Origin of the sequence: Rothia sp. HMSC066H02 (assembly GCF_001814995.1) — a bacterium.
GTDB lineage: Bacteria > Actinomycetota > Actinomycetes > Actinomycetales > Micrococcaceae > Rothia > Rothia mucilaginosa.
In genome coordinates this window covers 57,672-115,342 of record NZ_KV818683.1, presented here as the reverse complement: position 1 = coordinate 115,342, position 57,671 = coordinate 57,672, and the positions used below count along the sequence as shown (strand labels likewise).

49 protein-coding genes and 2 tRNA genes (1 of these 51 only partly in view) are annotated in these 57,671 nt (G+C 57.7%); 13 read left to right on the top strand and 38 right to left on the bottom strand.

Going from position 1 to position 57,671, the window contains the following annotated elements:
- The 6 genes from HMPREF2999_RS04695 to HMPREF2999_RS04670 all read right to left on the bottom strand — a co-directional run.
- Positions 1 to 169 carry the 5' end (the start) of an N-acetylneuraminate synthase family protein gene (locus HMPREF2999_RS04695; protein ID WP_070600621.1) on the bottom strand. Its footprint begins 2,075 nt before the window's first position, so the window shows 169 of its 2,244 coding nt (coding positions 1–169); the start codon lies at positions 167 to 169; the stop codon falls past the left edge of the window.
- Between the two features lie 90 nt (positions 170 to 259).
- Positions 260 to 988, bottom strand: a complete 729-nt coding sequence (locus HMPREF2999_RS04690) for an acylneuraminate cytidylyltransferase family protein (protein ID WP_070676140.1) — start codon at positions 986 to 988, stop codon at positions 260 to 262.
- The gene (locus HMPREF2999_RS04685) at positions 988 to 2,082 is read right to left on the bottom strand and encodes an RNA-binding protein (protein ID WP_070676139.1); all 1,095 of its coding nucleotides are present in this window, start codon (positions 2,080 to 2,082) and stop codon (positions 988 to 990) included. Before HMPREF2999_RS04685 ends, HMPREF2999_RS04690 begins: the two co-directional genes overlap by 1 nt.
- Positions 2,075 to 2,641, bottom strand: coding sequence for an acyltransferase (locus HMPREF2999_RS04680; RefSeq protein ID WP_070676138.1), 567 nt, complete (start codon positions 2,639 to 2,641; stop codon positions 2,075 to 2,077). Before HMPREF2999_RS04680 ends, HMPREF2999_RS04685 begins: the two co-directional genes overlap by 8 nt.
- A complete protein-coding gene (locus HMPREF2999_RS04675; protein ID WP_070676137.1) occupies positions 2,632 to 3,630 on the bottom strand; it encodes a CgeB family protein in 999 nt (332 codons plus the stop codon). Before HMPREF2999_RS04675 ends, HMPREF2999_RS04680 begins: the two co-directional genes overlap by 10 nt.
- Before the next feature lie 257 nt (positions 3,631 to 3,887).
- Positions 3,888 to 4,808, bottom strand: a complete 921-nt coding sequence (locus HMPREF2999_RS04670) for a glycosyltransferase family 2 protein (protein ID WP_070676136.1) — start codon at positions 4,806 to 4,808, stop codon at positions 3,888 to 3,890.
- Positions 4,809 to 5,002: 194 nt separating this feature from the next.
- On the opposite strand from HMPREF2999_RS04670, the gene HMPREF2999_RS04665 reads away from it, so the two are divergent.
- On the top strand, positions 5,003 to 5,965 hold the full coding sequence (locus tag HMPREF2999_RS04665) for an alpha-1,2-fucosyltransferase (protein WP_070676135.1): 963 nt from the start codon (positions 5,003 to 5,005) through the stop codon (positions 5,963 to 5,965).
- Positions 5,966 to 6,587: 622 nt separating this feature from the next.
- On the opposite strand, the gene HMPREF2999_RS04655 is transcribed toward HMPREF2999_RS04665, so the two are convergent.
- Entirely contained in the window at positions 6,588 to 8,396 is a 1,809-nt protein-coding gene (locus HMPREF2999_RS04655; RefSeq protein ID WP_246823076.1) for an ABC transporter ATP-binding protein, read from the bottom strand.
- Between the two features lie 723 nt (positions 8,397 to 9,119).
- On the opposite strand from HMPREF2999_RS04655, the gene HMPREF2999_RS04650 reads away from it, so the two are divergent.
- On the top strand, positions 9,120 to 10,247 hold the full coding sequence (locus HMPREF2999_RS04650; RefSeq protein ID WP_070676132.1) for an arsenate reductase/protein-tyrosine-phosphatase family protein: 1,128 nt from the start codon (positions 9,120 to 9,122) through the stop codon (positions 10,245 to 10,247).
- 137 nt (positions 10,248 to 10,384) lie between these two features.
- Here HMPREF2999_RS04650 and HMPREF2999_RS04645 read toward each other — a convergent pair whose 3' ends face one another.
- From HMPREF2999_RS04645 to HMPREF2999_RS04635, 3 genes are all read right to left on the bottom strand, one after another.
- Positions 10,385 to 11,365: a ribose-phosphate diphosphokinase gene (locus HMPREF2999_RS04645; protein ID WP_070676131.1), complete on the bottom strand. Its 981-nt coding sequence runs from the start codon at positions 11,363 to 11,365 to the stop codon at positions 10,385 to 10,387.
- Positions 11,366 to 11,385: 20 nt separating this feature from the next.
- Positions 11,386 to 12,840, bottom strand: a complete 1,455-nt coding sequence (glmU, locus tag HMPREF2999_RS04640; protein WP_070676130.1) for a bifunctional UDP-N-acetylglucosamine diphosphorylase/glucosamine-1-phosphate N-acetyltransferase GlmU — start codon at positions 12,838 to 12,840, stop codon at positions 11,386 to 11,388.
- A gap of 87 nt (positions 12,841 to 12,927) precedes the next feature.
- A tRNA-Gln gene (locus tag HMPREF2999_RS04635) sits at positions 12,928 to 12,998 on the bottom strand.
- A 232-nt stretch (positions 12,999 to 13,230) separates the two neighbouring features.
- On the opposite strand from HMPREF2999_RS04635, the gene HMPREF2999_RS04630 reads away from it, so the two are divergent.
- The 3 genes from HMPREF2999_RS04630 (at position 13,231) to HMPREF2999_RS04620 (ending at position 16,651) form a co-directional block, all read left to right on the top strand.
- Complete coding sequence (locus HMPREF2999_RS04630) at positions 13,231 to 15,075, top strand: ABC-F family ATP-binding cassette domain-containing protein (protein ID WP_070676129.1); 1,845 nt, start codon at positions 13,231 to 13,233, stop codon at positions 15,073 to 15,075.
- A 150-nt stretch (positions 15,076 to 15,225) separates the two neighbouring features.
- Positions 15,226 to 15,708, top strand: coding sequence for an acyltransferase (locus tag HMPREF2999_RS04625; RefSeq protein WP_070676128.1), 483 nt, complete (start codon positions 15,226 to 15,228; stop codon positions 15,706 to 15,708).
- Position 15,709: 1 nt separating this feature from the next.
- On the top strand, positions 15,710 to 16,651 hold the full coding sequence (locus HMPREF2999_RS04620; protein ID WP_070676127.1) for a glycosyltransferase family 2 protein: 942 nt from the start codon (positions 15,710 to 15,712) through the stop codon (positions 16,649 to 16,651).
- Between the two features lie 79 nt (positions 16,652 to 16,730).
- On the opposite strand, the gene HMPREF2999_RS04615 is transcribed toward HMPREF2999_RS04620, so the two are convergent.
- From HMPREF2999_RS04615 to rsmI, 7 genes are all read right to left on the bottom strand, one after another.
- Positions 16,731 to 17,924 (bottom strand): glycosyltransferase, encoded by a 1,194-nt coding sequence (locus tag HMPREF2999_RS04615; protein WP_070676126.1) that lies wholly within the window; start codon positions 17,922 to 17,924, stop codon positions 16,731 to 16,733.
- 76 nt (positions 17,925 to 18,000) lie between these two features.
- Complete coding sequence (locus HMPREF2999_RS04610; RefSeq protein WP_070676125.1) at positions 18,001 to 19,002, bottom strand: GHMP family kinase ATP-binding protein; 1,002 nt, start codon at positions 19,000 to 19,002, stop codon at positions 18,001 to 18,003.
- Positions 19,003 to 19,070: 68 nt separating this feature from the next.
- Entirely contained in the window at positions 19,071 to 19,943 is an 873-nt protein-coding gene (rsmA, locus tag HMPREF2999_RS04605) for a 16S rRNA (adenine(1518)-N(6)/adenine(1519)-N(6))-dimethyltransferase RsmA (RefSeq protein ID WP_070676124.1), read from the bottom strand.
- 38 nt (positions 19,944 to 19,981) lie between these two features.
- Positions 19,982 to 20,803, bottom strand: coding sequence for a glycosyltransferase family 25 protein (locus HMPREF2999_RS04600; RefSeq protein ID WP_070676123.1), 822 nt, complete (start codon positions 20,801 to 20,803; stop codon positions 19,982 to 19,984).
- Positions 20,804 to 21,131: 328 nt separating this feature from the next.
- A complete protein-coding gene (locus HMPREF2999_RS04595; protein ID WP_070676122.1) occupies positions 21,132 to 21,959 on the bottom strand; it encodes a glycosyltransferase family 25 protein in 828 nt (275 codons plus the stop codon).
- 228 nt (positions 21,960 to 22,187) lie between these two features.
- Positions 22,188 to 23,261, bottom strand: coding sequence for a TatD family hydrolase (locus HMPREF2999_RS04590; RefSeq protein WP_070676121.1), 1,074 nt, complete (start codon positions 23,259 to 23,261; stop codon positions 22,188 to 22,190).
- A 49-nt stretch (positions 23,262 to 23,310) separates the two neighbouring features.
- On the bottom strand, positions 23,311 to 24,249 hold the full coding sequence (gene rsmI / locus HMPREF2999_RS04585; RefSeq protein WP_070676120.1) for a 16S rRNA (cytidine(1402)-2'-O)-methyltransferase: 939 nt from the start codon (positions 24,247 to 24,249) through the stop codon (positions 23,311 to 23,313).
- A 209-nt stretch (positions 24,250 to 24,458) separates the two neighbouring features.
- On the opposite strand from rsmI, the gene HMPREF2999_RS04580 reads away from it, so the two are divergent.
- Complete coding sequence (locus HMPREF2999_RS04580; protein ID WP_070676119.1) at positions 24,459 to 26,105, top strand: dolichyl-phosphate-mannose--protein mannosyltransferase; 1,647 nt, start codon at positions 24,459 to 24,461, stop codon at positions 26,103 to 26,105.
- Between the two features lie 181 nt (positions 26,106 to 26,286).
- On the opposite strand, the gene HMPREF2999_RS04575 is transcribed toward HMPREF2999_RS04580, so the two are convergent.
- From HMPREF2999_RS04575 to HMPREF2999_RS04565, 3 genes are all read right to left on the bottom strand, one after another.
- Positions 26,287 to 27,621, bottom strand: a complete 1,335-nt coding sequence (locus HMPREF2999_RS04575) for a TIGR01906 family membrane protein (RefSeq protein ID WP_070676118.1) — start codon at positions 27,619 to 27,621, stop codon at positions 26,287 to 26,289.
- A 147-nt stretch (positions 27,622 to 27,768) separates the two neighbouring features.
- Complete coding sequence (locus tag HMPREF2999_RS04570) at positions 27,769 to 27,990, bottom strand: DUF3499 family protein (RefSeq protein WP_070676117.1); 222 nt, start codon at positions 27,988 to 27,990, stop codon at positions 27,769 to 27,771.
- A gap of 20 nt (positions 27,991 to 28,010) precedes the next feature.
- Positions 28,011 to 28,427 (bottom strand): WhiB family transcriptional regulator, encoded by a 417-nt coding sequence (locus HMPREF2999_RS04565; protein WP_049327922.1) that lies wholly within the window; start codon positions 28,425 to 28,427, stop codon positions 28,011 to 28,013.
- Positions 28,428 to 29,079: 652 nt separating this feature from the next.
- Here HMPREF2999_RS04565 and HMPREF2999_RS04560 point away from each other — a divergent pair.
- The gene (locus tag HMPREF2999_RS04560; RefSeq protein ID WP_070676116.1) at positions 29,080 to 29,880 is read left to right on the top strand and encodes a TIGR03089 family protein; all 801 of its coding nucleotides are present in this window, start codon (positions 29,080 to 29,082) and stop codon (positions 29,878 to 29,880) included.
- A 170-nt stretch (positions 29,881 to 30,050) separates the two neighbouring features.
- Here the strand turns inward: HMPREF2999_RS04560 and HMPREF2999_RS04555 are convergent, their stop codons facing one another.
- Entirely contained in the window at positions 30,051 to 30,668 is a 618-nt protein-coding gene (locus HMPREF2999_RS04555; RefSeq protein WP_005506878.1) for a GtrA family protein, read from the bottom strand.
- A 342-nt stretch (positions 30,669 to 31,010) separates the two neighbouring features.
- Here HMPREF2999_RS04555 and HMPREF2999_RS04550 point away from each other — a divergent pair, with 342 nt between their 5' ends.
- The 3 genes from HMPREF2999_RS04550 (at position 31,011) to HMPREF2999_RS04540 (ending at position 33,960) form a co-directional block, all read left to right on the top strand.
- Positions 31,011 to 32,201: a 5-(carboxyamino)imidazole ribonucleotide synthase gene (locus HMPREF2999_RS04550; RefSeq protein WP_070676115.1), complete on the top strand. Its 1,191-nt coding sequence runs from the start codon at positions 31,011 to 31,013 to the stop codon at positions 32,199 to 32,201.
- 99 nt (positions 32,202 to 32,300) lie between these two features.
- Positions 32,301 to 32,939 carry a 5-(carboxyamino)imidazole ribonucleotide mutase gene (gene purE, locus HMPREF2999_RS04545; protein WP_070676114.1) on the top strand — a complete coding sequence of 213 codons (639 nt, stop codon included), beginning with the start codon at positions 32,301 to 32,303 and terminating at the stop codon, positions 32,937 to 32,939.
- 19 nt (positions 32,940 to 32,958) lie between these two features.
- Positions 32,959 to 33,960 carry a lipid II:glycine glycyltransferase FemX gene (locus HMPREF2999_RS04540; RefSeq protein ID WP_070676113.1) on the top strand — a complete coding sequence of 334 codons (1,002 nt, stop codon included), beginning with the start codon at positions 32,959 to 32,961 and terminating at the stop codon, positions 33,958 to 33,960.
- A 180-nt stretch (positions 33,961 to 34,140) separates the two neighbouring features.
- Here the strand turns inward: HMPREF2999_RS04540 and glpX are convergent, their stop codons facing one another.
- Positions 34,141 to 35,148, bottom strand: a complete 1,008-nt coding sequence (glpX, locus tag HMPREF2999_RS04535) for a class II fructose-bisphosphatase (RefSeq protein WP_049327916.1) — start codon at positions 35,146 to 35,148, stop codon at positions 34,141 to 34,143.
- A gap of 417 nt (positions 35,149 to 35,565) precedes the next feature.
- Between glpX and HMPREF2999_RS04530 the strand changes: the two genes are divergently transcribed.
- Positions 35,566 to 36,285 (top strand): carbonic anhydrase, encoded by a 720-nt coding sequence (locus HMPREF2999_RS04530; RefSeq protein ID WP_005508935.1) that lies wholly within the window; start codon positions 35,566 to 35,568, stop codon positions 36,283 to 36,285.
- Positions 36,286 to 36,509: 224 nt separating this feature from the next.
- A complete protein-coding gene (locus HMPREF2999_RS04525; protein WP_049338717.1) occupies positions 36,510 to 37,916 on the top strand; it encodes a class II fumarate hydratase in 1,407 nt (468 codons plus the stop codon).
- A gap of 133 nt (positions 37,917 to 38,049) precedes the next feature.
- On the opposite strand, the gene HMPREF2999_RS04520 is transcribed toward HMPREF2999_RS04525, so the two are convergent.
- From HMPREF2999_RS04520 to mca, 5 genes are all read right to left on the bottom strand, one after another.
- A complete protein-coding gene (locus HMPREF2999_RS04520) occupies positions 38,050 to 39,267 on the bottom strand; it encodes an MFS transporter (protein ID WP_070676112.1) in 1,218 nt (405 codons plus the stop codon).
- Between the two features lie 473 nt (positions 39,268 to 39,740).
- Positions 39,741 to 40,247 (bottom strand): NUDIX hydrolase, encoded by a 507-nt coding sequence (locus tag HMPREF2999_RS04515; protein WP_049354996.1) that lies wholly within the window; start codon positions 40,245 to 40,247, stop codon positions 39,741 to 39,743.
- A gap of 127 nt (positions 40,248 to 40,374) precedes the next feature.
- Positions 40,375 to 40,902: a prepilin peptidase gene (locus tag HMPREF2999_RS04510; RefSeq protein ID WP_070676111.1), complete on the bottom strand. Its 528-nt coding sequence runs from the start codon at positions 40,900 to 40,902 to the stop codon at positions 40,375 to 40,377.
- A 121-nt stretch (positions 40,903 to 41,023) separates the two neighbouring features.
- Positions 41,024 to 41,833, bottom strand: coding sequence for a polyprenyl diphosphate synthase (gene uppS, locus HMPREF2999_RS04505; RefSeq protein WP_070676110.1), 810 nt, complete (start codon positions 41,831 to 41,833; stop codon positions 41,024 to 41,026).
- Positions 41,834 to 42,112: 279 nt separating this feature from the next.
- Positions 42,113 to 43,084, bottom strand: a complete 972-nt coding sequence (gene mca, locus HMPREF2999_RS04500; protein ID WP_070676109.1) for a mycothiol conjugate amidase Mca — start codon at positions 43,082 to 43,084, stop codon at positions 42,113 to 42,115.
- A 418-nt stretch (positions 43,085 to 43,502) separates the two neighbouring features.
- Between mca and greA the strand changes: the two genes are divergently transcribed.
- Entirely contained in the window at positions 43,503 to 44,000 is a 498-nt protein-coding gene (gene greA, locus HMPREF2999_RS04495; protein WP_049327910.1) for a transcription elongation factor GreA, read from the top strand.
- 171 nt (positions 44,001 to 44,171) lie between these two features.
- On the opposite strand, the gene ilvA is transcribed toward greA, so the two are convergent.
- From ilvA to eno, 11 genes are all read right to left on the bottom strand, one after another.
- Positions 44,172 to 45,425 (bottom strand): threonine ammonia-lyase, encoded by a 1,254-nt coding sequence (ilvA, locus tag HMPREF2999_RS04490; protein ID WP_070676108.1) that lies wholly within the window; start codon positions 45,423 to 45,425, stop codon positions 44,172 to 44,174.
- A gap of 210 nt (positions 45,426 to 45,635) precedes the next feature.
- Positions 45,636 to 46,862: an AI-2E family transporter gene (locus tag HMPREF2999_RS04485; RefSeq protein WP_070676107.1), complete on the bottom strand. Its 1,227-nt coding sequence runs from the start codon at positions 46,860 to 46,862 to the stop codon at positions 45,636 to 45,638.
- A gap of 173 nt (positions 46,863 to 47,035) precedes the next feature.
- Complete coding sequence (locus HMPREF2999_RS04480) at positions 47,036 to 48,043, bottom strand: Bax inhibitor-1/YccA family protein (RefSeq protein ID WP_070697730.1); 1,008 nt, start codon at positions 48,041 to 48,043, stop codon at positions 47,036 to 47,038.
- 197 nt (positions 48,044 to 48,240) lie between these two features.
- Positions 48,241 to 49,125 carry a Cof-type HAD-IIB family hydrolase gene (locus HMPREF2999_RS04475; RefSeq protein ID WP_070676105.1) on the bottom strand — a complete coding sequence of 295 codons (885 nt, stop codon included), beginning with the start codon at positions 49,123 to 49,125 and terminating at the stop codon, positions 48,241 to 48,243.
- A 503-nt stretch (positions 49,126 to 49,628) separates the two neighbouring features.
- Positions 49,629 to 49,702: transfer RNA gene (locus HMPREF2999_RS04470), tRNA-Leu, on the bottom strand.
- A 261-nt stretch (positions 49,703 to 49,963) separates the two neighbouring features.
- Positions 49,964 to 51,349 (bottom strand): NAD(P)/FAD-dependent oxidoreductase, encoded by a 1,386-nt coding sequence (locus HMPREF2999_RS04465; protein ID WP_070676104.1) that lies wholly within the window; start codon positions 51,347 to 51,349, stop codon positions 49,964 to 49,966.
- A 471-nt stretch (positions 51,350 to 51,820) separates the two neighbouring features.
- Positions 51,821 to 53,452 (bottom strand): S8 family peptidase, encoded by a 1,632-nt coding sequence (locus tag HMPREF2999_RS04460; RefSeq protein WP_070676103.1) that lies wholly within the window; start codon positions 53,450 to 53,452, stop codon positions 51,821 to 51,823.
- A 63-nt stretch (positions 53,453 to 53,515) separates the two neighbouring features.
- Positions 53,516 to 54,469, bottom strand: coding sequence for a Ppx/GppA phosphatase family protein (locus HMPREF2999_RS04455; protein WP_070676102.1), 954 nt, complete (start codon positions 54,467 to 54,469; stop codon positions 53,516 to 53,518).
- Positions 54,470 to 54,621: 152 nt separating this feature from the next.
- Positions 54,622 to 55,221 carry a DUF501 domain-containing protein gene (locus HMPREF2999_RS04450; protein ID WP_070676101.1) on the bottom strand — a complete coding sequence of 200 codons (600 nt, stop codon included), beginning with the start codon at positions 55,219 to 55,221 and terminating at the stop codon, positions 54,622 to 54,624.
- Between the two features lie 84 nt (positions 55,222 to 55,305).
- Positions 55,306 to 55,950: a septum formation initiator family protein gene (locus tag HMPREF2999_RS04445; protein WP_070676100.1), complete on the bottom strand. Its 645-nt coding sequence runs from the start codon at positions 55,948 to 55,950 to the stop codon at positions 55,306 to 55,308.
- A 223-nt stretch (positions 55,951 to 56,173) separates the two neighbouring features.
- Positions 56,174 to 57,454, bottom strand: coding sequence for a phosphopyruvate hydratase (gene eno, locus HMPREF2999_RS04440; RefSeq protein WP_005506838.1), 1,281 nt, complete (start codon positions 57,452 to 57,454; stop codon positions 56,174 to 56,176).
- Between the last annotated feature and the right edge of the window lie 217 nt (positions 57,455 to 57,671).

The window sequence follows — 57,671 nt, the reverse complement described above, 5'->3', positions numbered from 1 at the left end:
CAATCAGCCAACGACGGAAGTCGCCGTCAGAGAGCGAACCGCGCAGGATGCCGGACTCGTTCACCAGGAAGATGATGCGCTGGCCGTTAGCAGAAATCTTCTGCAGAGCGTTGAGAATCGGGTCTTCAGCGAAAACCACGTAGGGTGCAATGTTGCGTTCAATAATCACGATTTTGACCTTTTCGTTTGAGTGTTTAGTTGAATGCCTGAGTGCCGGTCAAGCCGGGAGCAGCAGACGAGGTACTGCCGCTGGTGAAGGCTACTTGCCTTCGGCCAGGATCTGAGTGAGCTGATGCTCTGCCACGGAGAAGTCAATCGGTGCGTCAATGTCGACGCCCTCGACCTCGTCCAGCATGAACAAGTCAATAGTACCGCCGGGGTAGCCCGCCAGGCGGTTGTGGTGGTCCATGTACACGTGGGTCTTAGTAATGTACATCGAACCGTTCTCGCGGTAGCGGAAAGTTTCCTTGGTCAGCTCCTGGCGGCGCGGGCGAGCCATAATCTCGAACGCCGCGGTGGGCTCACCGTCAGCGTGCCAGGTCCAGATGAACGGACCAATCGGAATCACGCCGACCATGGAGTCCTTGCCGTTCTCCGCGAACTGGCGGACCGCACGAGCCAGAGTGCCGGGCAGACGCACGGGGCTGGTTGCCTGTAGCAGCATGACTGCATCGGGTGCCCAACCGTTTTCGGTGTAAAACTCGATGGCGTGCTCGATGACCGGCTCGGTTGCGGTGGTGTCTTCAGCCAGGTGTGCCGGGCGAATGAACGGCACCTCCGCACCATACTCACGGGCGATATCAGCCAGCTCAGCATCATCGGTGGAGACGACAACACGCAGCTCGTGCTCGCCGGTTACTTCTTCCTTAGCAGCCAGTGCCTGCTCGATGGTCCATGCAACCAGCGGCTTACCCGCGATGGGGCGCAGGTTCTTACGCGGAATGCCCTTCGAGCCACCGCGCACGGGGATGACGCAGAGAATACGCATTATGCCTCCAAAGTTTCAATCATAAGTTCAGCGATACGCTGTGCCGGTTCCTTCTTCGGCTGAACCGGTGCCGGGGTCGGTTCCTGACCCCACTGGTTCATGCCGTAGCGGTCCCAGAATTCCACCAGCCATGCCGGCGGTGCCGGGTGGTAAACCCACGCCGGGATTCCGCGGATTGCAGCCTCCAGAACACCGGTAGAGAAGATGGACACCACCGGGTTTGGTACCTCGTTCAGCGGGGTACCGGAACGGTCAATGCGGATGCCTTCCTTCTCCCACAGCTGGTGGGTCAGCACCGACAGCTTATCCTTCTCGCTCGGGTGCGGGCGGTAGCTTCCACCAAACTTCTTCAAGAAAGAGTGAGAAGCGTACGCGAAGGATGCGCGCGGCAGTTCCGCACCGTGCATCTGTCCCAGGAAGATCGGTTCCAGGTCGTTCTGCTTCTGCGCCTCAGCACCGGCGGCCTTCTGTGCTGCAAGGTAGAGCAGCTGCGAACCCACCGCGTGAGTGGTGACGTCGCGGCGACCCGATACCCAGAACTGAGCATCAGCTTCGCTGAAAGCCAGCAGGGTGCATCCAACCGGTAGCGGCGGCGCCTGAGGCACCAGCAGGCCGTGCTGAACCATCCAGTACTCTGCGCCAATTGCACGAGCGTACTCGTAAGCTACTGCACCGCGGCTGAGGAACTGGGCTGCAGAAAGCACAATGCGAATATCAGGCAGGAGGCGCATCAGCTCATCGCCGGAGATCTCCTGCTCAGACCAGTCCTTGCGTGAGTAGCGCTCGCTGGCGTACTGTCCGTCCAGGTAATCGCTAGCGTCCTCAGGAACCCACAGGGCAACATCGACAGCATCCAGGTGCTTGAGAGGCTCCAAGATTGCATTGCGGTTCGTCGGAGAGAACGAATCCATAACAATCAGCACCTGAGGCTTAGTACCGCGAGTGTACAGAAGACCGCGTACAGGCTCCTCCGCAACGGTCCGAGAACGTGCGGAGGCAAGAAGCGAATTCAGCTTGTACATAGCCCACTTCAGCTTCTTCTGACGCCTCTGCCAGGCCTGCCAGGCATCCAAATCCAGAGGGTACTTAAGCATCCTGTTTTTCCCCCGAACGGACTCGAATAACGGTAGCCGGGATACCCACAGCCACAGCATTAGCCGGAATATCGCGGGTGACCACAGCTCCAGCACCAATCACAGCACCGTCTCCGATGGTGACACCACCGAGCACAGACACATTCTGACCGAGGAAAACGCGATCGCCAATCACGATGTCGCCACCGGGCTGCACATCGTGCAGAGAGTCCAGAGGGTGCTCGCCAGAATTGACCATCACATTGTCGGCAAAGACACAGTCCTTACCAATAGTCACATTCGACAGAGCGTGAATATGGCTACGGTGACCGACATAGGTGCCAGAACCAATACGCAGAATACCGCCGGCTTCAGAAGCAATCCACGCATCCTCGTAGATTGCAATCTGCTCACCAAGGTAGATGTTCTCTACACCGACCATACGCAGGGGGCGGACAAGAACAGTACCCGAGCCGAAAGAGCCGAACGCTCGAGAGTACAGGGTCTTGCCCAGCAGGTCTGCCATGTGCCAACGCACGCTCGGCATCTTGGTCACAATCTTAGAAAGGTTTAGGCCCATAGTTGCTCCAAAATCTTTACACGCTGATCGAAGGTGTGCTCAGCCAGAGTACGCTTCTGACCGGCTTCACGAATCTGACGAGCCCACTTCGGCTCACGGAAAATACGGGTACAAATCTCGATGAGCTCATCAATGCTCTCGTAGACCAGAACCTCTTCGCCAGGAATGTAGTAGCGATCCACATCGGCACGGTCAATCACCTGCAGAGCGCCCACGCCGGGAGCCTCAAAGGTACGCATGGTGAAACCATCCTGATTATTGTGGATATTCAGCGTTGCCGGGGAGGACGCCATAATGCCGTACGCCTCAGAGCGGTCAATATCGCGACCTGCGGGTACGCCGGAATCCTTGAACTGCTTAGTGCGCAGAATATCGTAGGGGTGACGCGACCAAGCACGACCGTAGGCACGCACCGGCAGACCGGCTGCGACCAGCGCCTGCAGGGTCTCCTCACGGTTGGGGTACTTAGCGCCCACGAAGTTGATGGAGTCCTCACGCATGGGGACAACCGGGCAGTGGGTGTCGTAGGCGTTGGGCATGTCGAGCACCTCGAAGCCCTGCTCACGCAGGTGCTGCGCGTCCAGCGGGCTGTAGCTTGCCAGCGCGCCCAGGTGGTGCAGGTCCTCTTCGGTGTAGCTCATGCGGCGCATTTCGTCGTAGAGCCAGGTGCCGTAACGAACACCGGAAGTCTCCAGCAGGTCCCACCATTCGCGGGAGAGCATATCGCCCTTAATGACCAACACAATATCGGGGCGGAATTTGTTGAAAGCGTCAATAGCCTTACGAGTAGCCTGAGCAGCGAAGCTTTCGGGGCGGTACTTCTCGGGCAGCTCGTGGGCAAGCTTGTTGAGGATGCGCTCGGGCAGAGTACCCGGCGCATCGTAGATGTGGGTGCGCACTTCGTATCCGTGCACTTCCAGGGATGCCTGAATTGCCTTCCAGTACCCGTGGAATGCGGGTGAGAGCAGTAGAAGTTTGGGCTGAGTCATATGAGGATTGAATCCTGTCGGCGTTTGCTTGAGAACCCGCAGGGTAGAACCGTGCGGTGCTATGTGTTGGAGTGAAGAGGAACGGAAAGTTTCACCTGCAACTTGAGGCAAAACATACCTATTGAAATTTTACAACGAAAGCAGGAGACGACACACTCGAGTGCACTGTGTCGCCTCCTACGTTCTATATGCACCTTCTGACGAAGAGGGCTAGAAATCTTGCGGAACTGCCGCTGTAGATTCCGCACGTTTCGCGCCTAGTTCTCGCGGCGCTCTGCCTTGGCGATACGATCCAGCTCGGTGGCGAGGAAACCACGAGCGTCCACGTCCTTATTGCGCAAACCGCGCACCGAGTTCACCAGGAAGTTCGCGTAGCTGGTAGCACGCAGAGCAGCAGCGAGCTTCTTCTCCCAGCCCCACTTGTCGGCATAAATGAAGCGGGCAGTGGTCAGCCACTGTACACGGCGCTCCGAGGGCGAAGACCCGCCTCCCTCGTGGGTTACAGTCACCGAAGGAATCAAGTAACGGTCCACGCCAGCGTTCGAGAGGCGGTACTGGAAGTCCACCTCTTCGCTGTTCATGTAGAAACGCTCATCCATGCCACCGATGCGGTTGAAGGTTTCGCGAGGAACTACCATGCAAGCACCCATAACCCAGTTGACCTTCGCGTCCGAGGTGCCGGTGCATGCCTCAACATCGTGGCCAACGCCGCGGTGCCACCAGTTGGTCGGCTTGAAACGAGCCAGCGGGGTGAACCATTCCCACGCCACGTGCGCTGCGGTGGGGAACTTGCGTGCCACCCACTGCTGCTTGCCGTCGTGGCCAATAATCTGCGGGCTAGCCAGCACCTCGCCGTGGCGTTCCACGGCTGCGAGCATGCGCGAGACGAAGGTGTTATCCAGTTCCAGGTCGCTGTTGAGGATGAAAACCCATTCACCGGTCGCGGCAGCAACACCGGAGTTCACAGCCTTACCGAAACCACCGTTGACGGGGCGGCGAACCACGGTTACGCCCTCAACCTCGGGGAAGGGGGTGGGAGAAACATCATCAGAGACAATAATCTCGATATCGGCGGGGTCAATACCCTGCTGAGCACGCAGAGTATCAATAATGGCGAGAACCGGTTCGGGCTCGCCGTAGAAAGGAATAACCGCAGAAACGCGGGGAGAGAAGGTCATGTATTACAATCTTTCTTGAGTGAGAGGGATGATAGACCGCACCATAACGGAGGCTTTATCGTCCTTAGGATTATACAACTTCACTACTTTTTCAGCTGTACTTTTCAACTAACTGTGCAGCGGATAACTGTGTAGCCGATAAATACTCACCCACTATCAACTCGCTATCTTACACACCCGAAGGGGACCTTCTCGTGGCTTCTGAGACCCGCGCCGTCAATGAATCAGAAAGGGTTGCCGAATATACCGTTCAGCAACCCGCCTTTAAACGCGTTATCAAGGCGACTTACGATTCTATTCGCCACAAGTACCTGGCGGAATACATTAACCTTCTGCGTCGTGGCGAAAAGATTATTCTTCTCTCCTCCCCGATTTCCCGTGGAGGTAATTGGCTGTACCTGTGGGCTCGTGCCGCGACTTTGCGCCATCGAAGCACCGACAAGGCTTCCCTTCTCTACAACCCCGGGATGGAAGCATGGACTGAGGAGTTCCCAAAGCTCGCGTCCATTACTGCTCCTGAGTCAGAGTACGGATTCTTCACTCGCCGTAGTGGTTACTTCCCCGCTGATATTGAGACGGATATCAGCGAAGAAGATTTGCACTATTTTATTCGCGAATATCTTCTTTCTTCAGAGACTTTTAGTGAGCGCCTCGCGAAAATGCAGAATGTGGTAGATGAGAATTCTCTCGTTATTAATATTCGCCGTGGCGATTACTATTCCGTACCTCAAATTAATGAAGTTTTCGGAATTGACACGGTGACATACGTGGAGGAAGCGGTGAAGAATCTTCAGGGTACCGTGACTCCTTCAAAGATTATATTCGTATCGGATGACCTTCAGTGGTGCAAGGAAAATCTCTCGCATTTGAGCTCGGTTGCCCCCTGCATTTTTGAAAAGCAGGGCTCTGACATGTTCGATGACCTGGCCCTTGTGGCCAGCGCCCCTTACCTGATTCTGACCAATACGACTTTCGGTTATTGGGGCGCGTATATCGGGGAGTTGCTGACCCAGAAGATTGTTCTTTCCCCCGATATTCACCAGCTAATCTCTACCGATGCTCGTGTCTATCAGGAGCGTCCGCAGATGCACCGCGCCCGGTGGGTACCTATCAGCCACCCCGAGAAAAAGAACTGGATTTCAGGAGAGGCACAATGATGTCTAAAACTACCCTGCTGACAACGGCAAAGGAGCTCCAAGCGTAAGCTCTTTGTTCAGAAGGTCGACTGGGAAAAGCGCCGCAAAGCCCATGCTATCCGCAATAGCCCAGAATTCGCGCAGCGTTATGCGGCCCTTGAACAGACCTTCACTCGCACAGAGCTTCCTCGAGGTCCTTTTATCTGAGGCGTCACAATGGTCAAGCATGAAGCAGATATTATCGAGTAGACGATTCATCATCTACTAAACAAAGGTGTGGAGTATATTCTAGTTGCAGATAATGGATCCACTGACGGCACCTATGAGCAGCTTCTACAGGAACTCAGTAAAACTCTGCCGGTCTATGCGATTCAGGACCGAGAAGTAGCCTACTACCAGTCAGAAAAATGACTTGGCTTGCAGATCAGGTCACTGAGGCTGGTGCTGAGCAGATTGCGCCCTTCGACGCAGATGAATTACGAAGTTGCCAATTTGCTGGAGAAACAAACAAATACGGGACTCTAGACGTACCTACGTGACATACTTAGAACTAGATATATAGGTTGGGGGCCTCTCGTCAATCGACGAGAGGCCCCCAACCTATTCAAGGTTTCTACCCGTTACAGGGTAAATTAACCAGTACTTACTCAGGCAGCTGTCCCAGCTTCACCAGGTTAGCGAATTCAGCGTTGGCTTGTTGCACCTCAACAAAAGTACCCTGATTAGCAATCTGGCCCTTGGAGAGATAAACCAGCTGATCAACATTGCGAACCGTTGACAGGCGGTGAGCCACGATAATGACCGTAATGTCCTTAGAAATACGCTCGATGGTCTTCGTAATCTTGTGTTCGGTCTCGTTATCCAATGCGCTAGTTGCTTCATCCAGAATCAACACGCTCGGGTTACGGTACAGGGCACGGGCGATACCCAATCGCTGCTTCTGACCACCCGATAGGCGAGTTGCGTTATATCCAAGTTTAGTATCCAGACCGTTTTCCAAAGACGCTACGACTTCAGTCAACGCTGCAACCTCAAGACAGTACTTGACACGTTCCACATCAATCTCATGAGGCTCAAGACCGAATGCGACTGCTTCAGCTACAGTGCAATCCGCTATAAAGACATCCTGAGGCACATACCCAATACGCTGATGCCAAGAACGCAAATCCTTCTGAATCGGCTCACCATTCTTGAGCACCTGTCCATGGGTCGGAACGATAAGACCCAAGATAAGGTCAATTAGAGTCGTCTTACCCGAGCCAGAACCGCCCACAAAAGCAATTGAAGAGCCCATCGGGATATCCAGCGTAATGTTATTAAGAACCGGCTTATCACCATCCGGGTATTGGAAGCTCAAATTGTCAACCTGAACGTTAATCGGTTCAATGGTTTTATTGATGTACTCATAGCCTTCCGGAACGACAGGCTTAGAAGCCAACACAAACATTCGACCTTCAGACGAGAGCTGCTTAATCTCCTTCACAAGTTCATCGCTGGCATGCTCACCAGCACGGATGTTACCAAGGGATGCCACCATACGAGTATAGTTTGGCAGGATTCGGATACAAGCACCCGCGAAAAGAATCAGATACCCAGTGCTGTCTGCGCCCTGAGTTGCGCTCATAAATGCAAGAAGACCCGCAATACCCAAGATAAAAATAATCTCAAGGGTATACTTAGGAAATTCCGAAAGGAAAGCACTACGCATAGAAGCACTTACCGATTCCAGACGCTTTTCCTGGTAACGATACATGTAACGATCAGTCGCATCGTACAGACGAACCTCACGGAAGCTGTCTACCGACTCAACCATCGCAGACCATGCACCCTTAGTCGCATTCAGGACAATAACACCCTGTTCACGGTTCTTACGCTTAAGAACGCTCTGCAAAAAGAAGGATGTTAGCCCGAAATAAACCATTGCCAGCAACGCTGGAACAGGCATAATAACCAGCAACATGACCATAAGCATTAGAATCGACAGCAATTCACCGATAAATCCTAAGACACCGCCGACATAGGCACCGTATGCTTGGGCAGTAACATCATTCACCGCGTTATAAATTGGGGCTGCGCCACGCTTGCGGTGGTCCAGATAAGGCTCACGAATGTACCGATTCAAGAGGGCTAACGACACCGCGCTCTGCTGAGTACCAAGAAAGTTAAGACTCCAGCGACGGACGACCAGCGAAAAAACGCCTTTAAGTACAAACGCAGCAACAAGAGTCAAACCAAAGATAATAATCAAGGTCGGAGTATCTGGGTTGCCAAAGAAATTAGAAACTTCCAAGATGACACCCTCACGAGGAGCTCCCGTAGCAAGGTTCACCAGAGGAAGCACCAGCGCAACACCAAGCATCTCAAACAGCGACACAAGGAAAAGGCCAATGATATTGATGATGAGGAGCCTGAATTTCTTACCTGGGAAGAAAAGTCGGATCTTAGAGTACACACTCTTCACGATAAAACCTGCACCTTCTGCAGATAGCAATCCGCAATAGAACAAATAACTTGAATGCGAGAAGAAGCATTACAGTATCTACAATAAATTCAGAGTCTTAATCCAAATTTTACTATTAGATACAAGGTTAAGCCTTCAACAATAAACAAGTTTGAAATAGATATTCCAAAATTCAACATTCTGCACCATAAACACCGTTTCTGGTGCCGTGAGCCTGTTTAACTTCTACTACCCACCACAGAGGGGCACGCTCTCTCCGAGCCTCCCTCGCTAGCGTTGTATGGAGAAGAGAAGTGTAACAAGCTACCAAGAAACCCGTTAAATCTCAGCATCTTTTACCAAAAGACGGATCTCGTGTTTGCAGATGGAACTGAGGTTTCGTTGCGAGAAGGTTCATGATGCCTTTCTCGACCCGCCATGAATTGCAGACGGGCCCGTATATTTGAGGAGTGATGAGTAGAGTCTAGGCATAATTCTAGCATGCAGGCTTTCCTTAGGTTTGGAGAGCTTTCTGTACTTTAGGTCATTTTTAAACGGATGTTCCTACGAATATTGTTGCTCTCCGACATACTTGTAGGGTATTCGCCACACATAGGAAAAGGAACCATTGAAGGTGCAAGTAACTCGGTATGATAGATACTATTCATTCAGCAAACCCAGCACTTCCGGCTTCCCTGTTCACTGTTGGGTACGTCAATTAGAAAAGGCTTTTTGATGGGCATCTTCAACATCAAGTCCCTCAAGGACAAGTACGCGTGGGGCTCCTCCGAGAACAAAACGAACCCCGCAGAAACTGCCGAGGACCAGCAGGCAACCGCCGCCTCTCCCTCCGCAAATATTGCTGATGGAGTCCGCTCCCTCATCAAGAGCAACCCCGAACTGGCAGGCAAGAACCGCCGCGGGGTAACCCACACCATCACCCCCGACGGTTCGCTCCGCGAAGCCATCGAGGACTACGAAGTCCGCTCCCCCGCCGCAGTAGCTTCCCAGGAAGTCACCCCTGAAGAAGAGCTCAGCGCCGACGGCACCGCCTCCGTTTCCGCACAGCCCCTCACCCACACCAATATTGAAGCAGCCCCCGGTGACATCCTCGATGTAGACGGCAAGCCCGCAGGACCCAGCATTATCCGCGTGGGTCAGCACAACGCACCTACCGTTGATGCCGAAGAGCTCGCCGACCCGGAAGAAGCCAACAGCCAGAGCGCAGGAAACGCGCTGCCCTCCCCCGCTACTAACACCCGCGGCGAGCGCACCCCGCTGTTCAAGCTCTCCCCCAAAACCCTCGATCGTGCCGGTAGCACTAGCGGTGACGGCCCCTTCGAAGCTGTCTTCGTCTGCACTGGAAACATTGCCCGTAGCGCATCCGGTGAGGTCATCTCCAAGCACCTTGCCGCAGAGTACGGTCTGGAAGACAAATGGATTTTCTCCAGCGCAGGCACCGGCGCTCTCGTTGGCCACGGCGTCTACGAACACATAGCCAACGAGCTCATTGAGCGCGGCTACAACCCGGAGGGCTTCGCCTCCCGCCAGCTCAACGAGCAGATTATCGAGAACGCCACCATCATCCTGGTCGCTGAGAAGGTACACGCCGACTGGATCGTGCGCGAGTGGCCCCAGCACCACGCCAAGATTAAGCTACTCAAGCAGGTTGCACGAATCCGCGAGGATGCACGCCGCGCCGAACCGCTGTCCTACCTCTACTCCTACGGTGCCCGCCCGCTTGATAGCGACAAGCTGGAAGACCCCTACCGCCGTGGCCCCGCAGCAGCGAAGGTTGCCGTGGACGAGGTAGAGCAGTCCCTGCGTGTGATTCTGCCCTGGCTCGCACAAGCACACCGCTAAGCACGCGGCGCTAAATACAGCACTAACCCGGCTGAAACAAATCTCTGTTCCAGCCGGGTTAGCTTTAGCCTCTATCACAAGAAAGTCCCCCCACCGACCACGGTCAGCGGGGGACTTTCTTCACGCTTTGAGAAAGCTTAGTGATCGAAAATCTCGGTCACAGAGCCCTCATCGAAGACCTCGCGAATAGCGCGAGCGATCAACGGAGCAATGGAGAGAATAGTCAGGTTATCGAACTGCTTCTCTTCCGGCACGGGCAGGGTGTTGGTCACGACAACCTCTACAGCACCGCACTGGGACAGACGTTCAGCAGCCGGATCGGACAGAACCGGGTGAGTAGCTGCGATGATAACTTCCTTCGCACCCTTGTCCATGAGGACCTTCACGGCGCCAGCAATGGTGCCGCCGGTGTCAATCATGTCGTCAATCAGCACGCAGGTACGGCCCTCGATGTCACCGACAACAGTCTTAGAAACAGCCTGGTTGGGGACATTGATGTCGCGGGTCTTGTGCACGAATGCCAGAGGTGCGCCGTCCAGCAGGTCAGCCCAGTGCTCAGCCACGCGGACACGACCGGTATCCGGGGACACAACGGTCACGTTGGACAGGTCGTCCACGCGCTCGCGGATGTGCTTAGCCAGAACCGGAATTGCGAAGAGGTGATCAAGCGGACCGTCGAAGAAGCCCTGAATCTGCGAAGTGTGCAGATCCACGCACATCAGGCGGTCAGCACCCGCGGTCTTGTACAGGTCCGAAATCAGACGTGCCGAGATGGGCTCGCGACCCTTGTGCTTCTTGTCCTGACGAGCGTAGGGATAGAAGGGAGACACCACGGTAATGGAACGAGCGGATGCACGCTTGAGCGCATCAATCATAATGATCTGCTCCATGAGCCATTCGTTGATGGGTGCCGGGTGCGACTGAATCACGAAAGCGTCCGCACCGCGCACCGACTCCTCAAAGCGAACGTAAGTCTCGCCGTTGGCGAAGGTGTATGCGGAGGTGGGCAGCAGGTCGTGATCAAGTGCCTGCGCAATCTCCTCGGCAAGCTTGGGGTGTGCTCGACCGGAGACCACTACAAGCTTGCGCTCACCGGGGTTGGTAATCTCGCTACTCATGGTGTTGTTCTTTCCTCGAATTAGGATTCTGCCGGTTCCTGCGCGCCAGCAGCCTTAGCGGCTTCGGCGGGTTCGGTACCAGCACGGTTCTTCAGAACCCAGCCATCGATGGTGCGCTGGGAAGTCTCAGAGTAGGCGAGGGCGCCCGCAGGAACATCCTTACGGATCAGCGCGCCCGCGCCGGAGTAGGCACCGTCACCGACGGTAACAGGTGCGACGTAAATACCCGCGGAGCCCATGCGAGCATGAGCACCAATAACGGAGCGGCTCTTCACCAGACCGTTATAGTTCGCGAAAATAGAGCCTGCACCAATGTTTGCGCCCTCACCGATGGTGGCGTCACCAACGTAGGACAGGTGCGGAATCTTTGCGCCATCACCAATCTGCGAGTTCTTAGCCTCGCAGAAAGTGCCAAGCTTAGCGTCCTTGCCCAGGGCGGTACCGGGGCGCAGGTATGCGAAGGGGCCAACAGTTGCACCTTCACCGATGACAGCACCAAAACCGTGCGTGCGGATGACGGTAGCGTCAGCCTCGACGGTCATGTCAGTCAGGGTGGAGTCCGGGCCAATGGTAGCGCCGGTAGCGATGGTGGTGGAGCCGTGCAGCTGCACGCCGGGCAGGAGGGTCACGTCATTCTCGATGCGCACGGTCACGTCAATCCAGGTGTTCTGCGGGTCGACAATGGTCACGCCGTTACGCATGTGAGCCTCGAGGATGCGGTTGTTGAGCATGCGGCCCAGCTGAGCCAGCTGCACACGGTCGTTAGCACCCTCAACCTCCCAGCGGTCCTCAATGGCCAGGGCGGAGGTACGGTGGCCCTTCGAACGGGCGATGGACAGCACATCGGTAATGTACTTCTCGCCCTGAGCGTTATCGGTGGTCACCTCAAGCAGGGCTTCGCGCAACACGTCGGCGTCAAAGGCGTAGATACCGGAGTTGATCTCGGTAATCTCGAGCTCTTCGGGGGAGGCGTCCTTCGCCTCGACGATGGCGGTCACCTCGCCAGCCTGGTTACGCACGATACGGCCGTAGGAGCCGGGCTCGTCCATGTGGGTGGTCAGCACGGTGACGGAGTTCTTGTCCTGCTCGTGGAAAGCGATAAGCTCGCGCAGAGTCTCAGGACGCAGCAGGGGCACATCGCCATAGGTCACCAGCACGGTACCCGAGACGGGGGCCTGCGCATCCAGAGCATTCAGGCCGACCTCAACGGCGCGACCGGTGCCGGGGATTTCGTCCTGGTCAACGATGGTCACGTCGGGGTCGAAAGCGAGCACGTGCTCGGCGACCTTGTCGCGCTGGTGGCGCACCACTACAGCGAGGCGTTCAGGGTTCAGATCGCGTGCAGCAGCGACAGCGTGCTCAACCATGGATCGACCACCAATGCCGTGCATGACCTTGGGGGTCGCGGACTTCATGCGCGTACCAGCGCCTGCGGCGAGAACAATCACTGCAGAGGGTGCCAGTTCAGTGTTCACTGGGAAGACTCCTTAGACGAGGTTGTAAGAGTGAGGAGTGAGCGCGGACCGCTAACTCTCTATCAACGGTGCCGTTGAGTGCTTACGCTCCGCCACTAGGACTCGAACCTAGACAAACGGCTCCAAAGGCCGCTGTGCTGCCATTACACCATGGCGGATTATCCATACATTCATATGAGTTCCCGGCTACGGGTCCCCATTGTCATTGACCGCCATTTTGGGCATAGAACAGCGCAATGCAGGAAATGCTTTCCTCAGTTTATCAAATATCTGCCCTTCACTAAGCCGCCCACCCTGCAAAACCCACCACATTTCTCGACACTGCAGTAGCCCCTCATCAAAGCTTGGAACGCTACTTGAACTGAAGACTCACCCTGTACCCTAGAAGGCGTGGCACATCTACTTGGCGGCGAATCGCTGCACCTCGAATTCCCTACCCGAACCATCTTTGAGGGCATCACGGTCGGCCTGAACGAAGGCGACCGCATCGGCATTGTCGGTCGCAACGGCGACGGCAAGTCCACCCTCATGAAGATCCTTGCCGGCCGGCTCGAACCGGACTCCGGCCGCGTTACCGTGCGCGGCGGCACCCGCATCGGCTACCTTGACCAGTCCGATGTCCTCGACGACGACCACACCGTCGGCTACGCGATTGTGGGCGACACCCCCGAATACGAGTGGGCCTCGCAGTCCCGTATCCGCGATGTCATCTCGGGCCTGGTCTCCGATCTGCCCTGGGATGCCCCCGTCTCTTCGCTCTCTGGCGGTCAGCGTCGACGCGTAGCGCTCGCCTCCCTGCTCGCGCAGGAGTGGGACGTGCTCATGCTCGACGAGCCCACCAACCACCTGGACGTTGAAGCCATCACCTGGCTCGCTAACCACCTGAAGTCCCGCTGGTCCAAGAATGCTGGCGGACTCATGGTCGTCACCCACGACCGCTGGTTCCTCGACGAAATCTGTACCGATACCTGGGAGGTGCACGACCGCATCGTCGAGCCCTTCGAGGGCGGCTACGCGGCGTACATCCTGCAGCGTGTGGAGCGTGACCGTCAGGCAGCCGCAGCGGAGGCGAAGCGTCAGAACCTGATGCGCAAGGAGCTCGCTTGGCTGCGCCGCGGTGCGCCCGCGCGTACCTCCAAGCCGAAGTTCCGCATTGATGCCGCCAACGCCCTCATTGCGGACGTTCCGCCGGTGCGTGACACCGTGGAGCTGAAGAAGATGGCGGTCTCCCGCCTCGGCAAGGACGTGGTGGACCTCGAAAACGTCTCGGTCACCTACGACGACCCCTCGATGCCCGGCGGCAAGCGCCCGGTGCTGAAGAAGGTCACCTGGCGTATTGCCCCCGGCGAGCGCACCGGCATCCTGGGCGTGAACGGCGCGGGTAAGTCTACCCTGCTCTCTCTGGTGACCGGCGATCTGAAGCCGACCGAGGGCCGCGTCAAGCACGGTAAGACCGTAAAGATTGCGACCCTGACCCAGCAGCTCGATGAGCTCAACGAGGTCGCTAACGATCGCGTCTCAGATGTGATTGGCCGCAAGAAGCGCAGCTACATTGCCGATGGTAAGGAGCTATCCCCCTCGCAGATGCTGGAGCGTCTGGGCTTTACGAGCGCGCAGCTGTCTACCCCGGTCAAGGACCTGTCGGGTGGTCAGAAGCGTCGCCTGCAACTCATGCTGATTCTGCTGGATGAACCGAACGTGCTGATTCTCGACGAGCCGTCCAACGACCTGGACACCGATATGCTCGCAGCCATGGAGGATCTACTGGACACCTGGCCCGGCACCCTGCTGGTGGTCAGCCACGACCGTTACCTCATGGAACGTGTGACCGATCAGCAGTACGCCGTGATTGACGGTTCGTTCCGTCACCTGCCCGGCGGTGTGGACGAGTATTTGGCGCTCTCTGCAGCCGGTGCTGGCGGTTCTGCCGCCGGTAGCGCGCAGGCCCGTTCCACCGCCCTGACCCAGAAGGCTTCGACGCAGGAGGCTGAGGCACCCGCCAAGCCGAAGGTTTCCGGTGCCGAGCAACGTGCAGCACAGAAGGAATCCGGCGCGATTGAGCGCCGTCTCGCCAAACTGTCAGCGGAGCAGGAGAAGCTCTCCGAGCAGATGAGCGCGCACAATGCCTCGGACTACGCCGGTTTGGCGGCGCTCGGCGAGCAGCAGCAGGCACTTCAGGATGAGATTGACGAGCTAGAAATGCGCTGGCTCGAACTCTCCGAACTACTCGGATAGCACCTGCTTTATGTGCCATATGTAACAGCGGTTTTCTCTTCTGTTTCTGCGGGATACCACCTCGTTCCGGGGCGGTATCCCGTTACTATAGGTAGTAGCTTTTAACACTTTTAGGGACCAAGTTTCCCGCCCACCCTGATGAAGGTATCTATGCTCAACACTCTCAAACAGCTCAAGCATCAGCATTTTCTGAAGCAGAAGACTAAGCGCCGCGCGGCACGCATCGAAAAGTTCCGTGCCTCCGGCGTCACTATCGGTGACGGCACCTACGTGCACCCCAGCTCCGAAATTCTTCCCGGTGCCCAGATTGGCTCCGGTTGCTGGGTCAACCGTGACATCTTTATCGACCGTGCTGCGCAGATTGGCGACCGCGTCTACCTGGGCCCGCGCGTCACGCTGTGCACCGCGAGCCACGAAATGGGGCCTTCCCGTCAGCGTGCCGGCGAGAATATTGAGGCTCCCATCGTGATTGGTAATGGTTCTTGGCTCGGTCAGAACGTGTCCGTCATTGCTGGTGTCACCGTCGGTGCCGGATGCATGATTGCCGCAGGTGCCGTGGTGGTCTCCGATTGCGAGCCGAACGGCCTCTACGCAGGTGTTCCCGCCCGACGTATTAAGGAGCTCGGTGAATAATATGAGCGAACATTACACCTATGATGCTACCGTCGTTATTCCTGTCTACAACGGTGCCGCATTCATTGAAGGGCAGTTACAGGCGCTCGCGGCACAACAGACTAGCCGCTCTTTTGAGGTGGTTATCAGCAATAACGGTAGTACCGATTCTACGGTTAAAATTGTTGAGAGTTTCAAGGCACCTTTCCCCCTGCGTATCGTTGATTCTAGTCAGCACCAAGGGATTTGTCATGCGCGCAATGTAGGTGTCCGTGAAGCTCGGGGCAAAATTATTCTCTTCTGCGACGCAGATGATTACGTAGAACCTGGGTGGCTTGAAGCCCACCTGGTTGCTCATGACCAGCATGCTCCAGCTCTCATAGCTGGCGCTGTACTACATGGAGATAACCCCCTGGAAGCCCTTGCAGCATATGGTATTGCTACGGACGAAGACCAGCGTCTCCGTAAACATTCTGGTGAGTTAGAACCTTCCGACATGCTTACCCCATACGCTGGCTTCCGTCCCTCAGCCGTAGGGTGTAATTTCTCAGTTCCTCGCGATGTCTATTTGGATCAAGGAGGCATGGATTTAAGCTATGTAGGTGGCTCCGAGGAAACAGACTTCACCTGGCGTTTGATGGATGCCGGAATTCCCATGTACAAAGCATCCGCTGCCCTCGTAAGTTACAAACTACGTACAACCCCCCGCGCGATATTCCGTCAGCAACGCAATTATCAGCGTAATAAGATGCTCCTCTGGACACGCTTTAAAGCTCAAGGAATGCGTGGATCTAGCCTTAAGTACTCTATCGTAGCGTTCTTCAAGGCTCTTCCTCTGTTGGTTTCTCCCGTAACCCGACTCGAAGGCGCACGCCTAGCCGGCGGTAATTTAGGTGCTATTCAGGGAATCATCAAGTATCGCATTTTCCCCGCTCCAAAGCGTCAGCTCATGAATAACCGCTAATCGCACATCAAAGAATGCCGGTTCTAGAATGAATCTAGAACCGGCATTCTTCTATATAAGCGTTCCTCAACGCTTGCAGCTAACGGTGAATAGACTCAAAAACTTTCTCCCAACACCGAACAATATATTCAGGAGAGAAAATAGAGGACTTCTCAACACACAAAGCAGATTTTTTAGCTCGCAATTCATCATCACCTATAGCCAAACGCAACTGCTTCGTTAGTGCCTCAACACTACGTTCTTCAGCAAGGTAGCCAACTTCAGGCAAATAGTCCAACAATAGGTAACTGGAGGGGTAAGAAACCAACGGTGTACCAACGCGCATGCTCTCTTGCAAAGACATAGGGCCACCCTCAAAATCAGAGGCACCAATGGTCAACGACGCTTCGGCATAGGCTTCAAGTACCTGCTGGGAGTTCAACGGTCCGCCCACAACAATGCGTTCGGCAAGAGCCGGCTCCAGCGAAGCAACACGGTCCTTGATTTGCTGTTCCACATCCTGACTACCGCCACCGTTGAGTTTCAGAACCCACTCGGGGAACTCCTGCGCACACGCAATGAAGCTCTCCAGAATGCGCATGAGGCCTTTCTCCGCACCATAGCGGCCAACATACTGAATAACTGGCTTCTTCTGCTGAGCTACCTCCAGAACCTTCTTCTGGACTTCAGGGTCGATGAAAGCGTTAGGATTAGAGACCGCGTCAACCGGGCGCTTCAGCCACTCGGCAAAGCGCTCCGCATCTCCTTCAGAAAGCGCAATGAAGGAGTCATAGTAGCGCCCGATATCCTGAAGGGTCTTTTCACGAGTCGTACGGTGAAAGCTATCGAAAGCGCTATGGAACTCGTAGAGGTATCCGATTCCCTGCTTCTGCTCCTTGCGCGCGTAGTCCACCAGATATTCAGCGATATCGGTCATTGAGGTCAAAATAACGGTATCTTTACCCAGCGAGCGCAGGTAACGGCGGGTGCGCACTGCATTATAGCGGTCCCACAGGGCGGTAAACGCCTTCTTAGCCGCCAGCACGGCACCCAGCGGTCCGGGGTTGTTGTACACCAGCTTGTTATGGGTGGTCTTCGAGACAAGTGAACCAGAGCGGATCACAAAATCAGGAGTCACTGCGTCAGGGTTATCTCCTACGTTGTCGTAGAGAGCCAGGTAGCTAACGTTATACCCTGCTTCTTCGAAAGCCCTACCCAAAATCCTGTTAACGGTCGTAATACCTCCGAGAAGGCTAAATCGGTCCTGGGCAATAACAATATTTTCAACCTTCATAAGATTCTCCCTTTCCACCAGAGAATACTAAAGTCAGTGAGTGATAAATCGTTATCTAGTGTGACAGATAGAAAAGCTATGCACTAGTCACTTCGGTAGCTACGGCGTGGTAGCCCGTAGCACGAAGAGAAGAAGCAAGAGACTCCGCCCGATCCTGCGAAGAGGCGAGCAGAAGCACCGTCGGACCGGAGCCGGACACCAGGGACGCATACACGCCCTCGCTATCGCGCAGGTTCAGGGTCTGTTCCAGCTGCGGAGCACACGAAAGCGCGGGAGTCTGCAGATCGTTACGTAGCATCGGCGCCAAGGAGGCGAGCGCCGCTTCCGAACCGTCATAGGAGCTTAGCGCGGACAGAAGCTCTGCGGGTTCCACCAGCTCACCGGAGGCGGGGTACAGTCCCGAGGCGCGGCCGGTATCCAGTTGCTTGAATACGCTGGGGGTGGAGAGGCCAAACTGCGCGGCGACAATCACCAGGTGCAGAGGTTCTCGAGGCGCCGCAACGTTCTGCAGCTCGGTACCGGTCCCCTGCCCCAGGGCGAGGGCCTGCCCGAGCGCGGCGCGCACGCTAAAGGGAATATCGGCGCCCAGCTGCGCGGCGAGACGTTCATAATCTGTCTGGGTCAGCAGCGCACCGGTGCGGCCGGTCGCGTGCAGGTAGCGGTCCGTAGCAATGAGGGCGGCCGCCGCGTCCGCTGAACCGCCCGCCATACCGCCTGCCACGGGCACAGCCTTCGCAATATGCAGGTGCAGTGCCGGGACAGATTCGATACCGTGCTCCGTAAGAATCAGCTCGGCGGCACGGTACACGAGGTTCCGCTCATCCATCGGCACAGCGGCAGGGTCGAACTGCCCCGCCTGCATCTGCTGATCCACCAGGGAGCCGGGCACAATATCCATGCTCAAGCTCAGCCCCGGAGCCTGCCCCTCAGAGACCGTGATGGTCTCCATCAAAGAGACCGCCGCAAAAAGCGTAGTCAACGGGTGGTAGCCGTCCGGGCGGACATCCCCCACAGCAAGGTACAGATTGACCTTGCCGGGAGCATCAACTGAAATAGCGACCTGGGAGGCGGTACTCATCAGCGCATACACCTTTCGCGCGGAAACTCGCGTGAGAACGTCAGTGAAAAATTTAGAGCGGGAAGAAGCTACTCCGCTACAGGCTCAGCCGGGACAGTCAGCGAAGCCTCCGCAATGCGGATAAAACCGTGAATATCCAGCTTCTCGCCGCGCTCCGTCGGAGCGATACCGGCAGCCACCAAAATCTGCTCCGCACGCGCACCCGAGCCCGCCCAGGAGCTCAACGCAGCGCGCAGAGTCTTACGGCGCTGAGCGAAGGCCGCGTCCACGATCGTGAACACCAGGTCGCGGTCAACGGTAGAGAGCGGCTCTTCGCGCATGCGGAAGCCGACCAGGCCAGAGTTAATCTTCGGCGCAGGCCAGAACACGTTCTTGCCAATCACGCCCGCCTTATACACCTCGGCATACCAATTAGCCTTCACCGAGGGCACACCGTAAATCTTCGAACCGGGGGTCGCCGAAAGACGGTCGGCGACCTCGTCCTGAACCATCACCAGGGCGTGACGGATACTCGGGAACTGCGCAAACAGGTGCAGAAGCACCGGAACCGCCACGTTATACGGCAGGTTCGCCACCAAAGCATCCGGAGTGCGAGGCAGCTCGGTGACCTTCAGAGCATCCATGAGCACCACGTCAATATCGCTAGCCTTCTCAGGGCGGAACTTCTCAATCGTGTGCGGAAGCTGCTGCGCCAGCGGCGGGTCAATCTCAACCGCCACCATGTCCTTCGCAGCATCCAGGATACCGAGGGTCAACGAGCCCAGGCCCGGGCCAACCTCCAGCACCGTCTCCTCCGGTGAAATCTCTGCCGCGTTGACAATACGACGAATCGTATTGGGGTCAATCACAAAGTTCTGCCCAAGAGTCTTCGTAGGACGAATACCAAGCATCTCGGCAAGCTCACGAATCTCAGCAGGGCCGAGCAGGGGCAGATCGTTCACGGTGTTCCTTCGGTAGGTGTAGGTTTCTACATTCCAGGTTACCGTGCCAGGCGGCGCTTCACATCTTCAACGGTAGACAGCAAGGCGTTCTTAGCGTTGGCCAAACGTGCCTTCGGCGCTAGCAAAACACGCAAGCGACCAATAATGTTATTAGCTTGCAGACCCCTATACAGCGTTTCAACGTGGCGAGTACCGAGGTCCTCGATAAGGCTAGAGCCTTCCCAACCGCATAGGCCGGGCTGTACGTAGCGCACGTCGATGCCCCATTCCTCGTACAGGGGGTAATCATCAGCCACGGTACCCGGCGTTCCCTTATCAAAATTCTTCAGAAGAAGTTCAGCACCGGAACGCGAAATTAGGTATAGACCAGTACCGGTCAAGCGGGTCAGACTGTACTTCCCGCCCATACGGTATTTACCGTATACGAACGGAGAGAGCAAAGAGATACGAGGATAATTCACCCGCGGGTTCATCTTACCCGCTTCGAGCGCGAAGGCATCACAGAGAATAACCATCTGGACTTGCGGATACTTAGCAATAATATTCTGCACTACGGGCTCAGCATCTGCGGAGATAATAATGTCATCCTCAGCAATGAGTGCCCAGTCAGCATCACTTGCTAGAAAATCACGCCACATATTCAGGTGGCTGAGCATACATCCTCGTTCGGCGTTTTTCGGGTCACGATGCCAACGGGATCGAAAAAATTCGACATCAAATTCTTCATCAGTGACGTGGCCGTCAAGGTTATCTACGGCAGAGTAGCGCACAAAATCTTGGGCAGGCGCACCCGCCGAATAGAAAGATTCAAAGCGATTCTTATTGTCCATACCAAGGACGTATTTTAGGACTTTTGCCATGATGTTCCCTTTTCTGTGGCACGCCCATACAGCCTTAGCGTGAAACGACATGAGCCCTGCATGAGTTACCAAAGTATTGACTCGACAACAACATATACGGGGCACGCCGAAAGCGCACGCGTATTATAGCATAATGCCTAGTCAATGAGTGAATGATATGTATAAAATAGCCTATCACCCAGCCTAAGATAGTCCCAGCAACTGGTACACAGTTTCCTGTTATGTCTCACACTTTGTGCACAATCTCACACACAAAATCTGAAAATACCCGTCAAAAAATCCCTCTCCACCACACATGTGACGAAGAGGGACTTCATATAGAGCTTGCTTACTTCGGTTTACCCAGGCGCTGCTTCACCTCATCAAGAGTAGCATCCAGGGCGTTCTTTGCATTCACCAAACGCATCTTCGGAGCCAACGCAATACGCACTCGATCCAGGGCGCTCGAACCCTTCTGATTCTCAGCCAGCATCTCCAGGTGGCTCTTACCGGAATCCAGAATGACGCTGCTACCCTCCCAATCGCACAGACCGGGCTGCACGAAACGCACATCCACACCCCACTGCTGGTACAGTTTGTAATCATCAGCCACGGTACCCGGGGCCTTATTCTCAAACTGCTTGAGCAGCAGCTCAGCGCCCGAACGGGAGATCAGGTACAGACCGGTGCAGCCCAGGCGGGTTGAACCGTACAGCTTGCCCATACGGTACTTGCCGTGCACAAAAGGAGACAATAGAGACAGACGAATGTAGTCCACGCGCGGGTTCATGGTTCCCGCCTTAAACGAGTACGCATCGCACAGGTTCACCAGCTGAACCTGCGGGTACTTGGTGATGATTGCGTTCACCACCGCCTCAGCGTCAGGAGAAATAAGGATGTCGTCCTCAGCAATCAGAGCCCAGTCCGCATCTGATGCGACGAAGTCCTCCCACATCTTCACGTGGCTGAGCATGCAACCGCGCTCAGCTGGGGTAGGTTCGCGGTGCCAGCGACTGCGGAAAAGTTCCACATCAAATTCGTCATCGGTCACATGATTATCACGGTTATCCACCGCAGAATACGGCACAAAGTCCTTCGCGGGCTCGCCCACCGAATAGAACGATTCAAATCGGTTCGCGCCATCCAGGCCCAGAACATACTTCAGAATCTTTGCCATAGTGTCCTCCTAAAGCACCAGCCACGGGGTGCTCAACATAAACTCTTGCAGGGATGTTTGCAGCACCAATTTTTGAACACATTATTGAAGCACCATATGTGCCTAAATAGTGCAGACCAGATCATGGCATAGCTGTTTGAGTGAGTTATTTGTAGTCGCTACAGTCTAGCACGCAGACACGCGCCGCGAGGCAACTCAGAGTAGTTATCCGCTACAAACTGTACGCGCCTACCACTGACCGTAAACCCACTCCGAATTCTCACGAATACGGCGGCAGAGTGCCTCCAGCTCCTCACCGCGGTGAGCAGCCATGAACCGCACCGTGTAATTCGTCATGTAGGACGCATTCGGGCGGCCACGGAACGGATGCGGGGTCAAGAACGGCGCATCCGTCTCAGCCAGAACCAGCTCCGGACGAGCCATCACCAACGACTCCTGAATACCCTTCGAATTCTTGAAAGTCACGGTACCGGCAAAGCTCATGTACCAGCCGCGCTCATTGCAGATCTCGGCAAGCTCCGGGCCACCCGAGTAGCAGTGGAACACGGTACGTTCCGGCGCACCCTCTTCATCCAGGATGCGCACAACGTCCTCGTGCGCGTCGCGGTCGTGAATCTGCAGCGCCAGGTTGTGCTTCTTCGCAATGCGAATATGCTCGCGGAAGCTGTAGTGCTGCGCCTCCATGCCTTCCTCACCGGTGCGGAAATAGTCCAGGCCGGTCTCGCCAATAGCGCGCACACGGTCGGCGGTGGCAAGCTCGTCGAGGGTGGCGAGCGCCGCCTCCAGCTGACCGGCTGCAGCCAGCTCGGGGGCGGTGTTGGGGTGAATCGCAATAGCGGCGAGGACACGCTCATCAGCCTGCGCGGCGGCGACCGCGTACAGGGAGGAGGGGATATCGCATCCGACCTGCACGATGGCGCCGATGCCGAGCTTCTCACCGGCGTCGAGTGCATCGCGGGCGCTGATTTCTACCTCGCCGTCGAGCAGGTCCATGTGGGTGTGGTTATCCACAATCGGGTACGGTAGCGGCTCGGGGGCGGGCGGGAAGACCAGGTTGCGGCTACGACCGTTCTCGCCGGTGGTGGAGCGGCGACGGGTTCCTTCTCCGCCTTCGGCGTCGCTGATGCCGGTGTAGAGTTCCGCCTTATAGGGTGCGGGTACTTCACCGGGCACCGGCTCCCAGCCGTTAGGCAGGGCGGTTGCCTGGAGTGCCGCGGGGGTGGGCAGGGTGTAGTTCGCCAGGGCGGCGAGGGAGTTCAGGTACTCCTGGGTGATTTCAGGACCGGGGTGGCTCTGACACATTGATAAATCCTCGGGATAAAACTGCGGGGTAAAGCTGCGGGGTGTTGGGTTATTCGGAGCGGGCTGCCAGGGCTGCCTCGTACAGGTCACGCTTGGAGGTACCGGTCTCGGCTGCGACCGCGGCGCAGGCACTCTTGAGGCGCTCGCCGCCAGCCACACGGTCGAGGACCAGCTGCACTACGTCCTGCGCTTCGGGGGTTTCGGGGGCTTGCGCACCCTCAACGATAATGACGATTTCGCCTCGGACGCGTTCGGACTCAGCCCATCCGGCAAGCTCAGCCAGGGTACCGCGTCGAACCTCTTCGTGAAGCTTAGTTAGCTCACGGCTGACCGTTCCGCGGCGGTCAGCACCGAAGATCTGCACGAAGTCTGCCAGGGTTGCGGCAGTGCGGTGCGGGGATTCGTAGAAAATCATGGTGCGCTCCTCCCCCGCCAACGATGCAAGACGGCGGGTGCGCTCGGAGCCCTTGCGGGCGAGGAAGCCTTCGAAAGTGAATCGTCCGGTGGGCAGACCTGAGAGCGCGAGCGCGGTCAACGCAGCGGAGGGGCCGGGCACCACCGTGACGGGCAGGTCGGCTTCCGCAACGGCTGCGGCGGCAACGTAGCCGGGGTCGGAGATGGTGGGCATGCCCGCATCCGAGAGCAACAGCACGCGCTGACCGTCCTGTACCGCCTGCACGATGGTTTCGCTACGTTCGGCTTCATTGTGGTCGTGGTTGACGATGACGCGACCGCGAGTGCGCACGCCAAGCCCGGAAGCGAGGGTTCGTAGCTTGCGGGTGTCTTCAACGGCGATGAGGTCTGCGGTGGCGAGGGCTGAGCGCAGTCGATCGGAGGCGTCAGCGAGGTTGCCGATGGGGGTGCCGCCGAGGATGAGCACACCACCTTCTTCTGAGGTGACGGCGGTATCAGCGGTGTCAGTCTGGGGTGCCTCGACCGTTTCTGAGGGGTCGGTGGTTTCTTCGGTGTATTCTGCGGGTGCGGTCATGGCAGGCCTCGTGTCTGTGTCTGGTCTTCGTGTACCCACTAAGTGTAACGCCCGCGCTCAATCCAGCGCCGGGTGATCTTGCCGGGTAATCTTGCCGGGTGGGGCGCAGGTTAGAGCTCTGCGTCAGGCGTAGGTTCCGGGTGCGTCATATAAGCCATTCACGGGCTGAAATGGTGCATCGTGCGTTCTGACCCTTTAGGATTGATGGGGTGAAGATACCTAAGCTACTTTCTCCCGCATCTGCCGCTCCGGTTGGTCCGGCCGATTTGCCCCGTTCTTCGTCTGAACGCGGTCGTTACGGCCTCGATTCTCTGCTGGATGCGCTCGCTGTTGCCTATATTCGTGCCCCGCGTTGGGGTTGGTTGGCGCCTGCATTGATTGTGCTGGTTGCCGGCATTCTGCGTTTTTATAATTTGGCGCATCCGAATGCCATTGTTTTTGATGAGACGTACTACGCCAAGGACGCCTACTCGTATGTGCATTATGGCTATGAGTTGAGCTGGTCGAAGGATGCTAATGCTTCCTTTGCGGCGGGTCACCCGTCGGGTCTGTTGACGGATTCGCCGGAGTATGTGGTGCATCCTCCGTTGGGTAAGTGGATGATTGCCGCGGGCATGGCAATTTTTGGTGATAATAATCCCTTTGGTTGGCGTGTTTCTGCTGCGGTGATTGGCACCCTGTCGGTGGCGTTGATTGCCTATGTTGGCTGGTTGCTGTTCCGTTCGATGACGGTGGCGACTATTGCGGCGCTTCTGGCTGCTGTGGATGGTCTGATGCTGGTGGAGTCTCGTCTGGCTCTGCTGGATATTTTCCAGATGTTCTGGATTTTGGCGACTTTTGCGTGTCTGGTGCTTGACCGTATTCAGGCGCGGCGCGTGTTGGCGCGCCATATTGCGGAGACGGCACGCCAGAATGGCGGTGTTCTTCCGCCGATGCCGTGGGGCCCGAGCATGGGTCTGCGCCTGTGGCGTTTCGCTGCCGGTGTGTGTGCTGGTGCCGCGGTGGGCGTGAAGTGGAATTCGTTGTTCTTCGTTGCGGCAATGGGTCTGCTCACGGTGTTCTGGGATATTAATGCTCGCCGTATTGTGGGCCTGGACAAGTGGGGTTTGACGGCGCTGGTGCGTGACGGCATCCCCGCGTTCTTCCAGATGATTGGTGTGGGTCTGCTGGTGTATCTGAGCACTTGGGCGGGCTGGTTCCAGTCGTCGAATGCGTATTTCCGCCGCTGGGCTGTTGAGAACCCGGGCAAGGGTGTCATGTGGCTTCCTGAGGATTTGCGTTCCTTGTGGGAGTACCATGTGTCGGCGTTTAAGTTCCATTCTGGTTTGAGTAGCCCGCATACGTATGCTTCGCAGGCGTGGCAGTGGCTGGTTTTGGGTCGCCCGACCTCGTACTACTATGAGTCGCCGAAGCTGGGTTCTTCGGGTTGTACCGTGAAGTCCTGTTCCGAGGCTATTTTGAATATCGGTAACCCGGCGATTTGGTGGGCGTTTATTCCGGCGATTATTGTGGCGCTTCTGGTCCTGCTGTTGAAGCGTGATTGGCGTTTTGGTGCGCTGCTAGTTGTGTTCGGTGCGGGCTATTTCCCGTGGTTTATGTACCCGACCCGCACGATGTTCTACTTCTACGCTCTGTCCTTTGAGCCGTTCCTGATCCTGCTGTTGGCGGGTGTTTTGGGTCTGGCGCTGTCGGGTGCTCGCGGTTCGGTGTTGCGTGCCCGTTTGGGCGTGACGCTGGTGGCGATTTACCTGGTGGGTGTGCTCATGTTGAGTGCGTACTTTATGCCGCTGTGGACTGCTCAGGTGATTCCGTATGAGCAGTGGTATTCGCACATGTGGTTTAAGTCCTGGATTTAGGCTCAGGTTTTAGGCTGGGGTTTTAGACCTGGTTGTAGGCTCGGGTATAGTCCTGGGTTCAGGCGCGAGCGATACGAGCTTAGGTATAGCGAAGGGGGCTGGGTTCTACCGTGTGGTAGAGCCCAGCCCCCTTTGTTGTGCCCTTTCCGCGCTGGTTTGCACGGGGAAGTGGCTGATGATTTTAGTTGTCACCGACTCGTGCGGAGGCGAGCTTGACGCGCAGTTCCTGGCGTTCCTGGCGGCGGCGTTCTGCCTTGAGCTTGCGGTATTTGGTGGGCCAGGTGGTCACGAGCAGGAGCGTAATCTGCGCTGCTACGAGGACCGCTACGGCGATTGCAGCGTCGATCCAGAATTGCGGCGGGTAGAGGCGGATCAGGGAGCTTCGTACGGAGAATTCCCAGTTGCCCTGCGGGAAGAACACCTGGTGGAAGGTGGTGAACAGCCATTCCCAACCGAAGACGCCCACAACGCCGAGCACCGCGATGAGTCCCAGGGTAATCCATGCGCCACAGAAGAGGCTGCGGCGGATGGTTCCGGGGGAGCGCTCGCGCAGGGAGATGCTGCTGAAGAGCGTCAGTAGGAAGAGTGCGGCAACGGCTACGGTGGCGATGAGCAGTACCCATTTCACGTCGTGCATGTGGTTCACTTCTGCTTCGGTGAAGGCGAGGGTGTTGTCGGCGCCGGTGGTGACGCGGGCAAGGTATTCTCGCGGGGCGAAGTTGTTGATGTAATCCACGCCGTAGGAACCCAGGCGCATCCTCTCGACGAGGTAGTAGCCATAGCTGTCTTCGGGGAATCCGGGACGGTGGTATTCGAGCCAGAGGAAGGGCGCGGAAGCAACAGCGCGAATCGCAATCATGAGTACGGTCAGCGGTACGGTGAGCGCGATGAGGGTTGCGCGGAGCTTAAGGAAGCGCGGGGTGTCTTCCACGGCGTCTTCGCGGGCTGCGGCGCGTTCTGCAGCTTCGGGCGAGGCTGCCAGGGAAGACAGCGGCGCGTTGGGGTCCGCGACCGCGTGGGTGTGACCGGTGCGGGTGGTTTCGGTGCGGTACTTGCGTCCGGCGGTGGAGGCGCTTGCCGCCTCCGCGGTAGCGACGGGTTCTGCTTCAGCCGCATTTTCGGCTTCTGCTGCTGCAGCTGCTTCTGCTTCGGCTGCCCTCTGCATGGTTTCGCGGTTGAGGTCGCTGAGCGTCGGATTTTTGGGGGTGCTCTGCGAGTCGCGCACGAGGGGCACGAAGCCGGTGGAGACGTTGGTGCGGGTGCGTACGCGGGTGCCGACGCCCTGTTCGCGGAGTTTGCTGCGTGCGGGGACGACGGGTACGGAGCCGGTAGGCAGGTCGGGTTCTTCGGCGACGGTGGGTACGTCTGCTGCGATGCGTCCGAAGGCGCCGGTGTGCGGTGCCGGTTCGCTGGTCACGGTCTCTGCTCGGCGAGCTTTGAGGAGTTCTTCGGCGCTATTTCGGCGGATGGCCGGGCGCAGTGCGCCCCACATTCCTCGGTGTGTTTCTTTGCTCATGGATCTCGCGTTCTTTTCGAGTGAATGGTGTTTGAGTGAGTTGCGGGTATCTGTACTATCTGCCAGTTTCTCATACGCAAAGAACCTTCCGCATGAATTCGCGGAAGGTTCTTTGCATTCGGGTGTTTAAATTCTTGGGTTTGAATTCTAGGATTCGGTGGTGTCCTGAACGGGTACCTTGTAGACCACTCGCCAACCCTGCGGTGCCGTCAGCCGTGCGGCGTGGTCGTCGCAGAGGTCGTAGGCGTGGGGTTCGCGGAATTCAGAGAGTGCGTCAATGATTGCCGTGGAGTCTGCATAGGAGTAGTGGAGAGTAACAGTCGCCTCTCGCTGGCAGGTTTGGCGGGAGCACAGTCGTGCGGTCTGCATGTGGATGGTACCTTCCTGGCTTAGCTCGCCTGCTTGCGCAGTCGGCGGCGTTCACGTTCTGACAGCCCGCCCCAGATTCCGAAGCGCTCGTCATTGTCCATTGCATATTGTAGACATTCTTCGCGCACGGGGCATACACCGCATACCCTTTTGGCGTCTCGGGTGGAGCCGCCCTTCTCGGGGAAGAAGGCTTCAGGATCGGTTTGGGCGCAGAGTGCTTCAGCTTGCCAGGCGAGTTCTCCGTCTTCGCCTTCGGTTCCGTAGAGTCCTGCCGCTGCGGTCCATACGTCGGTGCAGGCAGGCATGTTTCGTTCTGCGTCTGCGAGAAAGGCGTCGGCGGCTTTTTCGAGAGAATGAGTGGGATTCATGCTACGGTGCTGAGCGCCTGATGCGCGCGCGGCCGCGATGGAGCGGTCCGATGCAATGTAGGAGCCCATGGGTTTTCCTTCCGTGTTCTCATTGTGAGCTTAATGAGTCTGCGGATCCGTCGTGGACGGAATCTTAGTGTGTATGGTGTGGCATGGTTCGCTTTGGCCTCTACGGTCCCTTCCAGAGCAAACACGCTTATATATCTATTAGACGTGCGACACGCCGTTTCGTCAAACTAGACTTAAACAATATTTAGATGTATGTGTTAGGGGCGTCATATTTAATGTAAATTTGACCTTTATACATTTTCGCACGCACCACTTGCCCTCGCTCACATCTAAGGGGCACCCTAAGTTTCCCCTTCTCCAGGACTAGTTTCCACCGCCTGCAAATTCCGCATCCTGACTGCAAATATAAGGGCTTACGGCGACCGCCCCACCCACCCAACCTCGAACACAGGGGGAGAATCTAATAATTAGATAAGAAAAACTTATCTTTTCTCCATGCAGTTTCTGAATATTTTTTCGAGGAATTGCGAAGCATTTACATTTCCAATTTATATTTATGCCATATTCCAAAATGAGGCTTTAGGACTGTCAAACATTTTGAACCATTAGGTTTTTAGGGCACCCTTAGGCGTTTTTACTTTAACTTTGCATCTTTTAGCACCGCGCACATTCTCCCTGACCTCTCCATCCCCGGTGCGGTAGAGTGAAACCCATGGTTACTCTCTCCCCCACCGGCGCATCCGTGCCTACAACTCTGAACCGCTTTTTTGAGAAGCTCAGCAGCCAGCAGACCCCCGCCCTCATCTGGTACTCAGCAAACGGCGAGCGCATTGAGCTCTCCGGCAGGGTCCTCATGAACTGGATTGATAAGAGCGCAAACCTGCTGGTTGAAGAATGCGAGCTGGAGCCCGGCGAGGGTTTTGACTTTCAAGCGCCTCTGCACTGGCGCACTATTGTTCTGGGCCTGGCGGCGTTGCGAGTTGGTGCGCTACTGCACCAGGATGAGCCGCTGGTTGCCGCGGTCTGCACCGAACAGGAGGCGGGCTACACGAATGACCCCGCGTACCTTCTGGCGGTGGATCGTGCCCCGCTGGCGCTTTCCTACACCGGCGATCTGCAGGCGCTGTCTTCCCACGCTGATGAGGTACTCGATTATTGCGCGCTGGTGCGTAGCTTTGGCGACCAGTACTCCGGCATGCTCCCCGATGACTCGGCAGAGGTGCTTGAGGGCTTCACCTACGCGGAGGCGTACGAGCAGGCGCTTGCACAGGCACAGACCTACCGCACGGCGGGTTATGCACTGCCTTCGGGCCAGCGTGCGCTCGCGCTGGAGTTGAGCCCCGACTACGGTTTTGACGCGTCGGAGGCGACCCTGAGCGCCCTGTTGGAGGTGCTGGCAATTCTGCTCTCCGGGCATGCGGTGTTTGTGGCTGACCCGAGTGTGGACTGGCAGGATGGGCAGCTGGGGTCTTTGATGGTTGCCGAGCGTGCGGTGGAGATTCCCCGCGCATAGCGCCCCTCCCCTTCAGCACCCGTGGCGCCCCTCCCCTAGCGAACAAAGAGCCGCACGGAACGTTAACAACCACACGGAGCTTTAAACGATTCATCCCCCGATACCGTTCGTATCGGGGGATGAATCGTTATATCAAGTTCTAACTAGGCTGCTTCTACATTCTGAGGAGCTTAGGAGTTCTGCGAGCCTGGCTTCGACTGTGCCTCAGGTGCAGTTGCTTCAGAGGTTGCCTTACGTGCTGCAGGTTCTTCACCGTCAAGAATCGCGGCGGCTTCATCAAACATACGGCCGAGCTCCTCGTGGTCGGTACCTTCGCCCTCTTCAACCTTCTGGCGGTGCGAACCGTACACCCAGAAGCGGTAGAGGAAGTAGCGAAGAATGGTGCCCAGAATGGTACCGATGATCGTACCGGAGATGAAGGACGCCTCGGGGGTGCGCAGGTTCAGCACGTAGGTGCTGAATGCCACACAGCCTGCTTCAACGAGAATACCGAGCAGGTTGACCAGGCCGAATTCGACCGCTTCACGCTTCCAGTTTTCGGAGCGGGAGTCGCGGAAGGTCCACAGGCGGTTCATGAGCCAGGAGAAGATAGTTGCGACAATACTTGCAACGACCTTCGCCTTGGTGTGGGACTCCGACATGATGGTCATCATCAGCACCCACACCGTCACAGAGTTCACGATGAAGGCTGCGCCGCCCACGGTACCGAATTTGAGAACCTCAATACCGTAGCTGTCCCAGAGGGATTTCAAGCGTTCGGTGAGGGTCGGTTTCGTCTGTGCGCTCATGCGGGACCTATCTAGCGGAGATTTATCGGGAAAAAGGGAAGATTGGCGCCGGTTGGCGTTGGTAACGCAATGTCCGACGGTTGTTTCAGCCTCTTTTACAAGCTCTTATATGTTAATACAGTCCCGGTTGGTTGTTTGTACCTTTGAGAGTTTTTCCACGGACCTCCCAGCTAACGAGACATTCCCTTTCATCTCACGTTGACTGGGCAGAAGGCACGTTTTGATGGCTTTCACCCGTATCAAAGCCCACATATTGGGCTCTGCATCCCCTTTGAACTTATTCTGTGACCTTAATGTGGTCTTGCTCCCACAGGCTCTCCGAACCCGGTACACTTAGGTGATGTGACTTACCCTGTGACTGGACCCGTAATTGGCGTCATCGGCGGAGGCCAGCTGGCCCGCATGATGGCTCCCGCAGCAACTAACCTTGGCCTGAACCTGCAGATTCTCGCGGAGGCGCCCACCGTTGGCGCCGTGGCAGCGGTACGTACCGCACCCGTCGGGGACTACAAGGACCTAGACACCCTCCGTGAATTTGCTCGCGGCAAGGATGTCATCACTTTCGACCATGAGCATGTGCCCACTGAATTTCTGCGCACCCTCATGGCGGAGGGCGTGAATGTTCAGCCCCGTCCCGAAGCTCTCCAGTACGCTCAGGACAAGCTCCTGATGCGCGCCGCTATTGAGCGTCTGGGCCTGCCGAACCCCCGCTGGGCTAAGGTTTCTACCCTGGACGAACTACTCGCCTTCGGCGATGAAATCGGCTGGCCCGTGGTGCTGAAGACCCCGCGCGGCGGCTACGACGGCAAGGGCGTACTCGTCCTGGATTCCCCCGAGGAGGCTCGCGAGCGCAGCGCCGAATGGTTCGAGCAGCTGCCTTCCCGCACTGATTTCTCCGCCCTACTTGCCGAGGAGAAGGTACCCTTCACCCGTGAGCTCTCCGCTCTAGTGGCTCGCCGTGAAAGCGGCGAAGTGCGCCCCTGGCCGGTCGTTGAGACAATCCAGGTGAACTCCATCTGTGATGAGGTTATTGCACCCGCGCAGGACCTGGACCCCGAGATCGCTGAGGCTGCCGCCTCCGCCGCCGTGACTATTGCCTCTGAGCTGGGCGTCACCGGTGTAATGGCAGCTGAGCTTTTCGAGGTTCCCGGCTCCCCCGCCGGCTTCTACATCAACGAGCTGGCGATGCGCCCGCACAACACCGGCCACTGGACTCAGGATGGCTCGGTGACCAGCCAGTTTGAGCAGCATCTGCGTGCTGTGCTGGATCTGCCGTTGGGTGACACTTCCGTGTTGGAGGGTGTTGCCGTGATGAAGAACTATCTGGGCGGCGAGAACGAAGACATTTTCGGTGTCTACCCGCTGGCGCTTTCGGCTGAACCGCGCGCAAAGATCCACTTCTACGGCAAGGAAACCCGCCCGGGCCGCAAGATTGGTCACGTGAATATTACTGGCACGGTGGCTGAGCTTGAGGCACTGCGCCACAGCGCCGCGAATGCCGCCTCCATTTTGCGTGACGGCCGCCCCCTGTAGCCCTATTTTTAGCCGGTGCGTGGGGTGAGAGTATCCTGCGTATCCGACACACCCTATTGATGGTGGTTCGCCACCGCATCCTGAAAGGATATGAGGATTATGTCTCAGTCTCCCTATAATTCTTCCCAGCCCATTGTTGGCATTGTGATGGGTTCGGATTCGGATTGGTCGGTCATGGAGGCCGCAGCCGAGGTTCTGGACGAGTTCGGCATCCCTTACGAGGCTGATGTTGTTTCTGCACACCGCATGCCCGAGGACATGATTGAGTACGGCAAGAAGGCTCACAGCCGCGGTATTCGCGTGATTATTGCCGGTGCCGGCGGTGCCGCTCATCTGCCCGGTATGCTCGCTTCCGTCACTGCTCTGCCTGTGATTGGTGTTCCGGTGCGTCTGAAGAACCTCGAGGGCATGGACTCGCTGCTGTCGATTGTTCAGATGCCCGCCGGTGTTCCGGTAGCTACCGTCTCTATTAACGGTGCTCGCAATGCGGGTCTGCTGGCTCTGCGTATTCTGGGTTCGGGCACCGATGCGTTTGCTCAGCAGGTTCACGCTGATTTGCGTCAGTTCTCTCAGAATCTGCGCCAGACCGCGATGGATAAGGGAGCCGCTCTGCGCACCCGCGTTGCCGAGGCCAAGTCCAAGGCAGCGGCCGAGCGTGAGGCTGAGGAAAGCTCCTCCGCACCCCGCCCCGTTTCTGCTCCCGAGGCTTCGTCGGAGCCCCAGGCTTACGTTCCCTAAGCTCGGATACACTAGAAGGATGAGCAATATTCTTCAGTCCGATATTTGGGCACGTTTTCAGGAATCTAATGGTCACACCGTAATTCGTAAGAGCGGTAACGGCTGGTCGTACCTTGCAACCGTTGAGGGCGGCGCTACCGGCCGCTACCTGTACAGCCCGTACGGACCGGTCGCCTCCAGCGCTGTGGCTTTTGATGAGGCTCTCGCGTCGTTGAAGGAAGAAGCTGCGAAGCATCGTTGCCTGTTTGTGCGCATTGAGCCCACTGAATCCGCTATTTGGGGTAATCAGGATGCGGCTGCTTTCTTGGCTCATCGCGGTGCGGTTCTGGCTCCTCGCCAGGTGCAGCCTTCGCACACTCAGATTATTGATCTTTCGGGCACCGAGGACGAAATCCTCAAGGGAATGAGCTCCAGTTACCGTAATCGTCATCGTAATATCCACAAAAAGGGCGTGACCATTGAGGTGTCGACCAATCCCTCGGATATGACGATTCTCTTCGGCTTCCTCGAGGAAACCGCGGACCGTAACGGTTTTAACCGTCAGCACGACGACTACCTGATGCAGGTTGCTCGCGTGCTGATGCCCGCCGGTGCGGCGTCCCTGTACATTGCGAAGCTGACCGATGAGAACGGTGAGAGCACCCCGATTGCGGCGGCGTTTGTGTACGATTCGGATGACACCCGCACCTACGCGCATGCAGCGGCTTCTTTTGAGCATCGCCGCCTGTCCGCGGGTATTCCGGTGGTGACGAACTTTATCCTGGACGCTAAGCGTAAGGGTCTGAAGTACGTTGACCTCTTCGGTATTGCGCCGGAGGATCAGCCGGACCACGAGTGGGCTGGTTTCACGAAGTTCAAGAAGTCCTTCGGTGGCGAGTCTGTGGAGTACCCGGGTACCTGGGATGTTCCGGTAACTTCGTTGGGTTACCGCGCCTACACCCTGGCGTACAAGGCTCGTCCGGCGGTTCGCGATGCAGTGTCGAAGGCGCAGGAGAAGCTGCGTTCCCTGCGTTCGCGCTAACGGGTTCAGGCGCACCGCTACTGGGGCGTATCCTGAGAACTAAAAGCTAAATATACGAGGGAGCCGCCCTCACCGAGTTCTTCGGTGGGGGCGGCTCCCTGTGTATGTATGTGCAATGTTTGAGGAGTCTTAGCGAGACTCCTCAGCCCTTGCGGGGCGAAGATTACTGCCCTTCGAAGATTACTGCTCTTCGGGGCTCTTGGTGTGAGAGAGAATCTCGCGCAGGCGGGAGAGGCGGTGCTCTGCCTCAACAGTACGCACGGTGCCCGAGGAGGAACGCATAACCAGCGACTGGGTGGTCACAACGTTCTTGCTATAGCGAACGCCGCGTAGCAGCTTACCGTCGGTGATACCGGTTGCGGCGAAGAAGCAGTTGTCGCTGGTGACCAGGTCGTTGGTGGTCAGCACGCGGTCGAGGTCGTGGCCGGCTTCCAATGCCTTTTCACGCTCTGCCTCGTCGGTCGGTGCCAGGCGGCCCTGGATAACGCCACCGGTTGCCTTGATAGCGCACGCTGCGACAACGCCTTCGGGGGTGCCGCCGGTGCCGAGCATGAGGTCCACGCCGGTGTTTTCGCGGCAGGCTGCGATAGCGCCGGCGACGTCACCGTCGAGGATGATGCGGGTACGGGCACCTGCCTCGCGAATCTCCTGAATCAGCTTGGCGTGGCGGGGGCGGTCCAGCACGCATACGGTCAGCTCGCTGACCTTCTTGCCCTTAGCCTTAGCGACCAGGTGCAGGTTCTGCTTGACGGGCAGGCGCAGGTCCACGAACTCTGCGGCTTCGGGGCCGGTGACCAGCTTCTCCATGTAGAACACTGCGGAAGGGTCGAACATGGTGCCGCCGTCTGCCACAGCAATCACGGAGAGGGCGTTGTCCATGCCGAGTGCGGTCAGGCGGGTACCGTCGATGGGGTCAACCGCCACGTCGAGGGAGGGACCGGAGCCGTCGCCGACGTTCTCGCCGTTGTACAGCATGGGAGCCTTGTCCTTCTCGCCTTCACCGATGACAACGGTGCCGTTGAAGTTGACGGTGGAGAGGCGGTAACGCATTGCGTCTACGGCTGCACCATCTGCGAGGTTCTTTTCGCCTGCGCCGACCCAGGGGCCTGCAGCAATTGCTGCAGCTTCAGTCGCGCGGACCAGTTCCATTGCGAGGTTGCGATCGCCGTGGTTGTTGTTCGTAGTCATAGACTCACCTTCGAGATTTCTGAATACACCGTCGGCTGGCTGGTTCTTTCCAGCACGAAGTCGCCGACGCAGTAGTGCTCCTTTCAGGATAGCGCGCGGGCGCTTCGTTTTTCTTGTTCTGAACGAGTTTGCGTGCGTGTTGACTTTAAGGTGCGCAGATGCGGCAAATTGGTGAGGGCTGCGTCTCCCTTCGACACTTCATACGCTCTGAGGTGCTGATTTTGGGTGTTGTGAAGGCGCGCCAAACTAGCTATTTTTCGCATATTTAAGGCATATTTGAGGTAGGTTCTTTCTCCGGGAGGCTCCCGGCGAGAAACTCAGCTTCAGCGCAAGCGCCTGAAGCCCCACATACCCGTTCGCAGATTCGCTGGCTCCGACGGCACGCGTTATCTGTATTTGTCCGCTAAGGAGCATCACATGGCTGGCATCCAACCGACTCCCGCAGAAGCATGGAAGCGTCTGAAGGACGGTAACCGCCGTTTTGTTGAGGGTAGCAATGAGCACCCCAACCAGGACACGATTCGCCGTACCGACCTGGCATCGGGTCAGTTCCCGTTCGCCTCGATTTTCGGTTGCGGTGACTCTCGCCTCGCGGCAGAGATTATTTTTGATCTGGGCCTGGGCGACGCGTTCGTGGTGCGTACCGCCGGTCATGTGCTGGAGAATGCCGCGCTCGGTTCGTTGGAGTACGCGGTTGATGAGTTTGAGACCCCTATCGTGATGGTTCTCGGTCACGACTCCTGCGGTGCTGTGACTGCGGCCAGCAAGTCCCTGGAGTCCGGTGAGATGCCGCACGGCTTCATCCGTAACCTGGTGCAGCACATCCTGCCTTCGGTGATGTCCCCGAAGCTGCCGGAGAACCCGGTCGTCAACGACATGGTGCGTGAGCACACCCGCCAGACCGCCATCCGAATTATTGAGCAGTCCCACATCATTTCGGATGCGGTGGTTGAGGGCAAGGTCGCCGTGATTGGTGTCTTCTACCATCTGAAGGAGGGTAAGGCGGAGCTGGTGTTCAGCTCGCAGGACCTGACCCTGCCGGAGGAGAAGAACGACGCGCAGAACCCGCCGACTCAGACGCTTCCGGTGGTCGTGAAGACTCCCCCGCGCGTTGTGGTTGCTGAGAACCTGGACTAGGTTTCCTCTTCTCCGCTTATTACGAGCCTTAGCGCGAGAACCCACATGCTCGCACTTAACAACAGATTTTTCTATGGGATACCCCCGCCACGGTAGCGTGTTCGCACATCTACCGGGGCGGGGTTTTTACACGCCTTCTCACGCCTCAAAATTTATGAGCGTTTTTCCTCTTTTGACACCTTTTCGAGGCGACGTAAGCCACTTTGAACGCCTATCCTAGAGATATGGCTGAAAACATTGAATACCGCATTGAACATGACACCATGGGCGAAGTTCGCGTTCCGGCTGATGCACTCTACCGTGCACAGACTCAGCGCGCAGTCGAGAACTTCCCGATTTCGGGTCAGACCCTCGAATCCGCCCATATTCGTGCGCTTGCCCTCGTGAAGAAGGCAGCCGCGACCGCCAATGAGGAACTCAAGGTGCTCGACGCTGAGCGCGCCCAGGCTATCCGCGACGCAGCGGATCTGGTAGCAACCGGTAAGTACGACGCCCACTTCCCCATTGACGTCTTCCAGACCGGTTCCGGTACCTCCTCGAACATGAACGCGAACGAGGTTCTGGCAACCCTGGCAACCCGTTCCCTGGAGTCCAAGGGCATTGAGGTTCACCCCAATGACCACGTGAACGCTTCCCAGTCCTCCAACGACGTCTTCCCCACCTCCGTGCACGTTGCTGTGACCGAGGCTCTGGTGAAGGACCTGATTCCCGCTCTCGAGGTGCTCGCTGAGTCCCTGGAGCGCAAGTCTGCAGAGTTCAAGGACGTTGTGAAGTCCGGTCGTACCCACCTGATGGACGCAACCCCCATCACCCTGGGCCAGGAGTTCTCCGGCTACGCCGCAACCGTGCGTTACGGCATTGAGCGTGTGAACGCTTCCCTGCCCCGCGTGGCTGAGGTTCCCCTAGGCGGTACCGCTGTGGGTACCGGCATTAACACCCCGGACGGCTTCTCCGCTCGCGTGATTGAGCTGCTCGCTGAGGAGACCGGCCTGCCCCTGACCGAGGCTCGTAACCACTTCGAGGCTCAGGCTAACCGCGACGGCCTGATTGAGGTTTCCGGTCAGCTGCGCACCCTGGCGTACGGCCTGATGAAGATCAGCAACGACATCCGCTGGATGGGTTCGGGCCCGAACACCGGTCTGGGCGAGCTGCACATCCCCGATCTGCAGCCCGGCTCCTCGATTATGCCCGGTAAGGTCAACCCCGTGATTTGTGAGGCTACCATCATGGTTGCCGCTCAGGTCATCGGTAATGACGCAACCATTGCTCTGTCTTCCACTAACGGCGCGTTTGAGCTGAACGTGGGTATTCCGGTGATGGCTGCTAACCTGCTGCAGTCGATTCGCCTGCTCGCTAATGTTTCTCGCGTTTCGGCTGAGAAGATGATTGACGGTCTGACCGCTAATGTTGACCGTTGCCGCTTCCTGGCTGAGGCTTCGCCGTCGACCGTGACCCCGCTGAACAAGCTGATTGGTTACGAGGCTGCTGCGAAGATTGCTAAGTACTCGGTGGCTCACAAGGTGACTGTCCGTGAGGCAGTTGTGGCTCTGGGCTATGTGGAGCGCGGCGAAGTGACTGAGGAGCAGCTGGATGCTGCTCTGGACGTCACCAAGATGCTGGGCAACTTCTAATCTCACTCGCTTGAACCTCGCCTGAGGTTCGCGGCTTAACCAAAGAGGGAGGGGCGACTCGCCATGACGGCGGGTCGCCCCTCCTTCTGTCTGTGTTCTCTGCCCCCGTCATTGAGTTGGCAGCAGGCTCTCACTATTGTTCAACGATATTGAACACTTTGAACTGTTTATAGTGGACCAGCGTGTAGATGAGGCAGAGTACAGCCGGGACACTGACGACAAGCGCAGCGTTGAAGGAGCCGAGATGATCGAGCATCAGTGCTACCGCGCCCATGGAGTACAGCGTTCCTAATCCAAACACGGCACCGTCAAGGGAGCTGGCACGCCCCAGTAGCTCATTCGGTGTAATGCAGTCACGCAGATTGTTGGAGAAGATGAAAGCTGATGCCCATCCTACGTCCAGAATGAAGAGCAGGGCGCCGAGCACTACGGGGTTATTGCTGATGGTGACCAGCGGTATTCCGAGCAGGGATACGACGTTGGCGACCAGCAGCATTCCTCGTGTGTTCTCGAAAGAGAGGAAACGATCGATGATGAGCGCCGCGACGATACCACCGATACCACTGCAGGCCATAATCATGCCTACCACTGAGGCTTCAAAAGTGAGTTCCTCGTATAGGCGGTAAATAATGATGAGTGAGTACGATGCCGTAGCTGCCGCCAAGAAGAACGTGTAGACAAGGATAAGTCTCTGCGGGGCGCCGGAGAACATGTATTGGATACCGTCAAACATTCGGTGAATAAACCCATGTTGTGCGGTTTCGCGTTGCTCAGTTTTAGTTTCCATCTCTACGGATGGCAACGTTGCGTATGAAATAGTTGCCGCCCCGAAAAGGAGCACCGGGACGATAAGACCGACCGTTGCGCCCGCGACAAGAACAATAAATCCTGCTGTAGGGGGCGCAATGATTGCGGATATTCCCTCGCAAATTTCACGACGTGCGTTGTACGAAAGAAGGTTTTCTCGTCCGAGAAGCTGCGGGATATATCCTGCTTCTGAGGCAGCAGCCAGCTCGGAGAAGACACCGCTCACAAATCCTAGTGCGGCGATGGCGAACCATGACAGCATATGCTGCTCAATCATCAACGCCAAGGTAAGGATGCTGAGGATGTTTACTGCCCCGGCAATCACGATCATAGGTTTTCGAGGCAGACTATCCGATAGGGTTGCTAGCGGATATGCCAAGGCGATATTGGGGATTTGCATGGCTACCGCCATCACGCCGGCCAGCCCAATTTCGCCTGTACTAGCGAGAATCGCAATGGGTAGGGCGAAGGAATATATTCCTGTACCTACCAGAGAGCCGATAAGGGCTACGTAGATTCTCCAGGGTATTTTGTGTGTTGTCATGCTTTACTCCTTCCAGGACGCATCAAAATAGCGACCAAGAATTGCGATGAACACAATGAGCCTAGTTCACAGAAAAATGGCATGCCTTAAAGATTTATAGGCAGAGTAAAAGGAAAGCGACTACGCTCACCAGAACATCACGTGAACGAATCTTTCTCGGGTTACTGACTAATACGGGGCCGTCACTCCCAATGTAACCCGTGTCATATATAAAGCATCTCATGCGCACCACCCATAACTCGACACACAGGCACAACTTAAAGTAAAAAAGACAAAAACAAAATAAAACCACGACAAAATTTAGGCCTCCAGCCCCCCCCCATTCCCACAGAAAAACAGGAAGAACCACCCAATACCATGTAACAAACTGTCACAAAAAAGCGGGAGGGGCGACTCGCCATGACGGCGGGTCGCCCCTCCCTCTGTATCTACACGCCTCATTCGGCGGCTTTTACTCAGTCCCAGTAACCGGTCTAGAGCTCTTCCGGCGGCACCGACTCCAAACCAAAACGGCAGTGGCCGTCATAGTTCAGCGCCGCATCAATACGGTCCAGCATCCGCTCCGAAAGCAACGCACGCTCCGCCGGGTCAGACACATCCACCCAACGCACCTGCGAAGACTCCTCATCATTCACCTTCGCCTCACCAGAAACCCAGCGGCACAAAAACGTATGATCCAAGAACTGGCAGCGGTCCCCATTACCGAACTGCATCGGCGGGTCAGCCTTCACCTGCGCCAACTCCAGCACCTCAATCTGCACGTTCGCTTCCTCCTGCGCCTCACGCAGGCAGGTCAGTGCGGGGCTCTCCCCCGGGTCCACAATGCCCGTAATCGGGGTCCACGCCCCGTTATCGCTACGGCGCACCAGCAGCACCTTAGAATCCTGCTCACGGTACACCACAGCCGTCGCACCGGACAGCCACAGGTAATCCGAACCGATCCGCTCACGCAGCTTACGGATATAGGGAGGAGTAGGCATAACATCAACCTTTCAAAAACCCCGGCAGTTCCGCCGAGAAATAGGTGCTAGAGAGCAGAGCAAACAGCCGCGAGCCACACACAGAACAAGCCCGCCACTTAGCCGGACGGTCACCCTACTTCGGAATCTACCACAGAGAATACGCCGGAGCAGCCAACGCCACCAGCGCGCCCAGAAGCATAAACGGACCGAACGCAATGCGGGTGCTACCGCGCGCCTTCGTGAACAGAACCAGAGCCAAAGACACCAAGCCACCGGCAAGGAACGTCACCAGCGACGCCCAGCCCAGATTCGCCCAGGACAGGTACCCGAGCACGCCGCCCAGAATGCCGGCAAGCTTCACATCCCCGCGGCCCAGCGCGCCAAAAGACAGGATACGTAGAAGCAGGTAGCAGAACCACAGCACCAGACCGGCACCAATCACACGCCAAATATCGGCGGGGCGACCGGCAAAAAGCAAAGACACAGGCAGTGCCGTGTAGGTCGCAATAGCCAAAGGAATCAGGATGCGGTGCGGCAGGCGGTGCTCCCGCACATCAATACGCCACAGCCGCAGGACGCACCACAGGAAATACAGCAGGTAGCTGCCGAGCACCAGAGCGGCAATAACGGAGGCGCCTCCAGCGTTGTAGAGGCGGGAAAGCTCAGCGAGCATAGAACGTCCATTCTGTATTGCTGGAGGCTGTACTACCGGAGACTGCTAGCCAGGAACCAACTAGTCAGGAACAGCCAGCCGGCCGAGAAACATGCACCGATGGCGCTAGGGCATCCAAGTTCTAGGAACCGAAACGGCGGGAGCGGTTAGCGTAATCCCGCAGGGCACGCAGAAAATCAACGCGCGTGAAATCCGGCCACAGGGCACGGCAGAAATAAAACTCAGAATACGCGCTCTGCCAGGTCATGAAACCGGACAGGCGCTGCTCACCCGAAGTGCGAATCAGCAGGTCCGGGTCGGGCATATCGGCGGTGTACAGGTGCGAAGAAATATCCTCCACGCTCAGCTGTTCGGCAAGCGATTCCAAGGATACCCCCTCAGCGGCAGCCTCGCGCAGAACCGAGCGGACCGCATCCACAATCTCCTGGCGGCCGCCGTAGCCGACCGCAATGTTCACTCGGACACCGGGCAGGTGTGCAGTCTGCTCAATCGCCCAGTCCAGGCGCTCGTGCAGCTGGCTAGGAATCAGGTCAATATTGCCGATGGCGCGCACCGGACCGCAGGCGGACTCCACCAGACGCACCAAGAACGCATCAATCACAGCGACCAGACCGGTCAGTTCCTTCTCGGGGCGCTTCAGGTTCTCAGTGGAGAGCATGTACAGGCTCACCTGCGGAATCGACAGCTCAGTACACCAGGCCAGAAAATCAATAATTCGCTCCGCGCCGGCGGCGTGGCCCTCACGGGTGCTCAAGCCGCGCTGAGCCGCCCAGCGGCGGTTACCGTCCACCAGCACTCCAATATGTGCCGGCAGGGATTCGGGGCTCAGCGAGCGCGCCAGAGCCTGCTCATAGACGGTAGGCTCAGTGACAGTGCCGGGGTTGCTGGCGTGGCCGTGCACAGTAATCACGGGCAGGGCGTTGGCGCTCATAGCTCATACCTCATTCGGCTGTCGTGGCAGATAATTCAGCGGGCTCATAACGAAAGAGCCTAAGCTCTTATTCTACGCCGCCGCGCCATACCTTCGCGGCAATCAGCATCGCGGTTGGGCTGAGAATCGGCTCAAAATGTGTGGCGGCTGGTGGAGGCATTCGGAGTTGCGTGCAGGGGTGCAGACATCGCGTGCCTAAGAATGGATGATGCCCTTCACCTACAACTCATATCGTGGGTGAAGGGCATCATTGTAACGCGCGGGGCGATGCGCCCCAGCCTAGATAACGTAGTAGTCGCTCAGGCCCTCGTCCAGGCTAGATTCGGGCAGCTGAACCTCAGTATGCGAGGCGACCAGCGTGTAGTCCTCCCAGGGCCAAATGTCCTTCAGCTGTTCACTGGGAACGGCGAAGAACACGCCGTTCGGGTCCACCTGCGAGGCGTGCGCGCGCAAAGCCTGATCGCGCTGCTCAAAGTGATCGGTCACCAGGATGCGGGTCGTAGTCTCGTGGCGAGGCGCCTCCCCCGAGGAGGCGCGGTGCGCGAGGTTCTCAATCCAGCCGCTCAGCAGGCTCTCACCGTGCGTATCGAGCAGATGCTCGTGCAGGGCGAGGGTGCGTTCGGGGTTGAATGCGCGGTCGTAATAGAGCTTCAGCGGGGTCCAAGGCTCACCCTCACCCACGTACGCTTCGGGGTCGCCTGCCTTCTCGAATGCTTCCACGGCAACCTTGTGGGTCATGATGTGGTCGGGGTGCGGGTAGCCGCCAATCTCGTCATAGGTGATGATGATGTGCGGGCGGTACTCACGCACCAGACGCACGAGCGGCGCGGCGGCACGATCCAGGGGCATGGTGCCAAAGCTACCGAAGGGAAGCGGCGGCATCGGGTCGCCCTCGGGCAGACCAGAATCGAAGAAGCCAATCCAGCGGTGCTCAATACCCATAATCTCGCGGGCAGCCGCCATCTCAGCGCGGCGCAGACCCGGCAGGTCACGGTGCGCACGCGGGCTCTTATCGATCTCTTCATTCAGGATGTCACCGCGCTCGCCGCCGGTCATCGTCGCCACCATGAAGCGGGCACCACGGGCAATATACGCCGAGGCGGTACCGGCGCCCTTGGAGGACTCGTCGTCCGGGTGAGCGTGCACCGCGAGGATGCGCAGACCGGTGTAGTTCTCCTCCAGCGGTTTGAGGGAGTCCACGGGAGGGTGAGTCGGCAGGTTTGCCTTCAGCTGTTCAATGGCTTCGCTCACGGTGGTCTCCTTTAGGTGATGCGCCAGGGGTCGATGATGTGTCTGTGACTCGCGAATGCGAGCGCTACACGGCAGAAATTTTACGGTTGTAGCTTCTCGTATGATACCCAAGGATAGCGCCGGTGTACTAGCGCAGATGACGCCGTGTGACATCGTGAAACGTGCCGTCATATCAGCAGATCCACGGGCACGAAACAGGCTGATGCTGGCGGAGTGTTCAGCTACCGGTGTGCGTACCGACGAAGATGCGTTCAGAGGGGAAGATACGACCGGCATAACAGCCGAAAATCCTCCGGTGCTCTAGAATAGGTCTGTTGATTCATTCCGTTACCGGCACCGCCGCGTATTGAACGCGGCACGCGGTAGCGGGTTTATTCATTTCGCACCGGCAGAGCCGGCGCATAAGCAAAGGACACGCATGGCTGAAAACACCGGTGCATGGCTCACTCAGGACGCCTTCGACCGCCTCACCCAGGAGCTGGAGCACCTCTCCGGTCCGTACCGTCAGGAAATCGTTGACCGCATCGCCCAGGCGCGCGATGAGGGTGACCTCCGCGAGAACGGCGGCTACCACGCGGCACGCGATGAGCAGGCTAAGAACGAGGCGCGCATCAAGCAGCTTAAGCACCTGCTCGAAACCGCACAGATTGGTGAGGCGCCCGTTGATGACGGCGTGGTAAGCCACGGCATGGTCATCGAGGCTGAGGTTGCAGGCCGCACCCTGAAGTTCCTGCTCGGCTCCCGCGAAATTGAGGACACCCTCCCTGCCGGCACCGACCTGAAGGTCTTCTCCGAGAAGTCGCCGCTGGGTGCCGCAATCATGGGTGCTAAGCAAGGCGACGAGGTTTCCTACACCGCTCCGAACGGTAAGGAACTGAGCGCCAAGATTGTCTCCGTGACCCCTTACCAGGGCTAAGAGACTAGCTAAGAAGCTAGCCTGCGAGACAGCGCTAGATTTAAAACAAACAGTGCGGGGTGCTGACTATAACGGTCAGCACCCCGCACTGTTTTTTATCTATTGAATTGCGTTCTGCCGATAAAGCTCAGGAGTAACTATTACAGCTCGTCGGCTCATAAATATATCGGCTTAGTAGACGATGATGGGCTTGAAACCCTCATCCTCCAGGGCAGAAATCACCTGGCGGCAATGCTCCACGCCCTTGGTCTCCATGTCGATGGTAATCGACACGTCACCCATGGAGAGCGAGCCACCCACGCGGGTGTGATCCACACCGGTCACGTTCGCATCGTTCTCAGAGATAATGCGGGAAATGGTCGCCAGCTCACCCGGGCGGTCAGAAAGCATCATCTTCACGGTCATGTAGCGGCCAGCCGCAGACAGACCGCGCTGAATCACCTTCAGCATCAGCATCGGGTCAATATTGCCGCCGGAGAGCACACACACGACCGTACCCAGGTCGCCGTACTCTTCCTTCAGCTTGCCGTTCATCAGCGCCGCCACGGGCACCGAACCAGCAGGCTCCACCACAAGCTTGTTACGTTCCATCAGGAAGATCAGGGCGCGAGCAATATCGTCTTCGCTCACGGTCGCCACATCGTCCACCAGCTCCTTGATGATGGAGAAGGGCATCTGGCCGGGGCGACCCACGGCGATACCGTCGGCGATGGTGGAGACCTTCTTCAGGGGCACCAGAGCATCCGCAGCGAGGGACAGCGGGTAGGCCGCGGCGTGCTCAGCCTGAACACCGATAATCTTGATCTTCTTGCCGAGCTCCTGCTCCTTCGCGCGAATCGCCGCGGACAGGCCGGCCAGCAGGCCGCCGCCGCCAACACCCACAATCACGGTGTCAACATCCGGAACCTGCTCCAGGATTTCCAGACCGATCGTTCCCTGGCCGGCAATAATGTCTTCATTGTCGAAGGGGTGCACGAACACCGCGCCGGTCTCTTCGGCGTAGCGCTTCGCCTCCGCCAGAGCCTCATCCACGGTCACGCCGTGCAACTCAACCTCAGCACCGTGATCACGGGTCGCGGTAATCTTCGGCAGCGCCGCACCCAGCGGCATGTAAATACGGGCTTTAATGCCCAGACGGTCAGCCGCCAGAGCCACACCCTGCGCATGGTTACCCGCGCTCGCCGCCACGACGCCGCGCTTCTTCTCCTCCTCGGAGAGCTTCGCCATGCGCACGTACGCGCCGCGCACCTTGAAGGAACCGGCACGCTGCAGGTTCTCACACTTGAAGAAAACCTCGGAACCGAGGCGCTGGCTCAGCGCACGCGAATGAGCGACGGGGGTGCGTTCAATAACGCCTTCGAGCAGCTCTGCGGCACGTTCAATGTCGGTGAGGGTCACGGGCAGGGAGTCGAGATCTACGCTCACGAGGTTTCCATTCTGATGGTACGTATTCTGGCGGCACCTAGCCCCGCACGCTGAAAGACGCGCGGTGGCACAGTGCACACTCCATTTTAGAGGATGCACCGGCATAAAGCAGGGGCCGTCCCCGCACTCTCAGCAGATAGTGCAAGAACGGCCCCTCATCTAGGTGATGTGCGAGCGTCTAGCCCGCGGTCAGTCACAGTGAACTGGGTTCTAAGCCTTCTCAGATTCCTTAGATTCTTCAGAGCTTTCGGAAGTCTTAGCTTCCTTCGCCTTTTCAGACTCTTCAGCCTTCTTACGGCGCTCCAGCTCATGCGGGAAGAGGAACTCCTCCTCACGAGGCGCCTCCTTCTCCCAGCAACGGCCCGCCAGGTAACGCACCACCGAGTTGACCACAGCCAGAGTCGGCACGGCGAACAGAGCACCCACCGCACCAAAAATCATAGAGCCACCAGCCACCGAGAAAATAACCGCCAGCGGGTGCAGGGAGACAGCCTTACCCATAATGAGCGGCTGCAGAATGTGGGATTCAAGCTGCTGAACCAGCAGAACAATACCGAGCATAATCAGCGCCTGCACCGGACCCAGAGCAACCAGCGCCAGCAGCACAGCCACAGCACCGGAAATGAGGGCACCAATCACCGGAACGAAGGAACCGAGGAAGACCAGCACACCCAGCGGGATAGCCAGCGGAACACCCAGAATTGCGGCACCAATACCGATGCCGATAGCGTCAATAGCCGCCACCAGAATCTGAACGCGCACGTACGCGCCCAGGGACTTCCAGCCCGCGCGACCCGCACCGTTGACTGCGGCACGCGCATCCTTCGGGAAGAGGCGGGTGACGAACAGCCAGATACGCTCGCCCTCCATCAGGAAGAAGACCAGGGTAAACAGGGTCAGCAGGGTACCGGTCGCAACCTCAGCCGCAGTCGAACCCACCTGAGACACACCGTGCAGCACGGAGCTGGGGTTATTGGTTACAGCGCTCTCCATCTGATCCAGCAGCTGGTTCATCTGGTCGGCACCGAACTCGTAGCCGAGGTTCTTCAGCCAACCAATCAGCTGCTGGTAGCCCTGCACCGCCTTATCCGCCATGGACACAAAACCGCGCAGAATCTGCTGACCGGTCAGCGAAATAATACCGGCGAGCACCAGGATCATACCGATTTCGGCAATAGCCGCCGCGCCACCGGCGCGAACACCCTTCTTACGCAGAAGCATCACGGCGGGGCTCAACAGAGCCGCCAGAAGCAAAGCCACCAGAAGAGAAATAACCAGCAGGGAGACGTGCCCCAGACCCTTCCAAAGGATCCAACCGGCACCGGCAATCATAATGATGCGCCACGCCCAAGCACCGGCAACTTCCATGGCAAAAGGAACCCGGTAGCCGCGCTCCTCCTCGGCTACATGTTCTTCTGCAACAGGTGTAATTTTCACGGTGTCTCCAAATCGTTATCGGTGTCGCACTCGTGTGGGGTAGCTTCAGCTACCCCATCGGAGGCGGTGTGTGGTGTTGTTATTGTGTGTTCTCCCCCGCGCCTCGATGCACCGGGGAAGTAAAGCGGCAAAGGCGGCGGCACCATCACGGTACCGCCGCCTCAAAGTGAGCTTTAGTCGTTGCTAAAGATGCTTGCCAGGTACATGAGAACACGCAGGATCTCAACGTACAGCCAGACCAGAGAAGCGGTCAGGCCGAAAGCAAGGCGCCAGGACTCACGCTCGGGCAGGCCAGCCTCCACAGCTTCGGAGGTGGTGGTGAAGTCCAGCAGCAGCGAGTAGGTTGCCAGCGCAACAGCGAACAGGCCAACCACCAGGCCCAGCGGGATACCGCCGATAGAGAAGCTGTTCAGCGAGGAACCGAAGATACCCGCACCCAGGATCGAGATGAAGCCGTACGCCATGTAACCAATAGCGCCGATCATGAAGATCTTGTTGAGCTTAGGAGTTGCGCGCAGCTTGCCGTTCGCGAACAGAGCCAGGGTGGTACCTGCCACCACGAGGGTTGCCAAAACAGCCTGAACTGCCACGCCGGGGTAGCGCATATCCACAACAGCAGACAGGCCACCGAGCAGCAGACCTTCCATGAGCGCGTAGGTCATGACCAGAATCGGGGAAACCTTCTTCTTGAAGGAGTTCACCAGACCCAAGACCAGACCGCCAACCATGCCCAGGAGCAGCAGCACCGGTGCATTCCATGCAACGGCGGCACCGACAGCGACCAGGCCCAGGTTGATGCCGGTCTTAACCATGACATCGTTCATGGTCAGGCGCTCACCGGCGGGGATGGGCTCCGAGTAGGTGGGGGCTGCTACGCCGTAGTCAGCCTCACCGTACGGCTGGCCGTAGGGCTGCTGACCGTACTGGGGCTGGCCATACTGCTGGCCGTAGGGCTGCTGACCGTACTGGGGCTGGCCGTAGGTGTTCTGGCCGTAGCCCTGCTGGTCATACTGCTGACCGTACTGACCGTAGGACTGCTGACCGTACTGGCCATAGGTCTGCTGCTGACCGTACTGCGCCTGCTGGCTGGTCTGCTGCGGCTGCGCACCAAAGCGACCGAAACGAGAGTCACCCTGAGTGACATTCTTCGTCATTGAATTCAGAAGCGGGTTTCCCGCCATCATGCTCTCCTTAAACGGGTACAAAACTAATTCTGTTAATTCTATCGGATAGATTCTGCGCTCACGGGCGTTGTTCGTTACCAGCATGGGCTTCTAGCGACCTTGCCAGAATATTTCAGGGCGGTGTTTACCTCAGGTTCACCCAGACCCACACCGCCCCGCACACAGACCCTCCTGCGCGCCTCTTTGTGAAGCCTCTAGTGCGAAGCTTCCAAACGATCCAGCAGCTGTTCCAGATACTCCAGAACTGCCTGTTCCTCATTCGAGCCAATCACCTCATCGGCAGCATTTCGCACAACCTCCGGGGCGTTAGACATGGCGACACCCCAGCCCGCGTAGCGGAGCATCTCCATGTCGTTCTCGCCGTCACCGAAGGCAAGAATGCCCGCCGGATCAGCATCCAGACGCTCGCACAGGTCCTTCAGACCGGTCGCCTTGTTGACACCGGTACGCACCAGGTCAATGGCACCGAAGCCGCTAACCATCGGAGTGACGGTCTGCGGCAGAGCCTCACGCAGGTAAACGCTCAGTTGCTGCGTCTGCTTAGGGGGAGTCAGCAGCGGGAACTTAATGGGTGCACCCTCAAAATCCCCAATAGAGTCAACCATGATCGAGCCGGGGAAGAAGAACGCCGCAAAATTCTCCAGTGTGAGGGTTTCGGGAAGCTCCTGACCGGTGTCTTCAAAATAGCCGCGAATCATGTGCACAATCTGGTCGCAACGGTCCTTGGGCAGGTAGATGCCTTCGGTGGTGCAAACCAGCAGACCGATCTGATCCAATCCCTGCACTACCTCAATAATGCGCGGCACATCTTCGTCCAGAAAGGGATGCACGGCAAGCTTGCCACTCTCATCGGCAAGGTACGCGCCGTTTTCAGCAATATAGGTAAGACCTCGCCCTTCAAAGCCGCGCATATAGTCCTGTAGCTTGGCGTAGGTGTTTCCGCTCGCCACAACAAAGTGGATGCCCTGCGCCTGCAGACGGGACAGGATGCGCGAGAAACGTTCGGTGTCGAAAGTTTTGGAGTCGGTGAGGAAGGTGCCATCCATATCGACGGCAATGATGGAGGGTTTAGTCTGCATGCTGTGCCTTTCTGGCTCTGCTACCCCATTCAGGCGGAGGTGCGTCTGTGGCTGTGTCTCTTCTAGGGTCTCACGTTTTTGAGCTCCAGAAGACGGTATGCGGGTGTTTTTTGAGCATGGAGCACCGTTACAAAACGTCATCTAAAACCCCCATTTTCACTGCTTTTTGCACCCTTTTTCCTCTACGAACTGAATTTACTTGAAGTGTAAAACTTTACCTGTCAAGCTTGAAGGCAGGCAATCACCGATAGGTTCGCCAGACTTCACCGCCGGCCGTCCTAATTCCGGCAAAGGACGACCCCATCTACCCGCGGTGAAGAGAGTGCGCGGAATGCGACAGCACGCACCGCCACTCCACGATGCCCCCGATAGTATGGGTCGGGGGCATCGCCTTTTAACTCCAAGAAACACACCACAAAATCCCAGATACGCAAACGGCGGCCCCTCCCCCACGGGAAGAGCCGCCGCCTATCTATACCGCACGTCTATGCGTGTCTATGCCGTGCCCCCACTGGGACTCGAACCCAGAACACAAGGATTTTAAGTCCTCTGTCTCTGCCAATTGGACTATGAGGGCGCACCCCGCATACGTCGGGGCACAAATATTTATTATTCCACGAAAAGGCACCCGAACCTAAGCAGAAACACATTTCAAACGGTTCCCCGCACCCCGCCGTAGCAAGCCACACGCAAAAGCACTGGTGAGCGGCTAAGCCAAACAGCTCGCAAGCACCCAGGCACACAATGGGCGGTGCGGAAGACTAAAGTCTTCCACACCGCCCATTGCTTTATCTCAAGTGCGTTATCTCAAGGAGATACACCCCTAAGCCAGGCTATTTTAGAGCTTTGCCTTCTGGCGTGCCGGTGCAGTACCGGTTGCTTCCTGGAATGCCAGGCGCGGGGAGCGCTGGTGGCGAATCGAGGAGGTGTCGCGACCGAAGATCTGGTTCAGAGCCCAGGTGGTCATAACGCGAACGGTACGCTCGGTGGTGGGGATTGCAGAGCCGTGGTAGCCGCGGTGCATGATCCATGCCAGCGGGCCGCCAATGGTCTTGCCCTTGAAGTTTGCAACACCCTTCCACAGGCCCAGACCTGCCACAACACCGATGGTCTCGTGGTAGTAGTCGGTCAGGGGCTCGCCGCGGCGAGCAGCCAGCAGGTTCTTAGCCAGAACAACAGCCTGGCGGGAAGCGTGCTGAGCATTGGGAACGCAGAAGCCGCCCACGCCGCCGCCGGAGAGGTCCGGAACAGCTGCGTTGTCGCCTGCAGCCCATGCGCCCTCGACCACGCCGTCGTCGCCGGTGACGCGCAGGTCTGCGCTCACGCGAACGCGGCCACGCTCGTCGATCGGGAAGTCGGTGTTCTTCAGCATCGGGGATGCTGCCACACCTGCGGTCCAGATCAGGGTGTCGGTCTTAATCTCGCCTGCGGGGGACTTGTCAGCCATGTTGATCAGCTGCAGGTTGCCGTCGGTTGCGTCGGAGAGGGAGGTGTTCAGCAGGATCTCGATGCCGCGTGCACGCAGCTCTGCAACAACCTTCTCTGCACGGTCTGCGGGGACCTCGGGCATGATGCGCGGTGCAGCCTCAACCATGACGAAGTGCAGGTCGGAAACGGAGAGACGCTCGTTGCGCTCCACAGCAACGCGTGCCATGTCCTCGAGCTCGGAGATGGTCTCAACGCCAGCGAAGCCACCACCAACGATGACGAAGGTCAGGGCGCGGCGGCGTGCCTCAGCGTCGGACAGCAGGGATGCAACCTCGATGCGGTCCAGAACCCAGTTACGAACCGAGACTGCCTCTTCAATGGTCTTCAGACCGATAGCAACCTCTGCCAGACCCGGAATCGGGAATGCACGGGTCACTGCGCCTGCACCGAGTACAATCTCGTCGTACTTCAGCTCGAAGGGCTCACCGTTGTCGGTGGGCTCAACTACAGCGGTGCGGTTTGCGTGGTCGATGGAGACAACGCGGCCGGGAATCAGCTCGGTGTCGCGCAGGTGCTGACGCAGCGGCACGGTTGCGTTACGGCCTTCCATGGAACCTGCCGCAACCTCGGGGAGGAAGGGCTGGTAAGTCATGTAGGGGTTCGGCTCAACGATGGTGACGACGCCACCGGTCTCCTTGATAGCCTTCTGGATCTTCTTAGCAACGGTGAAGCCGACGTAGCCGCCACCGACGATCAGGACGCGAGGACGGTCCTGTGCCACCTTAGTGAATGCCATTTTGTTACTTCCTAGTCTTTAGGTACCGAGGTTCGGTAGCCCCGGTAGGGTGGTATGTGCAACTTTCGGGTCGTTCCGAAAGCTCCCCTGACGAACAAAGCGGCCCGCTCTGGAAGTCCTTGCGCAACGCGAAGTGGCTAGCAGCACGAGCCTGTCTATCACATACCTGTTGTCTTTTATTTTACGCCTTTGTTTAGGTAATTTCGCACCTATGGTCCCTTTGAGCTGAGCCTAAGTTAAAAGTTTTGAAGATATGAACAGAGTTCATCTCGTGATGCGGGTTACAGTCAAAAATACCCTTTCCGTTTTTTGCGCAACATATTCGATATTTTCGTTTATTGGGGTGTTCCGCCGTCTCAAGCCAGATCCCAAAGAACAAAGCCCGGGACCAACTCAAAAGTCAGCCCCGGGCGAACAGGAGAAGCCCCCACAGAGAAGAAAAAACACCGGCACCCCAGACTCACAAGAACCCTAACGAGTCCCCTTCCGAGCACCCTGCTGCGACCCCTTTGAAACACGACTCTTTCCGTGATGAGCACCCGGATGATGCGCCACCTCACGAGCCATCCGCGCAGCCTGCCCCGCACTCACATGCATCCTATGCAAACGATGCACCGAACCAGCCGTAATAATCGTCAACCACAACGTCAGCGCCGCCAAAATCACCGGCGGCAACCAGCCACGATCCTCCGGAGGACGACGCGCATCCGGCGCAGCCGCCTTCACAATGCTCTCACCCTCCTCATGGACCGGCGCAGCATCACTCGGAGTCGGCTCACTCACCTGCTGCTTACGGTGCACCGCAATCCACTCAGAAATAGAACCCAACGGATTCGCCGTCACCGTAGGCGCAGCCAAAGCCATCGCATCCTGCGGATTGAAAATACCGTAACCATACAAAGGGTCACGGCCCGTCACACCAGCATCATCAGCCGAAGCAATCAAACGCTGAACCAGCTGAGCCGCCGACTCCTTCGGATACTTCTGCTTCAACAAAGCAGCAACACCCGTCACCAACGGAGCAGCAGCCGAAGACCCCGACCACAGCATGTACCCATTACCCGGAGCAGCCGCAATCATATCCGTACTCGGAGCAACCACAGCAATCGAAATACCCTGAGTCGACGAGCCCTCAGAAACCTGCTTATTCCGGTCAATACCACCAACCGTCAACACCCCAGGAATCGTCGCCGGAGCACCAACCTGCGTCAAGCCGCTACCGCGGTTACCCGCAGCCGCAACAATCAGCACGCCCTTCTGCTCCGCATAGGCAAACGCCTCATCCCAGCTCTGCGGCCAGCTCGTCTTATTCGAGCCAATCGACATGTTAATAATCTGAGCCCCGTGGTCGACCGCATAACGCACCGCCGCCGGGATCTGCTCATCAATACTCTTACCGCCGGTCGTACCCATATTCAGCGAAATCGGCAGAATTTTCGCCTCGGGAGCCACACCAATCACACCGGTCGGCTTACCCGGCTGACCCGCAATCGCAGAATAGCCCTGCGTATCGTGGCCGTGACCGGCAATCAAAGAAGCGACCTCCGTGCCGTGCATCGGCTCAGCACCCAGGCCCTTCCAGCCGTCCTCGCTACCCACGCCCGAGGCGTCATAACCACGCAGAACATTACCCTCAAGATCCGGGTGAGTACCATCCACGCCCGTATCAATCACAGCAACCGTCACGCCCTTACCCGTAGCCTGCGACCACAAGGACGTAATACCGTACTCCTTCAGCCAATACTCACGCTGACGAACATCATCACCATTCATGGTCGACGTGCCCTTACTTGGAGTTGCAGAAGTCTTCGGCACCGCAGTAGCCGACGGCGAAGGAGTCGCCGTCACCTCCCGCTTCGGGCTCGGGGAAGCAGAAAGGGTCGGGTCCGTCGCCCAAGCGGCAGGCACCAGCGGAGTCCACAACGGCAGAAGAGTCAACGCGGCACTAGCACCCAAAGCTGCAATCTTGCGGGCACGGCGAGTAGCGCCTCGGTCAGAAAACGCCGAGGCGCGCACACCAAATACACGAGACGCGCAGGCGAAAGACGGCGCAAAAGACCAGCCGGTCAGGGGCATACCTCGCCGATGCTCAGAACGAACCATTAAAACTCCTCAAGCTGAGCCGCGCCGTGAACCACCATCGGTTCACGGCGCGAGCGCTCAAGCCTACAGCTGGGACAGAGCGATACCGTCCAGAATGTCGTGCTCGCTGACGGTCACCGAATCCACGGCGCCATCAGTCATCTCATTCAGACGGGTCAGGATGCGGGCGTAAATCGTCGCGCCAGCACCAATCACATCCACCCGGCCGGGGTGCATGTAGCCGAGCTCCTCACGCTCGGCACGGCTCAGCGAAGCCAACCAGCGGGCGGTCTTCTGAACGGTCTCCACCGAGAAGCTCTGAGCGTTAATAGCCTCAGAATCGTAGCGGTCCAGACCCAGCGCAGCGGCAGCAACAGTGGTTGCGGTGCCAGCCACAGCCACCACGCGACGCGCATCCTGCAGGGGCACCGTCCTACGCGCCACCTCAAGAGCCTCGTCAGTATCAGCCTCAACACGGGCAATCTGCGAGTCAGTCGACGGGGCGCTCATCATGTGACGCTCAGTCAGACGCACACAACCAATATTGACGCTGCGGGAAGCCTTCACACCCGACTCGTCACCGAGCACGAACTCAGTCGAACCGCCACCCAGGTCGAATACCAGGGTATCGCCATCACCGTAGCCGACAGCGCGCACCGCACCCGCGAAGGACAGCGCTGCTTCTTCGTCCCCGCTAATGACCTCGGGCTCAATACCCAAAATCTCGCGGATACCGTCCACAAACACCTGACGGTTACCCGCATCACGGGTCGCACTAGTCGCCACGAAACGCACCGAATCAGCGCCGTGCTCCTTCAGCAGCTGCGCATACTCACGAGCCGCAGCGAAAGTACGGTCCAGCGCCTCCTGCGCCAGCCAGCCGGTCGCGTCCACGCCCTGACCCAGACGCACAATGCGCATCTCACGCACAACGTCCTTCAGGACGGTCTTCTCGACCCCGTCCACCACCTCAGTAGTGGAATCAGCAATCAGCAGGCGAATAGAGTTCGTACCGCAGTCAATCGCACCAACGCGCACGGTGGGTTCCTTTCAGGTCTTCAATACCAATCAGTGCCAAAGGCACAGCGAGCGCCGCATGCGAAAAATTTTCGCTTTTCGGCGCTCTTTCTTCTATCTATTATGCGCCCGCACCGTCGCTGACGACGATGCGGGCGCACCAGAATCAATATTTAGGCTTCTTCACGCCACGCGGGGTCGCAGGAGCAGACCTCGGGGGTCCACCACTCGGCGATAGCGTCCAGGCCGCGGTCACCCATCGGGTTCACGCCGCGACCCACCGACAGGGTGTGGCCGATAACGGCGTGCAGGCACTTCACGCGGGTCGGCATACCGCCGGCAGAGATGCCGTCAATCTCCGGGACCTCTTCGGTGCCGCTGATCAGGCGGATGCGCTCACGCTCAGCCAGGTAGTTCTCGTGTGCAGCAGCGTACTGTGCCGCAAGGTCTGCATCCTCAGTCAGAGAGTCGGTCATCTCGTACATCAGGCCGCCCGCCTCCAGACGGGAAGCCGCAGCGGTAATCACCGGATGCGCCAGGTAGAACACGGTCGGGAAGGGGGTGCCGTTGCTCAGGCGCGGCGCGGTAGCAGCCACGAGCGGGTTACCGCACACGCAGCGTGCCGGAATCTCGATCACGTCGCGGACCTTACGGCCCAGCTGCGCGGAGAGAACGCGGATGTCCTGCTCGGTGGGGGTCAGAGTTTCAACAGTTACGCCGAAGCCGCCGGGGGTGCGTGCTTTCAGCTCTTCAATGGTGTTTTCGGTGCTCATAATCCTAAGTTTCTGGAACGAGGGGTCACCTCGTCCGCTTATGCCGGGTGTCTGCACGGGCAGGGTTGCTGCCGGCAGCTGGGGCTAGTTCTTCTCGAGAGAATTCCAAACCTTGGTAGTCCAGGCTTCCTCGGGTGCGTTCTTCGCATTCGCAGAAGTACCGTCCGCCTTCGTGGAGTCCTCGGTAATGCCGGTGACCACGTAGGGGGTGTCGCCGGGGTTCACATAGTAGAGGCGGCTACGTGCCTGCTGGCGAACGTAGTTGTCGTCGTTCCACCAGGTCTGCTCCGCCTTCAGCTGGGCGTTCTCCTGTTGCAACTGGGAAATGTGCGCATTGATCTGCTTGATTTCCCGGTCCTGGTCAATGTAGGTGACCACCGGGTATGCGGTACCGAGCGCAATCACGCCCACCACAACAGCGGTCAGGAAGCTACGACCGGAGAACATATGAGCCGCCACGGGGGCATCGTATCCGCCCTCTTCACTGCCCTGCTGGGCTGCGGCGCGGCGGCGGGCACGCTCCTCACGGCGAGCCTGCGCCTGACGTTCACGCTCGGGGTGGCGCTGGTTCAAGCCTACGCCAAAGAAAAGGGCGCTAGCCTTTTTCATCAGGGAGGTGCGGGCTTCCTTAGCGGCGCCACGCGGCGCATTGGAGGAGGCAACGCCCTGAGCGGGTTCGGTAGAACTCTGAGAGTGCGACCGGGTCTGCTGGTTTGCTCGCTGGCTCATTGCTCTATCCCTCGTTCCATTCTGTACCGCTAAGCGCTTCCTTCATATTCTACCGGGTTCAGAGAGCTTCCCCAGCTCTATGTTGCAAGCGATACATTCTACCCTGCCACGGCATACCTGAGCTGATAGACCGCACACAGAGAAGGAGGCGGTGCCACTCCCCTACGGGGTAGCACCGCCTCCTTGACGTCTAACCGCTCACGCGGTCGGATGCTTCAGTAACTTATGCCTTGAAGCGGGGGAATGCGGACTTGCCAGCGTAAACAGCTGCCTCGCCCAGCTCTTCCTCAATGCGCAGCAGCTGGTTGTACTTAGCAACGCGCTCGGAACGTGCGGGAGCACCGGTCTTGATCTGGCCAGCGTTGGTTGCAACAGCCAGGTCAGCGATGGTGACGTCCTCGGTCTCACCGGAACGGTGAGAAACCATGCAACGGTACTCGTGGCGCTGTGCCAGCTCCATTGCGTCGAGGGTCTCGGTCAGCGAACCGATCTGGTTCACCTTCACGAGCAGAGCGTTAGCTGCGCCCTCTTCGATACCGCGAGCCAGACGCTCGGGGTTGGTCACGAACAGGTCGTCACCGACGATCTGGACCTTGTCACCGATCTGCTCGGTCAGGGTCTTGTAGCCCTCCCAGTCGTTCTCATCCAGGGGATCCTCGATGGAAACCAGGGGGTACTTTGCAACGAGGTCAGCGTAGTATGCGCTCATCTCAGCTGCGGACTTCTTCTGACCCTCGAACTCGTACGCACCGTCGTTGTAGAACTCGGAGGATGCAACGTCCAGTGCCAGTGCAACCTGCTCGCCCGGCTTGTAGCCAGCCTTCTCGATTGCCTCAACGATCAGGTCCAGTGCAGCTGCGTTGGACTCCAGGTTGGGTGCGAAACCACCCTCGTCGCCCAGGCCGGTTGCCAGGCCGCGGTCGTGCAGCACGGACTTCAGGGAGTGGTAAACCTCAACACCTGCGCGCAGAGCGTCAGAGTAGTTGTCGAAGCCGATGGGAGCAATCATGAACTCCTGGATGTCAACGTTGGAGTCTGCGTGAGAACCACCGTTGAGGATGTTCATCATGGGGACGGGCAGAACGTGAGCGTTCGGGCCGCCGAGGTACTTGTACAGGGGCAGATCAGCGGACTCAGCAGCTGCCTTAGCAACAGCCAGGGAGACACCCAGGATTGCGTTTGCGCCCAGCTTGCCCTTGTTGTTGGTTGCATCCAGAGCAATCATGGCTGCGTCAACAGCGCGCTGGTCGGAAGCCTCAATGCCGATGACCTCTTCAGCGATTTCTTCGATAACAGACTTCACTGCGCCCAGAACACCCTTGCCCAGGTATACGGACTTGTCGCCGTCGCGGCGCTCAACAGCTTCCCACTCACCGGTGGATGCGCCCGAGGGCACAGCTGCGCGTGCGAAAGCACCGTCTTCGAGCAGAACCTCAACCTCAACGGTCGGGTTGCCACGGGAATCCAGGATCTGGCGTGCGTGAACTGCGGTAATAACAGCCATGAATTGTTCTCCTTATGAGATGTCAAGGATGTGAACGGCTCACCCGGTAGTGGACAAGTCGCGTCCCCTAAATTCTAGCAAAACTCCCACACAAACACACTAGTTGCCACCGCTTTTTTATTGCCTTATTGAAGGTCTAAATAACCCTTAGTCAGGCGCTACAAAGCGGAACAAGACCCACACTCCCCCACATTGGGAGGGTGTGGGTACTCGACCA

Coding starts and splice junctions, on each gene's coding strand:
- HMPREF2999_RS04690 (WP_070676140.1), bottom strand. CDS start 988: ATGCGTATTCTCTGCGTCATCCCCGTGCGCGGTGGCTCGAAGGGCATT.
- HMPREF2999_RS04685 (WP_070676139.1), bottom strand. CDS start 2,082: ATGCTTAAGTACCCTCTGGATTTGGATGCCTGGCAGGCCTGGCAGAGG.
- HMPREF2999_RS04680 (WP_070676138.1), bottom strand. CDS start 2,641: ATGGGCCTAAACCTTTCTAAGATTGTGACCAAGATGCCGAGCGTGCGT.
- HMPREF2999_RS04675 (WP_070676137.1), bottom strand. CDS start 3,630: ATGACTCAGCCCAAACTTCTACTGCTCTCACCCGCATTCCACGGGTAC.
- HMPREF2999_RS04670 (WP_070676136.1), bottom strand. CDS start 4,808: ATGACCTTCTCTCCCCGCGTTTCTGCGGTTATTCCTTTCTACGGCGAG.
- HMPREF2999_RS04650 (WP_070676132.1), top strand. CDS start 9,120: ATGGGCATCTTCAACATCAAGTCCCTCAAGGACAAGTACGCGTGGGGC.
- HMPREF2999_RS04645 (WP_070676131.1), bottom strand. CDS start 11,365: ATGAGTAGCGAGATTACCAACCCCGGTGAGCGCAAGCTTGTAGTGGTC.
- HMPREF2999_RS04625 (WP_070676128.1), top strand. CDS start 15,226: ATGCTCAACACTCTCAAACAGCTCAAGCATCAGCATTTTCTGAAGCAG.
- HMPREF2999_RS04620 (WP_070676127.1), top strand. CDS start 15,710: ATGAGCGAACATTACACCTATGATGCTACCGTCGTTATTCCTGTCTAC.
- HMPREF2999_RS04615 (WP_070676126.1), bottom strand. CDS start 17,924: ATGAAGGTTGAAAATATTGTTATTGCCCAGGACCGATTTAGCCTTCTC.
- HMPREF2999_RS04610 (WP_070676125.1), bottom strand. CDS start 19,002: ATGAGTACCGCCTCCCAGGTCGCTATTTCAGTTGATGCTCCCGGCAAG.
- HMPREF2999_RS04600 (WP_070676123.1), bottom strand. CDS start 20,803: ATGGCAAAAGTCCTAAAATACGTCCTTGGTATGGACAATAAGAATCGC.
- HMPREF2999_RS04595 (WP_070676122.1), bottom strand. CDS start 21,959: ATGGCAAAGATTCTGAAGTATGTTCTGGGCCTGGATGGCGCGAACCGA.
- HMPREF2999_RS04590 (WP_070676121.1), bottom strand. CDS start 23,261: ATGTGTCAGAGCCACCCCGGTCCTGAAATCACCCAGGAGTACCTGAAC.
- rsmI (WP_070676120.1), bottom strand. CDS start 24,249: ATGACCGCACCCGCAGAATACACCGAAGAAACCACCGACCCCTCAGAA.
- HMPREF2999_RS04575 (WP_070676118.1), bottom strand. CDS start 27,621: ATGAGCAAAGAAACACACCGAGGAATGTGGGGCGCACTGCGCCCGGCC.
- HMPREF2999_RS04570 (WP_070676117.1), bottom strand. CDS start 27,990: ATGCAGACCGCACGACTGTGCTCCCGCCAAACCTGCCAGCGAGAGGCG.
- HMPREF2999_RS04565 (WP_049327922.1), bottom strand. CDS start 28,427: ATGGGCTCCTACATTGCATCGGACCGCTCCATCGCGGCCGCGCGCGCA.
- HMPREF2999_RS04560 (WP_070676116.1), top strand. CDS start 29,080: ATGGTTACTCTCTCCCCCACCGGCGCATCCGTGCCTACAACTCTGAAC.
- HMPREF2999_RS04555 (WP_005506878.1), bottom strand. CDS start 30,668: ATGAGCGCACAGACGAAACCGACCCTCACCGAACGCTTGAAATCCCTC.
- purE (WP_070676114.1), top strand. CDS start 32,301: ATGTCTCAGTCTCCCTATAATTCTTCCCAGCCCATTGTTGGCATTGTG.
- HMPREF2999_RS04540 (WP_070676113.1), top strand. CDS start 32,959: ATGAGCAATATTCTTCAGTCCGATATTTGGGCACGTTTTCAGGAATCT.
- glpX (WP_049327916.1), bottom strand. CDS start 35,148: ATGACTACGAACAACAACCACGGCGATCGCAACCTCGCAATGGAACTG.
- HMPREF2999_RS04530 (WP_005508935.1), top strand. CDS start 35,566: ATGGCTGGCATCCAACCGACTCCCGCAGAAGCATGGAAGCGTCTGAAG.
- HMPREF2999_RS04525 (WP_049338717.1), top strand. CDS start 36,510: ATGGCTGAAAACATTGAATACCGCATTGAACATGACACCATGGGCGAA.
- HMPREF2999_RS04520 (WP_070676112.1), bottom strand. CDS start 39,267: ATGACAACACACAAAATACCCTGGAGAATCTACGTAGCCCTTATCGGC.
- HMPREF2999_RS04515 (WP_049354996.1), bottom strand. CDS start 40,247: ATGCCTACTCCTCCCTATATCCGTAAGCTGCGTGAGCGGATCGGTTCG.
- HMPREF2999_RS04510 (WP_070676111.1), bottom strand. CDS start 40,902: ATGCTCGCTGAGCTTTCCCGCCTCTACAACGCTGGAGGCGCCTCCGTT.
- uppS (WP_070676110.1), bottom strand. CDS start 41,833: ATGAGCGCCAACGCCCTGCCCGTGATTACTGTGCACGGCCACGCCAGC.
- greA (WP_049327910.1), top strand. CDS start 43,503: ATGGCTGAAAACACCGGTGCATGGCTCACTCAGGACGCCTTCGACCGC.
- HMPREF2999_RS04480 (WP_070697730.1), bottom strand. CDS start 48,043: ATGGCGGGAAACCCGCTTCTGAATTCAATGACGAAGAATGTCACTCAG.
- HMPREF2999_RS04475 (WP_070676105.1), bottom strand. CDS start 49,125: ATGCAGACTAAACCCTCCATCATTGCCGTCGATATGGATGGCACCTTC.
- HMPREF2999_RS04465 (WP_070676104.1), bottom strand. CDS start 51,349: ATGGCATTCACTAAGGTGGCACAGGACCGTCCTCGCGTCCTGATCGTC.
- HMPREF2999_RS04460 (WP_070676103.1), bottom strand. CDS start 53,452: ATGGTTCGTTCTGAGCATCGGCGAGGTATGCCCCTGACCGGCTGGTCT.
- HMPREF2999_RS04450 (WP_070676101.1), bottom strand. CDS start 55,221: ATGAGCACCGAAAACACCATTGAAGAGCTGAAAGCACGCACCCCCGGC.
- HMPREF2999_RS04445 (WP_070676100.1), bottom strand. CDS start 55,950: ATGAGCCAGCGAGCAAACCAGCAGACCCGGTCGCACTCTCAGAGTTCT.
- eno (WP_005506838.1), bottom strand. CDS start 57,454: ATGGCTGTTATTACCGCAGTTCACGCACGCCAGATCCTGGATTCCCGT.